The organism is Pseudomonas sp. CFII64, from assembly GCF_000416235.1.
GTDB lineage: Bacteria > Pseudomonadota > Gammaproteobacteria > Pseudomonadales > Pseudomonadaceae > Aquipseudomonas.
Window position 1 is genome coordinate 1 of sequence record NZ_ATLO01000046.1, and the last position, 55,838, is coordinate 55,838.

Annotated in this window: 59 protein-coding genes (1 of these 59 running past the window's edge); 38 read left to right on the forward strand and 21 right to left on the reverse strand. The window is 59.5% G+C overall.

What is annotated here, in order from left to right:
• Window positions 1-127 precede the first annotated feature (127 nt).
• Together CFII64_RS21160 and CFII64_RS21165 are read left to right on the forward strand one after the other, a co-directional pair.
• Window positions 128-1,693: an alkaline phosphatase gene (locus tag CFII64_RS21160; RefSeq protein WP_020292887.1), complete on the forward strand. Its 1,566-nt coding sequence runs from the start codon at window positions 128-130 to the stop codon at window positions 1,691-1,693.
• Window positions 1,694-1,879: 186 nt separating this feature from the next.
• A complete protein-coding gene (locus CFII64_RS21165) occupies window positions 1,880-2,821 on the forward strand; it encodes an AEC family transporter (RefSeq protein ID WP_020292888.1) in 942 nt (313 codons plus the stop codon).
• 3 nt (window positions 2,822-2,824) lie between these two features.
• Here the strand turns inward: CFII64_RS21165 and CFII64_RS21170 are convergent, their stop codons facing one another.
• The 5 genes from CFII64_RS21170 to gatC all read right to left on the reverse strand — a co-directional run bounded on the left by CFII64_RS21170 (window position 2,825) and on the right by gatC (window position 7,615).
• The gene (locus CFII64_RS21170; protein ID WP_044901603.1) at window positions 2,825-3,877 is read right to left on the reverse strand and encodes a calcium/sodium antiporter; all 1,053 of its coding nucleotides are present in this window, start codon (window positions 3,875-3,877) and stop codon (window positions 2,825-2,827) included.
• Window positions 3,878-3,921: 44 nt separating this feature from the next.
• The gene (locus CFII64_RS21175) at window positions 3,922-4,290 is read right to left on the reverse strand and encodes a septal ring lytic transglycosylase RlpA family protein (protein WP_020292890.1); all 369 of its coding nucleotides are present in this window, start codon (window positions 4,288-4,290) and stop codon (window positions 3,922-3,924) included.
• 109 nt (window positions 4,291-4,399) lie between these two features.
• Window positions 4,400-5,848, reverse strand: coding sequence for an Asp-tRNA(Asn)/Glu-tRNA(Gln) amidotransferase subunit GatB (gene gatB / locus CFII64_RS21180; RefSeq protein ID WP_020292891.1), 1,449 nt, complete (start codon window positions 5,846-5,848; stop codon window positions 4,400-4,402).
• Window positions 5,849-5,860: 12 nt separating this feature from the next.
• Window positions 5,861-7,312: an Asp-tRNA(Asn)/Glu-tRNA(Gln) amidotransferase subunit GatA gene (gene gatA, locus CFII64_RS21185; protein WP_020292892.1), complete on the reverse strand. Its 1,452-nt coding sequence runs from the start codon at window positions 7,310-7,312 to the stop codon at window positions 5,861-5,863.
• Window positions 7,313-7,327: 15 nt separating this feature from the next.
• The gene (gene gatC / locus CFII64_RS21190; protein WP_020292893.1) at window positions 7,328-7,615 is read right to left on the reverse strand and encodes an Asp-tRNA(Asn)/Glu-tRNA(Gln) amidotransferase subunit GatC; all 288 of its coding nucleotides are present in this window, start codon (window positions 7,613-7,615) and stop codon (window positions 7,328-7,330) included.
• Window positions 7,616-7,823: 208 nt separating this feature from the next.
• On the opposite strand from gatC, the gene mreB reads away from it, so the two are divergent.
• The 8 genes from mreB to tldD all read left to right on the forward strand — a co-directional run bounded on the left by mreB (window position 7,824) and on the right by tldD (window position 19,137).
• On the forward strand, window positions 7,824-8,861 hold the full coding sequence (mreB, locus tag CFII64_RS21195) for a rod shape-determining protein MreB (RefSeq protein ID WP_020292894.1): 1,038 nt from the start codon (window positions 7,824-7,826) through the stop codon (window positions 8,859-8,861).
• A gap of 216 nt (window positions 8,862-9,077) precedes the next feature.
• A complete protein-coding gene (mreC, locus tag CFII64_RS21200; protein ID WP_044901613.1) occupies window positions 9,078-10,199 on the forward strand; it encodes a rod shape-determining protein MreC in 1,122 nt (373 codons plus the stop codon).
• Window positions 10,192-10,683, forward strand: a complete 492-nt coding sequence (mreD, locus tag CFII64_RS21205; protein ID WP_020292896.1) for a rod shape-determining protein MreD — start codon at window positions 10,192-10,194, stop codon at window positions 10,681-10,683. Before mreC ends, mreD begins: the two co-directional genes overlap by 8 nt.
• Window positions 10,684-10,749: 66 nt before the next feature.
• Window positions 10,750-11,349, forward strand: coding sequence for a nucleoside triphosphate pyrophosphatase (locus tag CFII64_RS21210; protein WP_020292897.1), 600 nt, complete (start codon window positions 10,750-10,752; stop codon window positions 11,347-11,349).
• On the forward strand, window positions 11,346-12,803 hold the full coding sequence (gene rng, locus CFII64_RS21215) for a ribonuclease G (protein ID WP_020292898.1): 1,458 nt from the start codon (window positions 11,346-11,348) through the stop codon (window positions 12,801-12,803). The genes CFII64_RS21210 and rng overlap by 4 nt, the downstream gene beginning before the upstream one ends.
• Before the next feature lie 182 nt (window positions 12,804-12,985).
• Entirely contained in the window at window positions 12,986-16,798 is a 3,813-nt protein-coding gene (locus CFII64_RS21220) for a YhdP family protein (protein WP_020292899.1), read from the forward strand.
• Window positions 16,799-16,843: 45 nt separating this feature from the next.
• A complete protein-coding gene (locus CFII64_RS21225; protein WP_020292900.1) occupies window positions 16,844-17,695 on the forward strand; it encodes a carbon-nitrogen hydrolase family protein in 852 nt (283 codons plus the stop codon).
• 2 nt (window positions 17,696-17,697) lie between these two features.
• Entirely contained in the window at window positions 17,698-19,137 is a 1,440-nt protein-coding gene (gene tldD / locus CFII64_RS21230) for a metalloprotease TldD (protein ID WP_020292901.1), read from the forward strand.
• Window positions 19,138-19,185: 48 nt separating this feature from the next.
• Here tldD and yjgA read toward each other — a convergent pair whose 3' ends face one another.
• Window positions 19,186-19,707, reverse strand: coding sequence for a ribosome biogenesis factor YjgA (gene yjgA / locus CFII64_RS21235; protein ID WP_020292902.1), 522 nt, complete (start codon window positions 19,705-19,707; stop codon window positions 19,186-19,188).
• A 107-nt stretch (window positions 19,708-19,814) separates the two neighbouring features.
• Here yjgA and pmbA point away from each other — a divergent pair, with 107 nt between their 5' ends.
• The 8 genes from pmbA to CFII64_RS29460 all read left to right on the forward strand — a co-directional run bounded on the left by pmbA (window position 19,815) and on the right by CFII64_RS29460 (window position 26,236).
• Window positions 19,815-21,161, forward strand: a complete 1,347-nt coding sequence (pmbA, locus tag CFII64_RS21240) for a metalloprotease PmbA (RefSeq protein ID WP_020292903.1) — start codon at window positions 19,815-19,817, stop codon at window positions 21,159-21,161.
• A 279-nt stretch (window positions 21,162-21,440) separates the two neighbouring features.
• On the forward strand, window positions 21,441-21,839 hold the full coding sequence (locus CFII64_RS21245; protein ID WP_020292904.1) for a hypothetical protein: 399 nt from the start codon (window positions 21,441-21,443) through the stop codon (window positions 21,837-21,839).
• Window positions 21,832-23,208, forward strand: a complete 1,377-nt coding sequence (locus CFII64_RS21250; RefSeq protein WP_020292905.1) for an aspartate ammonia-lyase — start codon at window positions 21,832-21,834, stop codon at window positions 23,206-23,208. Before CFII64_RS21245 ends, CFII64_RS21250 begins: the two co-directional genes overlap by 8 nt.
• Window positions 23,209-23,240: 32 nt before the next feature.
• Window positions 23,241-23,708: a hypothetical protein gene (locus CFII64_RS21255; RefSeq protein WP_020292906.1), complete on the forward strand. Its 468-nt coding sequence runs from the start codon at window positions 23,241-23,243 to the stop codon at window positions 23,706-23,708.
• Between the two features lies 1 nt (window position 23,709).
• The gene (locus CFII64_RS21260) at window positions 23,710-24,321 is read left to right on the forward strand and encodes a superoxide dismutase (protein ID WP_020292907.1); all 612 of its coding nucleotides are present in this window, start codon (window positions 23,710-23,712) and stop codon (window positions 24,319-24,321) included.
• Between the two features lie 27 nt (window positions 24,322-24,348).
• Entirely contained in the window at window positions 24,349-25,233 is an 885-nt protein-coding gene (locus CFII64_RS21265) for a ZIP family metal transporter (protein ID WP_020292908.1), read from the forward strand.
• Between the two features lie 90 nt (window positions 25,234-25,323).
• A complete protein-coding gene (locus tag CFII64_RS21270) occupies window positions 25,324-25,668 on the forward strand; it encodes a zinc ribbon domain-containing protein YjdM (RefSeq protein ID WP_044901604.1) in 345 nt (114 codons plus the stop codon).
• Between the two features lie 217 nt (window positions 25,669-25,885).
• On the forward strand, window positions 25,886-26,236 hold the full coding sequence (locus CFII64_RS29460; RefSeq protein WP_020292910.1) for a type II toxin-antitoxin system RelE/ParE family toxin: 351 nt from the start codon (window positions 25,886-25,888) through the stop codon (window positions 26,234-26,236).
• On the opposite strand, the gene CFII64_RS21280 is transcribed toward CFII64_RS29460, so the two are convergent.
• The gene (locus CFII64_RS21280; RefSeq protein WP_020292911.1) at window positions 26,233-26,550 is read right to left on the reverse strand and encodes a helix-turn-helix domain-containing protein; all 318 of its coding nucleotides are present in this window, start codon (window positions 26,548-26,550) and stop codon (window positions 26,233-26,235) included. The two genes, CFII64_RS29460 and CFII64_RS21280, sit on opposite strands and share 4 nt — an antisense overlap.
• Before the next feature lie 249 nt (window positions 26,551-26,799).
• Here CFII64_RS21280 and CFII64_RS21285 point away from each other — a divergent pair, with 249 nt between their 5' ends.
• Window positions 26,800-27,165, forward strand: coding sequence for a type II toxin-antitoxin system RelE/ParE family toxin (locus CFII64_RS21285; RefSeq protein ID WP_020292912.1), 366 nt, complete (start codon window positions 26,800-26,802; stop codon window positions 27,163-27,165).
• Window positions 27,158-27,463 (forward strand): XRE family transcriptional regulator, encoded by a 306-nt coding sequence (locus tag CFII64_RS21290; protein ID WP_020292913.1) that lies wholly within the window; start codon window positions 27,158-27,160, stop codon window positions 27,461-27,463. The genes CFII64_RS21285 and CFII64_RS21290 overlap by 8 nt, the downstream gene beginning before the upstream one ends.
• A 27-nt stretch (window positions 27,464-27,490) precedes the next feature.
• Here CFII64_RS21290 and CFII64_RS21295 read toward each other — a convergent pair whose 3' ends face one another.
• The 10 genes from CFII64_RS21295 to CFII64_RS21340 form a co-directional block, all read right to left on the reverse strand.
• Complete coding sequence (locus CFII64_RS21295; protein ID WP_020292914.1) at window positions 27,491-27,763, reverse strand: HPr family phosphocarrier protein; 273 nt, start codon at window positions 27,761-27,763, stop codon at window positions 27,491-27,493.
• Between the two features lie 16 nt (window positions 27,764-27,779).
• Window positions 27,780-28,637, reverse strand: coding sequence for an RNase adapter RapZ (rapZ, locus tag CFII64_RS21300; RefSeq protein ID WP_020292915.1), 858 nt, complete (start codon window positions 28,635-28,637; stop codon window positions 27,780-27,782).
• A gap of 2 nt (window positions 28,638-28,639) precedes the next feature.
• Entirely contained in the window at window positions 28,640-29,104 is a 465-nt protein-coding gene (gene ptsN / locus CFII64_RS21305; RefSeq protein WP_020292916.1) for a PTS IIA-like nitrogen regulatory protein PtsN, read from the reverse strand.
• An 11-nt stretch (window positions 29,105-29,115) separates the two neighbouring features.
• Entirely contained in the window at window positions 29,116-29,424 is a 309-nt protein-coding gene (hpf, locus tag CFII64_RS21310; RefSeq protein WP_020292917.1) for a ribosome hibernation-promoting factor, HPF/YfiA family, read from the reverse strand.
• 131 nt (window positions 29,425-29,555) lie between these two features.
• Window positions 29,556-31,049, reverse strand: a complete 1,494-nt coding sequence (locus CFII64_RS21315) for an RNA polymerase factor sigma-54 (RefSeq protein WP_020292918.1) — start codon at window positions 31,047-31,049, stop codon at window positions 29,556-29,558.
• 185 nt (window positions 31,050-31,234) lie between these two features.
• A complete protein-coding gene (lptB, locus tag CFII64_RS21320) occupies window positions 31,235-31,960 on the reverse strand; it encodes an LPS export ABC transporter ATP-binding protein (RefSeq protein ID WP_020292919.1) in 726 nt (241 codons plus the stop codon).
• Window positions 31,961-32,503: a lipopolysaccharide transport periplasmic protein LptA gene (gene lptA, locus CFII64_RS21325; protein ID WP_020292920.1), complete on the reverse strand. Its 543-nt coding sequence runs from the start codon at window positions 32,501-32,503 to the stop codon at window positions 31,961-31,963. It lies immediately after the preceding gene.
• Window positions 32,490-33,062 carry an LPS export ABC transporter periplasmic protein LptC gene (gene lptC, locus CFII64_RS21330; RefSeq protein WP_020292921.1) on the reverse strand — a complete coding sequence of 191 codons (573 nt, stop codon included), beginning with the start codon at window positions 33,060-33,062 and terminating at the stop codon, window positions 32,490-32,492. Before lptC ends, lptA begins: the two co-directional genes overlap by 14 nt.
• Before the next feature lie 9 nt (window positions 33,063-33,071).
• A complete protein-coding gene (locus CFII64_RS21335; protein WP_020292922.1) occupies window positions 33,072-33,596 on the reverse strand; it encodes an HAD family hydrolase in 525 nt (174 codons plus the stop codon).
• A gap of 14 nt (window positions 33,597-33,610) precedes the next feature.
• Complete coding sequence (locus CFII64_RS21340; protein WP_020292923.1) at window positions 33,611-34,585, reverse strand: KpsF/GutQ family sugar-phosphate isomerase; 975 nt, start codon at window positions 34,583-34,585, stop codon at window positions 33,611-33,613.
• Window positions 34,586-34,876: 291 nt separating this feature from the next.
• On the opposite strand from CFII64_RS21340, the gene CFII64_RS21345 reads away from it, so the two are divergent.
• The 10 genes from CFII64_RS21345 (at window position 34,877) to hisC (ending at window position 42,885) form a co-directional block, all read left to right on the forward strand.
• Window positions 34,877-35,686, forward strand: coding sequence for an ATP-binding cassette domain-containing protein (locus CFII64_RS21345; protein WP_020292924.1), 810 nt, complete (start codon window positions 34,877-34,879; stop codon window positions 35,684-35,686).
• Complete coding sequence (gene mlaE, locus CFII64_RS21350; protein ID WP_020292925.1) at window positions 35,686-36,483, forward strand: lipid asymmetry maintenance ABC transporter permease subunit MlaE; 798 nt, start codon at window positions 35,686-35,688, stop codon at window positions 36,481-36,483. The genes CFII64_RS21345 and mlaE overlap by 1 nt, the downstream gene beginning before the upstream one ends.
• Window positions 36,483-36,950 carry an outer membrane lipid asymmetry maintenance protein MlaD gene (mlaD, locus tag CFII64_RS21355; protein ID WP_020292926.1) on the forward strand — a complete coding sequence of 156 codons (468 nt, stop codon included), beginning with the start codon at window positions 36,483-36,485 and terminating at the stop codon, window positions 36,948-36,950. Before mlaE ends, mlaD begins: the two co-directional genes overlap by 1 nt.
• Window positions 36,951-36,961: 11 nt before the next feature.
• On the forward strand, window positions 36,962-37,615 hold the full coding sequence (locus CFII64_RS21360) for a phospholipid-binding protein MlaC (RefSeq protein ID WP_020292927.1): 654 nt from the start codon (window positions 36,962-36,964) through the stop codon (window positions 37,613-37,615).
• Window positions 37,612-37,917: a lipid asymmetry maintenance protein MlaB gene (locus tag CFII64_RS21365; protein WP_020292928.1), complete on the forward strand. Its 306-nt coding sequence runs from the start codon at window positions 37,612-37,614 to the stop codon at window positions 37,915-37,917. The genes CFII64_RS21360 and CFII64_RS21365 overlap by 4 nt, the downstream gene beginning before the upstream one ends.
• A gap of 115 nt (window positions 37,918-38,032) precedes the next feature.
• Window positions 38,033-38,272: a BolA family protein gene (locus tag CFII64_RS21370; protein ID WP_020292929.1), complete on the forward strand. Its 240-nt coding sequence runs from the start codon at window positions 38,033-38,035 to the stop codon at window positions 38,270-38,272.
• A gap of 22 nt (window positions 38,273-38,294) precedes the next feature.
• Window positions 38,295-39,560: a UDP-N-acetylglucosamine 1-carboxyvinyltransferase gene (gene murA, locus CFII64_RS21375; protein WP_020292930.1), complete on the forward strand. Its 1,266-nt coding sequence runs from the start codon at window positions 38,295-38,297 to the stop codon at window positions 39,558-39,560.
• 178 nt (window positions 39,561-39,738) lie between these two features.
• Entirely contained in the window at window positions 39,739-40,374 is a 636-nt protein-coding gene (gene hisG, locus CFII64_RS21380; protein WP_020292931.1) for an ATP phosphoribosyltransferase, read from the forward strand.
• Window positions 40,375-40,499: 125 nt separating this feature from the next.
• A complete protein-coding gene (gene hisD / locus CFII64_RS21385; RefSeq protein ID WP_020292932.1) occupies window positions 40,500-41,831 on the forward strand; it encodes a histidinol dehydrogenase in 1,332 nt (443 codons plus the stop codon).
• 1 nt (window position 41,832) lies between these two features.
• A complete protein-coding gene (gene hisC, locus CFII64_RS21390; RefSeq protein ID WP_020292933.1) occupies window positions 41,833-42,885 on the forward strand; it encodes a histidinol-phosphate transaminase in 1,053 nt (350 codons plus the stop codon).
• 109 nt (window positions 42,886-42,994) lie between these two features.
• Here hisC and algW read toward each other — a convergent pair whose 3' ends face one another.
• Window positions 42,995-44,152, reverse strand: coding sequence for a Do family serine endopeptidase AlgW (gene algW / locus CFII64_RS21395; RefSeq protein ID WP_020292934.1), 1,158 nt, complete (start codon window positions 44,150-44,152; stop codon window positions 42,995-42,997).
• Between the two features lie 170 nt (window positions 44,153-44,322).
• On the opposite strand from algW, the gene CFII64_RS21400 reads away from it, so the two are divergent.
• From CFII64_RS21400 to cysN, 3 genes are all read left to right on the forward strand, one after another.
• Window positions 44,323-45,081 (forward strand): Nif3-like dinuclear metal center hexameric protein, encoded by a 759-nt coding sequence (locus CFII64_RS21400; RefSeq protein ID WP_020292935.1) that lies wholly within the window; start codon window positions 44,323-44,325, stop codon window positions 45,079-45,081.
• A 154-nt stretch (window positions 45,082-45,235) separates the two neighbouring features.
• Complete coding sequence (cysD, locus tag CFII64_RS21405) at window positions 45,236-46,153, forward strand: sulfate adenylyltransferase subunit CysD (RefSeq protein WP_020292936.1); 918 nt, start codon at window positions 45,236-45,238, stop codon at window positions 46,151-46,153.
• A 9-nt stretch (window positions 46,154-46,162) separates the two neighbouring features.
• Entirely contained in the window at window positions 46,163-48,061 is a 1,899-nt protein-coding gene (cysN, locus tag CFII64_RS21410) for a sulfate adenylyltransferase subunit CysN (RefSeq protein ID WP_020292937.1), read from the forward strand.
• A gap of 191 nt (window positions 48,062-48,252) precedes the next feature.
• Here the strand turns inward: cysN and CFII64_RS21415 are convergent, their stop codons facing one another.
• A complete protein-coding gene (locus CFII64_RS21415) occupies window positions 48,253-48,690 on the reverse strand; it encodes a YhcB family protein (protein ID WP_020292938.1) in 438 nt (145 codons plus the stop codon).
• A gap of 145 nt (window positions 48,691-48,835) precedes the next feature.
• Here CFII64_RS21415 and CFII64_RS21420 point away from each other — a divergent pair, with 145 nt between their 5' ends.
• From CFII64_RS21420 to zapE, 3 genes are all read left to right on the forward strand, one after another.
• The gene (locus tag CFII64_RS21420) at window positions 48,836-49,465 is read left to right on the forward strand and encodes an alpha/beta hydrolase (protein ID WP_020292939.1); all 630 of its coding nucleotides are present in this window, start codon (window positions 48,836-48,838) and stop codon (window positions 49,463-49,465) included.
• Window positions 49,466-49,489: 24 nt separating this feature from the next.
• The gene (locus CFII64_RS21425) at window positions 49,490-50,839 is read left to right on the forward strand and encodes a tryptophan--tRNA ligase (protein WP_020292940.1); all 1,350 of its coding nucleotides are present in this window, start codon (window positions 49,490-49,492) and stop codon (window positions 50,837-50,839) included.
• A 61-nt stretch (window positions 50,840-50,900) separates the two neighbouring features.
• Window positions 50,901-51,995 (forward strand): cell division protein ZapE, encoded by a 1,095-nt coding sequence (zapE, locus tag CFII64_RS21430; RefSeq protein ID WP_020292941.1) that lies wholly within the window; start codon window positions 50,901-50,903, stop codon window positions 51,993-51,995.
• Between the two features lie 111 nt (window positions 51,996-52,106).
• On the opposite strand, the gene CFII64_RS21435 is transcribed toward zapE, so the two are convergent.
• Window positions 52,107-53,027: a GlxA family transcriptional regulator gene (locus CFII64_RS21435; RefSeq protein WP_177325438.1), complete on the reverse strand. Its 921-nt coding sequence runs from the start codon at window positions 53,025-53,027 to the stop codon at window positions 52,107-52,109.
• Between the two features lie 216 nt (window positions 53,028-53,243).
• On the opposite strand from CFII64_RS21435, the gene CFII64_RS21440 reads away from it, so the two are divergent.
• The gene (locus CFII64_RS21440) at window positions 53,244-54,380 is read left to right on the forward strand and encodes an acyl-CoA dehydrogenase family protein (RefSeq protein ID WP_020292943.1); all 1,137 of its coding nucleotides are present in this window, start codon (window positions 53,244-53,246) and stop codon (window positions 54,378-54,380) included.
• Between the two features lie 109 nt (window positions 54,381-54,489).
• On the opposite strand, the gene CFII64_RS21445 is transcribed toward CFII64_RS21440, so the two are convergent.
• On the reverse strand, window positions 54,490-55,527 hold the full coding sequence (locus CFII64_RS21445) for an NADP(H)-dependent aldo-keto reductase (RefSeq protein ID WP_020292944.1): 1,038 nt from the start codon (window positions 55,525-55,527) through the stop codon (window positions 54,490-54,492).
• Window positions 55,528-55,773: 246 nt separating this feature from the next.
• On the opposite strand from CFII64_RS21445, the gene rplM reads away from it, so the two are divergent.
• Window positions 55,774-55,838 carry the beginning of a 50S ribosomal protein L13 gene (rplM, locus tag CFII64_RS21450; RefSeq protein ID WP_020292945.1) on the forward strand. Its footprint extends 364 nt past the window's final position, so only the first 65 of its 429 coding nucleotides appear in the window; its start codon is at window positions 55,774-55,776; its stop codon lies beyond the right edge, outside the window.

Here is a 55,838-nt window from a genome sequence, read left to right on the forward strand (position 1 = left end):
GACGCCTTCCCGGACAAGTCCGGTTCTACTGAGCCAGACACAACCCTGTATCGCATCGCTGTCACATTCAACCAACATTGCCCTGCTAGCTTTGCCCTTTTGGCTAAATCACCAAAGGGGGCCCGCCATGAGTCAGTTCGATCTCACCCGTCGTCGCATTATCCAGGTAGCCGGCGCCGGTTTGCTGCTGCCGGGCCTGGCCCCGGCGGTCATCGCTGCGGTTCAGGATCGTCCGAAAATGACCGATGGCGTGCAGTCCGGCGATCTACTGGGCGACCGCGCCGTGGTCTGGAGCCGCAGCGATCGGCCATCGCGAATGGTCGTCGAGTGGGACACGCGCAGCATGTTTACCAATCCGCGTCGGGTGGTCTCGGCCCTGGCGGATCAGCGCACCGACTTCACGGCGCGGGTCGAGCTCAGCGAATTGCCCGGCGATCAGGCGATTTTCTACCGCGTGCAATTCGAAGACGCCCAGTCTGGCGTCAGCAGCGAACCCTGGTTTGGTCATTTGCGCAGCGCGCCGCAACAGCGTCGGGATCTGCGTTTCGTCTGGAGTGGCGACACGGTTGGCCAAGGCTTCGGCATCAATCCGGATATTGGCGGCATGCGCATCTACGAAGCCATGCGCCTGCGTTTGCCGGACTTCTTCATTCACAGTGGCGACACCATCTATGCCGATGGCCCGGTTCCGGCGCAAGTCGTCACGGAAGGCGGGCGTATCTGGCGCAACATCACCACCGAAGCGAAGAGCAAGGTCGCGGAAACCCTCGATGAATATCGCGGCGCTTACCGCTACAACCTGCTGGACGACAACCTGCGGCGCTTCAATGCCGAGGTGCCGCAAATCTGGCAATGGGACGATCACGAAATCACCAATAACTGGTCACCCAGCAAGCAACTGGATGATCGTTACAAGGAAAAGGATATTCGCGTGCTGGCGACGCGCGGGCGTCAGGCGTTTCTGGAATATGCGCCGATGCGCGTGCAGCAGGCCGACAACGGCGGGCGCATCTATCGCAAGCTTGGTTATGGCCCGCTGCTGGATGTGTTCGTGCTGGATATGCGCAGTTATCGCGGTGGCAACGACGCCAACCTGGACGAAAAATCCGGGCCGAACACGGCATTCCTCGGGCGCCAGCAACTGGATTGGCTCAAGGCTGAACTCAAGGCCTCCGGCGCGCAATGGAAGGTGATTGCCGCCGATATGCCGATTGGCCTCGGCGTGCCGGATGGTGAAGTGAGTCCGGGCATCGGGCGTTGGGAGGCGATTGCCAATGGCAACGACGGCCCGGCCGTCGGGCGCGAACTGGAAGTCGCCGAGCTGCTGGGCTTTCTGCGCGCGCAAAAGGTCCGCGATTGCGTGTGGCTGACCGCCGATGTGCATTACTGCGCGGCGCACCACTATCAGCCGGACCGGGCGGTGTTCCAGGATTTCGACCCGTTCTGGGAGTTCGTCGCCGGGCCGTTGAACGCCGGCAGCTTCGGGCCCAATCCGCTGGACAAGACGTTTGGCCCCGAACTGGTCTTCCAGAAAGCCCCACCCGCGCAAAATACCTCGCCCTTCGCCGGGTTTCAGTTCTTTGGCGAAGTGAACATCGACGGCCAAAGCGCTGAAATGACCGTCACGTTGCGTGATCTGGACGGCGTTTCGGTGTTCGAGAAGAAGCTGGTGCCGGCGCGGGAATTGTCCTGACCGTGAGCGAGGATTGCCCGCGCAGGCAATGTTTCAGGTTCGAAAGAGCCGGTGAATGTACCGGCCTCTTCGCGGGCAAGCCTCGCTCCAACGGATCCGGTGTCGCCGTTCCGGACAATTCCCTGTAACGCTCACGTCATCGGTGGCTTATCATTAGCTACCTAACGACGGGACAGGGTTCTGGGCATGCTTTCCATTTTTCTCGAAACCCTGAACATCACCGCGCCGGTGTTCGCCATGTTGTTCCTGGGCGTGATCCTCAAGCGCATCGGCTGGATTGATGACGGCTTCATCATGACGGCGTCGAGCCTGGTGTTTAACGTCACCATGCCGGCCTTGCTGTTCCTGGGGATTATTCATGCGGACCTGCATGCGGCCTTGCAGCCATCGCTGCTGATATTTTTTACCGCCGCCACGCTGTTCGGCTTTGCCTTTTCATGGGGCTGGGCGATCTGGCGCGTGTCTTTGGTGGAGCGCGGCATCTTCGTGCAAGGCGCGTTTCGTGGCAATAACGGCGTCATCGGCCTCGCGCTGGCCGCCAGCATGTACGGCGATTACGGCATTTCGCTGGGGGCGATCCTCGCGGCGCTGGTGATCCTGTTCTACAACACGCTGTCGACCATCGTGCTGGCGGTGTACAGCCCGGTGATCAAATCCGATCCCTGGAGCGTGTTCAAAAGCGTGCTGTGCAATCCGCTGATCATCAGCGTGCTGCTGGCATCGCCGTTTGCTTATTTCAAGATCAGTTTGCCGCACTGGTTTGAAACATCGGGTAATTATCTGGCGCAGATGACCTTGCCGCTGGCGCTGATCTGCATTGGCGGCACGCTTTCGCTGACTTCATTGCGCAAGAGCGGCAGCCTGGCGGTCAGCGCCAGCATGATGAAAATGGTCACGCTGCCAGTGATCTGCACATTTGCGGCCTGGTTGTGCGGCTTTCGTGGTGCGGAGTTGGGGATTCTGTTTCTGTACTTTGGCAGCCCCACCGCAGCGGCAAGTTACGTCATGGCCCGTGCCGCCAATGGCAATCACGAGCTGGCGGCAGCAATCATCGTCATCACCACCCTGGCAGCGGCGGTGACGACCAATATCGGCATCTTTATTTTGCAGTGGGGCGGCTGGATCTAGCGTCTAGTGCTGGCGTCGCCAGGCCTTGATCGTGCCGTACACCACGAAGACCGCCAGCACGGGAAGGACGAAGCGCACCATCAGCCGTTCCAGCGTGTCGGCCAACGGCATGCCGGTGGTAAACGACACGATATGCAGCCCGTACGCCAGATACAGCGCGAGCAGCAGCAGCCCCTCGAAGCGCGTGATGCGATAACCGGAATAGAACAGCGGCAAGCACAGGGCTGCGACGCCGAGCATCACCGGCAGATCGAAATCCAGCGCATTGGGCGACACCGACAGCGGCACAGGCGTGAGCAGCGCGGTTACGCCGAGGACACCCAGTAGATTGAACAGGTAACTGCCGATCACGTTGCCCACGGCAATGTCGCGCTCGCCGCGAAAGGCGGCCATCAATGAAGTGGTCAATGCCGGCAGCGAGGTGCTGACCGCAATCACCGTCAAGCCGATGATGCGCTCGGACAAACCCAGGTCGAGGGCGATGACCACTGACGCAGCCACCAGCAGATGGCTGCCAAACACCAGCAACGCGATACCGCAGACCAGTGCGGTCATGCGCAGCAGAATGGGCCAGGCCTTGGCCGAGCGACCTTGGCTGGCCGACTGTCGGTAAGCGAAGCCCTGGCCGGACTGGCGCAGGACGATCAGCAGATAGGCCAGCAATCCCAACAGCAGCGTCACGCCGTCGATCACACCCAGCTCGCCGTTCAACGACAGGACGAAGACCAGGGCGCTGGCGGCGACCATCAAAGGGATTTCCAGGCGCACCAGTTGCCGGGTAACGCGCAGAGGAATGACCAGCGCGCACAGGCCCAGCGTCACCAGCACGTTGAAGATATTGCCGCCCACCACGCTGCCCACGGCAATGTCCGGGCTGGAGGTGAATGCGGCTTGCAAGCCGACCGCCATCTGCGGCGCGCTGCTGCCCAGCGCCACGAAGGTCAGGCCGATAAACAGCGGCCGAATGCCAAGCGTCGTGGCGAGGCTGACTGCGGCGCGAACCGACAGCTCGGCGCCGATGATCAGCAGCAGAAGGCCGCTGATCCATTGGATCAGGCTCGGGAGCGGCAGGGTCGAAAGTTGAAGAATTCCGGGCGTCCTTATTCGAGGGCTTGCACGCGAACCTTGGCGGTTCCGCTGCGCAGCATACCCAGTTGTGCGGCCGCTGCGCGTGACAAATCGATCAATCGGCCACGGGTGTGCGGGCCGCGATCATTGATACGCACGACCACTGATTTGTCGTTGTCCAGATTGGTTACTTTGACGCGGGTGCCAAAGGGCAGCCGCCGATGTGCTGCGGTCAGTGAGTTCTGATCGAAGCGCTCGCCACTGGCGGTACGATTGCCGTGGTGTTGCGAGCCGTAATACGAAGCGCCGCCGGTTTCATCGTAGCCGTGAGGATCGATGAGGCCCGTCGCGCAACCGGTGAGCAGGGAGAGCAGGGCGCAAGAGGCGAGAAGCCGCAGCATGGTTTGGTCCTTCGATGTGCAGACGCGTGTTGCCCGTAGGACCGGCTTTAGCCGGGAGGGCGTGCTCCCGGCTAAAGCCGGTCCTACGGATCGGTCGTCGCTGTCTGAATCAGCCTTCCAGCTTCTTCTTCAGCAGTTCATTGACCTGCTGCGGGTTGGCCTTGCCCTTGGAGGCTTTCATGGCCTGACCGACGAAGAAACCAAACATCTTGCCGCGCTTGGCTTCGTCCGCAGCTCGATAATCCACGACCTGCTGCGCGTTGGCGGCAAGCATTTCGTCGAGCATCGATTCAATGGCGCCGCTGTCCGTGACCTGTTTCAGGCCGCGGGTTTCGATGACCTGGTCCGCCGTGCCTTCGCCGTTGGCCATGCCTTCGAAAACCATCTTGGCGATCTTGCCCGAGATGGTGTTGTCGGTGATGCGCAACAGCATGCCGCCCAGTTGCTCGGCGCTGACCGGGGATTGCTCGATTTCCAGGCCCTGCTTGTTCAGCAGGCTGCCCAGCTCGACCATGACCCAGTTGGCCGCCAGTTTGGCGTCGCCACCAATGCTGACCACTTGCTCGAAGTAATCGGCTTGCTCGCGGCTCGAAGCCAGCACGCTGGCGTCGTAGGCCGAGAGCCCGAACTGTGCCTGGAAACGCTCGCGTTTTTGCGGCGGCAGTTCCGGCAGCGTGGCGCGGGTTTCTTCGATGAACGAGTCTTCGATGATCACCGGCAGCAGGTCCGGATCGGGGAAGTAACGGTAGTCGTTGGCTTCCTCCTTGCTACGCATGGCGCGGGTTTCGTCCTTGGCCGGATCGTACAGGCGGGTCTGCTGGATGACCCTGCCGCCGTCTTCGATCAGGTCGATCTGACGCTGGATTTCGCTGTTGATCGCCTTCTCGATGAAACGGAACGAGTTGACGTTTTTGATCTCGCAGCGGGTGCCGAATTCAACCTGGCCTTTCGGGCGAATCGACACGTTGCAGTCGCAACGCAGCGAGCCTTCGGCCATGTTGCCGTCGCAGATGCCCAAGTAGCGGACCAGCGCGTGCATGGCTTTGACATACGCCACGGCTTCCTTGGCCGAACGCATGTCCGGGTCGGAAACGATTTCCAGCAGCGGAGTGCCCGCGCGGTTGAGGTCGATGCCGGTCATGCCACTGAAGTCTTCGTGCAGGCTTTTGCCGGCGTCTTCTTCAAGGTGCGCGCGGGTGATGCCGACGCGCTTGACGGTGCCGTCTTCAAGGGTGATGTCCAGGTGGCCCTTGCCGACAATCGGCAACTCCATCTGGCTGATCTGATAACCCTTGGGCAGGTCCGGATAAAAGTAGTTCTTGCGGGCGAACACGTTGTGCTTGCCGATTTCGGCGTCCACCGCCAGGCCGAATTTGACGGCCATGCGCACGGCTTCTTTGTTGAGGACCGGCAACACGCCCGGCATGCCCAGATCGACAAGGCTGGCCTGCGTGTTGGGCTCGGAGCCAAACGTGATTGAGCTACCGGAGAAAATCTTCGATTGGGTCGAAAGCTGGGTGTGAATCTCCAGCCCGATGACAACTTCCCATTGCGACATGTGTGTTTCTCCTTAGAAGCCTGTCGGCGCGCGCAAATGCCAGTCGGTGACTTGCTGGTATTGGTGGGCGACGTTGAGCAGGCGGCCTTCCTGGAAATACGGGGCAAGCAACTGCACGCCAACCGGCAAACCTTCGACAAAACCCGCTGGCATGGACAGGCCCGGCAGGCCCGCGAGGTTGGCGGTGATGGTGTAGAAGTCTTCCAGGTACTCGGAAATCGGGTCGTTGTTCTTGGCGCCGATTTTCCAGGCCGGGTTTGGCGTGGTCGGGCCGAGAATCACGTCGACTTCGGTGAAGGCGTTCATGAAGTCGTTCTTGATCAGGCGACGGATTTTCTGCGCTTGCAGGTAATACGCGTCGTAATAACCAGCGGACAGCGCGTAGGCACCGACCATGATCCGGCGCTGGACTTCCGGGCCGAAACCCTCGGCGCGCGAGCGCTTGTACAGGTCGGTCAAGTCTTTCGGGTCTTCGCAGCGATAGCCGAAACGCACCCCGTCGAAACGCGACAGGTTGGACGAGGCTTCAGCCGGCGCGATCACGTAATAGGCCGGAATGCCGTGTTGCAGGTTCGGCAGGCTGACTTCTTTAACGACGGCGCCGAGTTTTTCCAGCTCCTTGACGCTTTCCAGAACCAGCTCGGCGATACGCGGGTCGAGACCTGCGCCGAAGTATTCCTTCGGAATGCCGATGCGCAGGCCCTTGAGCGACTGAGTGAGGCTGGCGCTGTAATCCGGCACCGGCTCGTCAATGCTGGTGGAGTCCTGCGCGTCGAAACCGGCCATGCCTTGCAGCAGCAGGGCGCAGTCTTCGGCCGTGCGGGCCAGCGGGCCGGCCTGATCGAGACTCGACGCGTAGGCAATCATGCCCCAGCGGGAGACCCGGCCGTAGGTCGGTTTCAGGCCGGTGAGGTTGGTCAGCGCGGCGGGTTGGCGAATCGAGCCGCCGGTGTCGGTGCCGGTTGCGGCGGGCAGCAAGCGTGCTGCAACGGCTGCGGCCGAACCGCCGGACGAACCGCCGGGCACATGTTCAAGGTTCCACGGGTTTTTCACCGCGCCATAGTGGCTCGACTCGTTGGCCGACCCCATGGCGAATTCGTCCATGTTGGTCTTGCCCAGAGTCACGGTGCCCGCTGCGGCCAGTTTGGCAACCACGGTGGCGTCGTAGGGCGCCTTGAAGTTGTCGAGCATCTTCGACGCGCAGCTGGTGCGGATGCCTTTGGTGCAGAACAGATCCTTGTGGGCCAGCGGTGCGCCGAGCAAAGGATTGTTTTCACCGGCGGCGCGACGTGCGTCAGCGGCCTGCGCCTGGGTGATGGCCAGGTCTTCGGTGAGGGTAATGAAGCTGTTGATCTGCGGGTCGAGCTGCGCGATGCGCGACAGCAGGACACGGGTCAATTCTTCAGAAGAAAACTTTTTTTCGGCGAGTCCGCGGGCGATCTCGGCCAGAGTCATTTGATGCATTGCAGGCTCATTCCCTTACTCGATGACTTTCGGAACCAGATAAAGGCCGTGTTCGACCGCTGGTGCGATGGCTTGGTAAGTCTCGCGATGATTTTGCTCGGTAACCACGTCTTCGCGCAGACGTTGCGACGCTTCCAGCGGATGCGCCAGCGGCTCGATGCCGGTTGTATCGACGGCTTGCATCTGATCAACCAGCGCAAGAATATTATTTAATGCTTCGGTAGTACGCGGGATATCGGCGTCATTCAGGCCAAGTCGGGCCAGATGAGCGATCTTTTCCACGTCGGAGCGATCAAGCGCCATGGGGTTCTCCAGTGGAATGCTTACGGAACGGATCTGTGTGTTAGATTGGCGAACACTATCGCATTTCTACGGTCATAAGGCCGCGAACGTCTAGGGTCATGCTCGGAAAAGCCGCTAATTTAACATATTGGCTCCTTGCCCAAAATCCCTGTCGTTGTTAGAGTTTGCCGCACTTTTTTACCCACGCGCTCCCTAGGGTCCCTTTCCCATGTTCAAGAAACTGCGTGGCATGTTTTCCAGCGATCTGTCTATCGACCTGGGCACTGCCAACACCCTTATTTACGTGCGTGAGCGCGGTATCGTTCTGAATGAACCATCAGTTGTGGCCATTCGGACCCACGGAAACCAGAAAAGCGTCGTTGCTGTCGGGATGGAAGCCAAGCGCATGCTCGGCCGGACTCCAGGCAACATCGCAGCCATTCGCCCGATGAAAGACGGCGTGATCGCCGATTTCAGCGTGTGCGAAAAGATGCTGCAGTACTTTATCAACAAGGTTCACGAAAACAGCTTTCTGCAGCCGAGCCCTCGTGTGCTGATCTGCGTTCCGTGCAAATCCACTCAGGTTGAGCGTCGCGCCATTCGCGAATCGGCGCTCGGTGCCGGTGCACGTGAAGTATTTTTGATCGAAGAGCCAATGGCTGCTGCCATCGGCGCCGGTCTGCCGGTTGAAGAAGCACGCGGTTCGATGGTTGTCGATATCGGTGGTGGTACCACTGAAATCGCCCTGATCTCCCTGAACGGTGTGGTTTACGCCGAATCCGTACGGGTTGGCGGCGACCGTTTCGACGAAGCGATCATCACTTACGTGCGTCGTAACTACGGCAGCCTGATCGGTGAATCGACCGCTGAGCGCATCAAGCAGGAAATCGGTACCGCCTATCCGGGCGGCGAAGTGCGTGAAGTCGACGTACGCGGCCGTAATCTGGCCGAAGGCGTTCCACGTGCCTTCACCCTGAATTCCAACGAAGTGCTCGAAGCGTTGCAGGAATCCCTGGCGACCATCGTTCAGGCCGTGAAAAGCGCCCTGGAACAATCGCCGCCGGAACTGGCTTCGGACATCGCCGAGCGCGGTCTGGTATTGACCGGTGGTGGCGCCTTGCTGCGCGACCTGGACAAATTGCTGGCCCAGGAAACCGGTTTGCCGGTGATCGTTGCCGAAGACCCGTTGACCTGTGTAGCGCGTGGCGGTGGCCGAGCGCTGGAAATGATGGATAAGCACACCATGGATCTGCTTTCCAGCGAGTGATTGCTGGCAGCACTTCAGGCAGCCTAATGTTTACAGGTAGCGCTTTGGCTACCTGTATGCGTTAGGCTGGCGCCGAAATCCGGTGTTCACTTACCTATCTGTCCAGGCCGCTTCAATGCCGCATGAATAAGCACAGCCAATTGAAATCTTGCCCCGGAGGAGCGGCCTATTAAACCGCTTTTCACTAAAGGCCCGTCGCTGGGCGTGCGCCTGTTGGTGCTGGTCGTGTTATCGGTAGCGCTGATGGTGGTCGATGCCCGGTTTACCGTGCTCAAACCGCTGCGTAGCCAGATGTCGCTGGTCCTGATGCAGTCCTATTGGGTTGTCGATCTGCCGCAACGCCTGTATCAAGGCGTCGCCAGCCAGTTTGGCAGCCGGACCGAACTGCTCGCCGAAAATGAAAAACTCAAGACCGAGGCTTTGCTTCTGCAAGGGCGCCTGCAAAAACTGGCCGCCCTGACCGAGCAGAACGTGCGTCTGCGCGAGTTGCTCAATTCCTCGGCGCTGGTCAACGAGAAAGTCGAAGTTGCCGAGCTGATCGGCATGGACCCCAACCCGTTCACCCATCGAATCATCATCAACAAGGGTGAGCGCGATGGCGTGGTCCTCGGCCAGCCGGTGCTCGATGCCCGTGGCCTGATGGGGCAAGTCGTCGAACTGATGCCGTACACCTCCCGCGTGCTGTTGCTGACCGACACGACCCACAGCATTCCGGTGCAGGTCAACCGTAACGGCCTGCGCGCCATTGCCAGCGGCACTGGTAATCCGGAGCGCCTGGAGCTGCGGCACGTGGCGGACACGGCGGATATCAAGGAAGGCGATCTGCTGGTGAGCTCCGGCCTTGGCCAGCGTTTCCCGGCCGGTTATCCGGTGGCGACGGTCAAGGAAGTGATTCACGATTCCGGTCAGCCGTTTGCCATCGTTCGTGCGGTGCCGACCGCAGCCTTGAATCGCAGTCGTTACCTGCTGCTGGTGTTCTCCGACGGACGCTCGCCGGAAGAACGCGCCGCCGAAGCCGCCCAGGCTCAGGAGTCCGCCGAAAAAGCCGCCGAGCCTGCTGGCACTCAAGGCGCCGGGACCACCACTCCGGCTGCCGCTGTTCCGGTCAAGCCGGGCGCTGCGCCCGCCGCGACTACGCCAGTCAAGCCAGGCACTGCCGCGCCAGCCGCTGCGCCGACCCATTCGCCGGCAACGCCTGCGACTACCGCACCAAAGCCGGCAACCAAGCCCGCGAGCAAGCCACCGGCCAAGCCTGCCGCAACGCCAGCCACGCCGCCGGCCGTTACCAAGCCGCCGGCTGCCGCGCCCGCCACCACTCGGGAGAGAATCGATGGTTAGTCACGCCCCGGCCCGCAACGGGTGGGTTGTCTGGCTCACTTTTGCGATTGGCATGTTGCTCAGTGTGTCGCCGCTGCCGCAGTTCATGGAAATTTTCCGGCCGTTGTGGCTGGCGTTGCTGCTGACCTTCTGGATCCTGGCGCTGCCGCACAAAGTCGGCATGACCACCGCGTGGATGCTGGGCATGATGGAAGACGTGTTGTACGGCACGCTGCTGGGTCAAAATGCATTGATCCTGAGCTTGATCGCCTTTCTGGTGATGACGTTGCATCAACGCCTGCGGATGTTCCCCATCTGGCAGCAATGCCTTGTGCTGCTGGTCGTGTTCGGTCTCGCGCAACTGGCGCAACTGTGGCTCAGCGCGCTGACCGGCAACCGCCAGCCGACCCTTGCGTTGGTGCTGCCAGCCTTGGTCAGCGCGCTGTTGTGGCCTTGGGTCAGTTATGGCCTGCGCGGGTTGCGCAAGCGTTTGCGAATCAACTAAACAGCCTTCGGGTGGACGCGGTTGTATCAGGATGGCGTTCACCATCATCGACACGGAGATGTCCTCATGCCCCAGCTTCATCTGGCTTCTGGCTCACCGCGCCGTCGTGAATTACTCACTCAGATTGGCGTGCCCTTCACCGTGCTCAGCGCGCAGATAGACGAAACCCCATTACCCAACGAGCCTGCCGTGGCCTATGTCGAGCGTCTGGCGCGCGGCAAGGCCGAGGCCGGGCTTGCGCAGCTGAGCGACGATGGCGCTTGCGTCATGGGCGCCGACACTGCCGTGGTGCTCGATGGCCGGATTCTCGGCAAGCCGGTGGACGAAGCCGATGCGCTGGCCATGCTGGCGGCGCTGTCCGGACGCGAGCATGAAGTGCTCACGGCCATTGCGGTGATCGACCGGCAACGCTGCGAAACCAGAACTGTCAGCAGCCTCGTGCGTTTTCGCAGCATTGCGACACATGAAGCAAAAGCTTACTGGGCCAGCGGCGAACCTCGGGACAAGGCTGGCAGCTATGCTATTCAGGGTCTGGCGGCGATCTTCGTCGAGGGCTTGCAAGGCAGTTATTCCGCTGTGGTCGGGCTGCCGCTGTGCGAAACCGCAGAACTGCTTGGCCGTTTCGGCATACCCTGTTGGCAATGCCTGGAAGGTGACAAGTCATGAGTGAAGAGATCCTGATCAACATCACGCCGATGGAGTCGCGCGTGGCGGTGGTGGAAAACGGTGTTCTGCAGGAAGTCCACGTCGAGCGGACCCAGCGGCGCGGCATCGTCGGCAATATCTACAAAGGCAAGGTCGTGCGGGTATTGCCCGGCATGCAGGCGGCATTCATCGATATCGGCCTGGACCGGGCGGCGTTCATTCACGCCTCGGAAATATCCATGCGCGAAGGCCCGTCCGTGGAGAGCATCAGTTCGCTGGTCCACGAAGGCCAGAGTCTTGTGGTGCAGGTCACCAAGGATCCGATTGGCAGCAAAGGCGCGCGCCTGACCACGCAGCTGTCGATCCCTTCGCGGTATCTGGTGTACATGCCCAGAACCGCTCATGTCGGAATTTCCCTGAAGATCGAGGATGAAGCCGAACGCGAGCGACTCAAGAAAGTCGTGACCGATTGCGTGGCCCTCGAAGGTATCAAGGAAGCGGGCGGGTTCATTCTGCGGACCGCTGCCGAAGGCGCCGGTGCTGACGAAATCCTCATGGACATTCGCTACCTGCGCAGGCTTTGGGATCAGATCGGCGAGCAGATCAAGACCGCCTCGACACCCAGCGTGATCTACGAAGACCTTGGCCTGGCGCTGCGCACCCTGCGCGACCTGGTCAGCCCGCGCATCGAGAAAATTCGCATCGATTCGCGGGAAACCTTCCAGAAGACCACGCAATTCGTTGCCGAACTGATGCCGGAAATCGCTGATCGCCTGGAGCACTATCCGGGTGAGCGGCCGATTTTCGACCTGTATGGCGTCGAGGATGAAATCCAGAAGGCCCTGGAGCGTAAAGTCCCGCTCAAGTCCGGCGGCTATCTGGTGATCGATCCGGCGGAGGCCATGAGCACCATCGACGTCAATACCGGTGCGTTTGTCGGCCATCGCAACCTCGAAGAAACCATCTTCAAGACCAACCTGGAAGCGGCAACCGCAATTGCCCGCCAGCTGCGCCTGCGCAATCTGGGCGGCATCATCATCATCGATTTCATCGACATGGAAGACGCCGAGCACCAACGTCAGGTTCTGCGCACGCTGGAAAAACAGCTTGAGCGTGACCACGCCAAGACCAACATCATCGGCATCACCGAGTTGGGCCTGGTGCAGATGACCCGCAAGCGCACCCGCGAAAGCCTTGAACAGGTGTTGTGTGAGCCGTGCAGCAGTTGCCAGGGCCGTGGCAAGCTGAAGACCCCGGAAACCGTATGTTACGAAATCTTCCGCGAGATTCTGCGCGAAGCACGGGCTTATCAGGCGGTGGGTTATCGGGTGCTGGCCAACCAGCGTGTTGTGGATCGACTGCTCGATGAAGAGTCGGGGAACGTCGCGGAACTGGAAGGCTTCATTGGCCGTACCATCCGTTTTCAAGTAGAAACCATGTATTCCCAGGAACAATACGACGTGGTGTTGCTCTGACCTTGCACGTAGTGAACATGTATCGAGAACAGTGCCGTAGGGCCAGTGGCAAGGACGCCCTTATAACGAGAATTATGCGTGGCAAATGAGCAAAACCCGGATGTATTCGCACCTGCACGATTGAGCCGGGCCCATTTCACGCAAGCTGAACTTTGCGGACCCCGGCGCGGAGGCTCTTGGACATGGAGCGTCTGACACGTTTTTTTGCCACCCTGACGCGTTGGGGGCTGATGCTGTGCGCGCTGGTTCTGGTGCTGGCGGCGCTGTACGTCAGTGTCGGTCGTCAACTCACGCCGCTGATTTCCGAATACCGCGCCGAAGTCGAGAGCAAGGCGCGCGCCGCGTTGGGCATGCCCTTGGCAATCGGCAGCCTGGAAGGCAGCTGGAGTGGTTTTGCACCCATCTTCGTCGCTCACGATGTAATGGTGGGCGAGGGGACGGCTACGGTTCGCCTTGATCAGATCCGCGCGGTGCCTGACGTGTGGGCAAGCCTGCTGGCCCGTGAAGTGCGTATCGCGCATCTTGAGGTCAACGGCCTGCAAGTGAGCTTGAAGCAGGATCAGGATGGGCGCTGGGCGCTGCAGGGTTTGCCGGTCAGCGATGACAAACCTTTCGATCCGCAACAGGTTCTGACCCAGATGCAAATGGTGTCGCGTCTGTCGCTGCTCAACAGTCAGATTACCCTGCAGCCGTTTGGCCAGGCGCCACTCACGCTGACTTACGTGAACCTCAGCCTCGCCACCGGCAGTTATCACCAGCGCCTCGATGCGCGGCTGACCTTGCCGGACGGGCAACCCGTCGCCTTGAATCTGCGTTCGCGAACCCAGGCCAGCAAATGGCAGGAAGGCGAGGCCGACGTTTATCTGAGCCTGCCGCAGAGCGAATGGGCGCAATGGTTGCCGAAAACCCTGACCCGCGAGTGGAAAGTCTCCACGCTCAAAGCGGGCGGCGAATTCTGGTTGAGTTGGGGCAAGGGCACGGTTCAGAGCGCCGTGGCGCGGCTCAATGCTCCGCAGGTCAAGGCGGGCTATGCCGAGCGCAAGGCTTCGACGATCAACAACCTGGCGCTCAATGCCTGGTTCAAACGCAACGAAACAGGTTTCGACGTTACCCTGGGTTCCCTGGCCATGGACCTGGGCGCCAAGCGCTGGGAAAGCCGGCTTCAACTCAACCAGCAGGCCGCCACGGCCGACAAGGAAGAGCTTTGGCATGTTCAGGCCGATCGCCTGGACCTGACGCCGGTCACGGCGTTGATTGATTCACTGGCACCTCTGCCGGACAAGCTGATGGTCGTCATCGACAGCCTCAAGGTGACTGGCGGGCTGCGCAACGTGCTGCTTGATTTCCGCCCGCAAGCCGTTGGCGACAAGCGCCTGGGCTTCGCCGCCAATCTGGATAAGGTCGGTTTCAACGCGTACCACGGCGCACCGGCTGCCGGGAATGTCAGCGGCGCGATCAGCGGCGACCTCGGTCAGGGTGAGCTGCGCCTGGACAGCGAAGATTTCATGCTGCATCTGGACCCGATTTTCGCCAAGCCCTGGACTTATCCGAAAGCCAACGCACGTTTGACCTGGCGGCTGGACGAGCAGGCGTTCACGTTGATTGCGCCGTACATCAAAGTCCTCGGCGACGAAGGCAAGATTGCGGCGGATTTCCTGATTCGCATCCATCTGGATCACAGTCAGGAAGATTACATGGACCTGCGGGTCGGCATGGTCGATGGCGACGGCAGCTATACCAGTAAGTACCTGCCGGCGGTTCTCAGTCCTGCGCTGGACGAATGGCTGCGCACGGCGATTCTGGCAGGCAAGGTCGACCAGGGTTTCTTCCAGTATCAAGGCTCCTTGAACAAGGGCGCGCCAGATACGGCGCGGGTGATCAGCCTGTTCTTCAAAGTGCGTGACGCGACCCTGGCGTTCCAGCCGGGCTGGCCACAGCTGACTGGCGTCAACGGCAAGGTCTACGTTGAAAACAGCGGCGTGCGGATCAAAGCCAGCAAAGGCCAGCTGCTCAATACCCAGGTCAGCAACGTGTTGGTGAATATTCCGCATGTGCCGGCAGGGCAGGACAGCCATTTGCTGGTGAACGGCGATTTTGCCGGTGGTCTGGCCGATGGCGTGAAGATTCTCCAGGAGGCGCCCATCGGTACTGCCAGCACCTTTGCCGGCTGGCAAGGTGAAGGCCCGCTGCAAGGCAAGCTGAAACTGGATATTCCGCTGGTCAAAGGTCAGGAGCCGAAAATCGCGGTGGATTTCAGTACCGACGGCGCGCGGCTCAAACTCAGCGATCCCGTCCTGGAACTGACTCAGCTCAAGGGTGAGTTCCGCTTCGACAATGCCAAAGGCCTGAGCGGCAAGGGCGTGCGAGCGCAAGCCTTTGATCGACCGGTGACGGCGGAAATCGCCGCCGAGGGCAAACCGGGGGCGAATATCACGCGCGTGGTCGCCAATGGCCAGATCACGGTGCCGAAACTTACCGAATGGCTGGGCGTGACCCAGGCGTTGCCGGTGTCGGGCGAGCTGCCGTATCAGCTGCAACTGACCCTGGGCAATGACAGCCAGTTGAAGATCAATTCCAGCCTCAAAGGCGTGGTCATCGATTTGCCGGCACCGTTCGGCAAAGTCGCCGATGAGACCCGCGACAGCGAATTCCGCATGACCTTGCAAGGCGCCGAGCGCCGCTATGGCTTCGCTTACGCGAACCTCGCCAATCTGGCGTTTGCCTCTCCCGTGGGCAAACTGGCGGACGGGCGTGGCGAACTGTTCCTCGGCAACGGCGGCGCAATCGTTCCCGACGCCAAGGGCCTGCGCGTACGTGGTTCGTTGTCGGAACTGGATGTGGCGCCATGGCAAGCGGTTGTCGAACGTTACGCTGGCAATGATCCGGGCGGCAGCGCCAAACAGCTGGTCAACAATGTGGACCTGCAAATCGGCAAGCTCACCGCCATGGGCACTACCCTCGATCAAGCCAGTGTCCAGCTCAAACGCAGCGATACGGCCTGGGGATTGTCGCTGGACAGCCAGCTGATCAAGGGCAGCGCGAGCATTCCCGACGCCAAAACCGCGCCTATCGGTATCGACCTGCTTTATGTGCGCCTGCCAGCGGCTGACCCGAACGCCGCCGTCATCGAAAACGCGCCGGACCCGTTGGCCGATGTCGACCCGACCAAAATTCCGGCCATGAATATCAAGATCACCCAGGTGTTTCAGGGTGAGCAGCTGGTCGGCGCGTGGTCGCTGAAGACCCGGCCGACCGCGACCGGCATCCGCTTTCTGGATATGGACATGGGCCTCAAAGGCCTGCTGTTGCAAGGCGAGGGCGTCTGGGAAGGCGCGCCGGGCTCCAGCAGCAGTTGGTACAAGGGCCGTCTGGATGGCAAGAATCTCGCCGACGTCCTCAAAGGCTGGGGCTTTGCGCCAACGGTGACCAGTGAAGATTTCGAGTTGAATGTCGATGGCCGCTGGCCCGGCTCTCCAGCCTGGATCGCCCTCAAGCGCTTCTCCGGCAGCCTGGACGCCACCTTGCGCAGCGGCCAGTTCGTCGAAGTCGAAGGTGGAGCCGCAGCGCTGCGGGTATTCGGTCTGCTTAACTTCAACTCCATTGGTCGCCGTTTGCGCCTGGACTTCTCGGATCTGCTTGGCAAAGGCCTGAGCTATGACCGGGTCAAAGGCTTGCTGGTCTCCAGTGATGGCGTCTACGTGACGCGCAAGCCGATTACCCTGACCGGGCCTTCGAGCAATCTGGAGCTGGACGGCACCTTGGACATGGTCAAGGACCGGGTTGACGCCAAGCTGCTCGTGACTTTGCCGGTGACCAATAATCTGCCGATTGCCGCGCTGATCGTCGGCGCACCGGCGATTGGCGGCGCGCTGTTTCTGGTCGACAAGCTGCTCGGTGATCGGGTCGCGCGGTTTGCCAGCGTGCAGTACAAGGTCGAAGGGCCGTGGAAAGAACCGAAGATCACCTTCGACAAGCCTTTTGAGAAACCTCAATAACACGCCATGGAGTACAGTGGTGGCCTGTCATCAGCGGAGTGCGCCATGTCTTTTGCCGTGATTCAAATGGTCAGTCAGAGCGATGTCCTGGGTAATCTGGATCAGGCGCGCCGCTTGCTCGAACAGGCTGCAGCCTCGGGCGCACGCCTGGCGGTATTGCCGGAAAACTTCGCTGCCATGGGGCGTCGCGACGTCGCCGATATCGGTCGCGCCGAGGCTCAGGGGCACGGTCCGATCCTGCCATGGTTGAAACTGGCCGCTCGCGACCTCAAGTTATGGATAGTTGCCGGCACGTTGCCGCTGCCGCCCGGTGATCAGCCGAACGGCAAAGTCACCGCCTGTTCGCTGTTGATCGATGAGCACGGCGAACAGGTGGCGCGTTACGACAAGCTGCACCTGTTCGATGTGGACGTCGCGGACAACCGGGGTCGTTATCGGGAGTCGGATGACTACGCTCATGGCAATAACGTGGTGGTTGTCGACACCCCCGTAGGTCGGCTGGGCTTGAGCGTCTGTTACGACTTGCGCTTCCCCGAGCTGTACAGCGCCTTGCGTGAAGCGGGCGCCGAATTGATTACCGCACCGTCGGCCTTCACCGCCGTTACCGGTGCGGCGCATTGGGACATTCTTATCCGGGCGCGGGCCATTGAAACCCAGTGTTATCTGCTGGCAGCTGCGCAAGGCGGGGTCCATCCGGGGCCTCGGGAAACTTATGGGCACGCCGCGATCGTCGACCCCTGGGGTCGAGTGCTGGCCGAGCAGGCGCAGGGTGAAGCCGTGCTGCTGGGCGAACGCGACATTGATGAACAGGCGTCCATACGGGCGCGGATGCCGGTGTCCAGTCACCGGCGCTTTTTTTCGCAGGACGCATTGCGGCCTGTGCAGACCTCGGAGTGAATATGAGCGACTTGTCCTCAGTCAGCGAACACCTTCTGGCCCCCGGCGGCGTGACCCTCGACAGCCTGCAATCGGTGCTGGGCGAGCTGGCCGGCCCGGGTATCGACGCGGCTGACCTGTATTTCCAGGGCCAGATTTCCGAGTCCTGGTCGCTGGAAGACGGCATCGTCAAGGAAGGCAGTTTCAATCTCGATCAGGGCGTTGGTGTGCGGGCGCAATCGGGTGAGAAAACCGGTTTCGCCTACAGCAACGCGATTACCCATGAAGCCTTGAGCGCGGCGGCGCGCGCGGCGCGTTCGATTTCCCGCGCCGGCCAGAACGGCACCGTTCAGGCCTTCACGACCCAGGACGTTGCCCAGTTGTACGCGCCGGACAACCCGCTGGAAGTCATGACGCGTGCCGAGAAGGTCGAACTGCTCAAGCGTGTGGATATCGCAACCCGGGCGCTGGATACGCGTATCCAGCAGGTGACCGTCAGCATGGCCGGGGTTTGGGAGCGGATTCTCGTCGCCTCCACTGATGGCAGTCTGGCCGCCGATGTGCGGCCGCTGGTGCGCTTCAACGTCAGCGTGATCGTCGAGCAGAATGGCCGCCGCGAGCGCGGCGGGCATGGCGGCGGCGGGCGTACCGATTACCGGTATTTCCTCAGCGACGACCGCGCCATGGGTTACGCCCGTGAAGCGTTGCGTCAGGCGCTGGTCAACCTGGAAGCCATTCCGGCACCGGCCGGCACTTTGCCAGTCGTGCTCGGTTCCGGTTGGTCGGGCGTGTTGCTTCACGAAGCCGTGGGTCATGGTCTGGAAGGCGATTTCAACCGCAAGGGCAGTTCCGCGTACAGCGGACGCATGGGTGAAATGGTCGCCTCCAAGCTGTGCACCATCGTCGATGACGGCACGCTGGCGGGCCGTCGCGGTTCGCTGAGCGTCGATGACGAAGGTACGCCGACCGAATGCACCACCCTGATCGAAAACGGCGTCCTCAAGGGTTACATGCAAGACAAGCTCAACGCGCGACTGATGGGCGTGGCGCGCACCGGTAACGGTCGCCGGGAATCCTATGCGCACCTGCCGATGCCGCGCATGACCAACACCTACATGCTGGCCGGACAGAGCGATCCGCAGGAAATCATCGCTTCGGTGAAGCGCGGGATTTATTGCGCCAACCTCGGCGGCGGTCAGGTCGACATCACCAGCGGCAAGTTCGTGTTCTCCACCAGCGAAGCGTATTTGATCGAAGACGGCAAGATCACTGCCCCGGTCAAAGGCGCGACGTTGATTGGCAACGGGCCGGAGGCGATGAGCAAGGTGTCGATGGTGGGCAATGACTTGTCGCTGGACAGTGGCGTCGGCACCTGCGGCAAGGACGGCCAGTCGGTTCCGGTAGGCGTGGGTCAGCCGACCCTGAAGATCGATGCGATCACGGTAGGCGGCACGGGCGGTTAAGGGTGAAGCCGGGGCGGACCGTCAAACAGTCCGCCCCGCGACTTGAAGCTAGCGCAAGCCGCGCAGCGTCTCATCCAGTTCACGAATGTATTTGAAGATTTTACGGCTGGAGGCCGGCGGCTTGTTTTGCGCAAGCTCGTGTTGAGCCTGGCGAATCAAGGAACGCAGTTGTTGGCGATCCGCATCCGGATATTCGCTGACAAACTTCTCCAGAACGGCGTCGTCGCCGGCGATCAAGCGATCACGCCAGCGTTCCAGACCATGAAAACGTTCGTTGTATTGGCGAGTGGAGGCATCGAGTTGATCAAGCAACACCAGAATGGCGTCCTGATCCTGATCGCGCATCAGCTTGCCGATGAACATGATGTGGCGTTTTCGCGCAATGTTGGCCGTGTGCTTGGGCGCATCGGCCAGGGCTTTACGCAAGGCGTCGGTCAAGGGCAACTTGGCCAGCAAGTCAGGCTTGAGTGTCGTCAGGCGCTCGCCAAGATCAACCAGAGCATGCAGCTCGCGTTTGACCTGGGTTTTGCTTTTCTCCCCGTCGAGGGAGTCGTCGTAAGAATCAACCATGGGGGCAGTCCGCAAATAAACGCCGCCATGATAACCAGTCGGGGGCCGCTTGTCCGGCCCGCTCGGTATTCGGCCTGTGCCGAAAGCAGAATTTGATGGAGAAAGTCATGAGTGCATCACAAAGCGTTGGCCCACAGGCCTTGCCCGCACTGCAGGAACAAGTGGAACACATCATCGCTGAAGCCAGGCGTCAGGGCGCCAGCGCCTGCGAAGTCGCGGTATCGCTGGAGCAGGGCCTGTCGACCTCGGTTCGCCAGCGAGAAGTGGAAACGGTCGAGTTCAATCGCGACCAAGGCTTTGGCATTACCTTGTACGTCGGCCAGCGTAAAGGCTCGGCCAGCACCTCGGCCAGCGGCGCGGACGCCATTCGCGAAACCGTCGCGGCGGCGCTGGCGATTGCCAGGCACACCTCCGAAGATGAAAGCTCGGGTCTGGCCGATGCCGCGCTGATGGCCAGGGAGCAGATGGATTTCGATCTGTATCACGCCTGGGACATCACCCCGGAGCAGGCCATCGAAAAGGCCCTGCTGTGTGAAGCCGCCGCGTTCGATGCCGACAGCCGGATCAAGAATGCCGACGGCACCACGCTCAGCACGCATCAAGGCTGTCGCGTCTACGGCAACAGCCATGGTTTCATCGGTGGTTATGCGTCGACCCGGCACAGCCTGAGCTGCGTCATGATTGCTGAAGGCGAAGGCCAGATGCAGCGTGACTACTGGTACGACGTGAGCCGCCAGGGCGAATTGCTCGCCGACGCGCAAAGCATCGGTCGCAAGGCCGCAGAGCGGGCAGCGAGCCGTCTGGGCGCGCGGCCAGTACCGACCTGTGAAGTGCCGGTGCTGTTTTCCGCAGAGTTGGCCGGTGGTCTGTTCGGCAGTTTCCTCGCGGCGATTTCCGGCGGCAACCTGTACCGCAAGTCTTCTTTCCTCGAAGGCGCCATGGGCCAGCGGCTGTTTCCGGAATGGATGACCATCGACGAGCGTCCGCACTTGATGCGCGCCATGGGCAGTTCGGCCTTTGACGGTGACGGTCTGGCGACTTACGCCAAACCTTTCGTCGAAGGCGGCGAGCTGGTTTCCTACATCCTCAGCACTTATTCGGGCCGTAAGCTCAACCTGCCAAGCACCGCCAACGCCGGCGGCGTGCACAACCTGTTCGTCACCCACGGCAGCGAAGATCAGGCCGCGCTGGTGCGTCGCATGGGGCGTGGCCTGCTGGTCACCGAGCTGATGGGCAGCGGTTTGAACATGGTCACGGGTGACTATTCCCGTGGCGCGGCGGGTTTCTGGGTCGAAAACGGCGAAATCCAGTTCCCGGTCCAGGAAGTCACCATTGCGGGCAACATGCGCGACATGTTCAAACAGATCGTCGCGGTCGGTAACGACCTGGAACTGCGCAGCAACATCCGCACCGGTTCGGTATTGATCGAAAAAATGACGGTCGCGGGTAGTTGATCCACCTCTCCCGAATGGCGGTGGCTCAGGCAGCGTTAACCTTCCGGATTTCGTTGTCAGGACCATCGCATTCGGGGACGAGTCCCCTCCTGTCGGTCGTTATATATTCGTCTCGCCAACAAGTTGGCTCACATCAAACAGGCTGGCCCGACCTGCGGCGTATCGTTCTTCGCGGGCAAGCCTCGCTCCAACAGATCTCTATCTAACTCCTCCTCAGGGTTGTTTTGATTCTCAATATCATTTAATAATGAATATCATTACGTAAATGAGGCGAGTTTCATGCGTCCTGCCTTGCACGCGTTGCCGCCGCACCTGGAAAACTGGCGCGGCTTGAGCCTGAGAGTTCGTTGCGCCCTCGATCCCGACGAGCCGCGCTTGATCGACCACTACCTGGCCGAAGGGCGCTATCTGGCGCGTTTCACGGCCACCCCTCGCTTAATGATCGCTGAAACCTCCTTGCGTACCTTGCTGGATACGGCCCGCGACACGGTGCTGCCCTGGCATTGGCGCTGCTTGTGCGTCGATCAGGCCTGGCGCCCGTTGCGCGATCTTCAGGCGCTCGCCAAGTCTTGTGCCGAGCAGCAACGCTTCCATGCGCTGGCCCAGCAACTGGCGACCTGCGTGCTGCAACCCTCGATTTCTCTTACTGAACTGGTGCAAGGATATTCCGATGAGTAATACCCGTATCGAACGCGACAGCATGGGCCAATTGCAGGTGCCGGCCGAGGCTCTGTATGGCGCGCAGACTCAGCGTGCGGTGAATAACTTCCCCATCAGCAATCTGCGCATGCCGGCGCAATTCGTCCGGGCCTTGCTGCTCGCCAAAGCGGCTGCGGCCCAGGCCAATCTGGAACTGGAACAGATTTCCGAAGCGCAGAGCTCGGCCATCGTCACCGCCTGCCAGGACCTGTTGGCCGCGGATTACATGGCGCACTTCCCGGTGGATGTGTTCCAGACCGGCTCCGGCACCAGCACCAACATGAATGCCAACGAAGTCATCGCGACCCTGGCCAGCCGGGTGCTGGGCGAAGCGGTCAATCCGAACGATCACGTGAATTGCGGGCAAAGCAGCAACGACATCATCCCCACCACGATTCATGTCAGCGCGGCGCTGGCGTTGCACGAGCAACTGCTGCCGGCGCTAAGCCATCTGGTCGAAGTGATCGAACGCAAGGCAATCGAGGTTCATCCGTTCATCAAGACCGGCCGCACGCACCTGATGGACGCCATGCCGGTGCGCATGAGCCAGGTGTTGAACGGCTGGGCGCAGCAGATTCGCGCCAACATCGAACACCTGCAAGGTTTGCTGCCGAGTCTGCAAGCCCTGGCGCAGGGCGGTACGGCGGTGGGCACCGGGATCAACGCACATCCTGAATTCGCCAGGCGTTTCAGCACGCATCTGAGTCGTCTGAGCCATGTTGAATTCGTGCCGGGCAAGGATTTGTTCGCGCTGATCGGCTCGCAAGACACCGCCGTCGCGGTATCTGGCCAGCTCAAGGGCACTGCGGTGTCGCTGATGAAAATCGCCAACGATCTGCGCTGGATGAATTCCGGGCCATTGGCGGGCTTGGGCGAAATCGAGCTTGAAGCCTTGCAGCCGGGTTCATCGATCATGCCCGGCAAGGTGAATCCGGTGATCCCGGAAGCCACCGCCATGGTCGCTGCGCAAGTCATCGGCAACGACGCAGCCATCACCGTCGCGGGTCAGTCAGGCAATTTCGAACTGAACGTGATGTTGCCGATCATCGCCCAGAACCTGCTGAGCAGCATCGAGTTGCTGGCCAACTCCAGTCGTCTGCTGGCCGACAAGGCCATCGCCACCTTCAAGGTCAACGAAGCCAAGCTCAAGGAAGCGCTGTCGCGCAATCCGATCCTGGTGACCGCCTTGAATCCGATCATCGGCTACCAGAAGGCCGCCGAGATCGCCAAGACCGCCTACCAGCAAGGGCGGCCGATCATTGATGTCGCCCTTGAACACACCGACTTGCAGCGTAGCCGGCTGGAAACGCTGCTCGATCCGGAAAAACTGACCGCTGGCGGGATCTGACGCTTGCCAGCCACTGCTTGAGGAGTCGCGCCATGGAGCACTGGAAACGCACTATCGAACATGCCAATCGCTGTTTCAATCTCGGTGAGCTGGTTGACGCCCGCGAGTTGTATCTACAGGCGCTGGCGCTGGCTCAAGTGTTGTTCGACCGCTGGCCGAACCCTGACGAAGCCGTGGCGGCTTGCGTCATTTCCCATCACAACCTGGCCGACCTGCACCTGCACCTGAGCCTGAAGCAGCCGGAGGAGAGCGCGGAATACCTTTGTGCAATCCACCAGCGTTTGCTGCATGTCATGCAGGACGCGCATTTCACGCCTGCGCTGCGCAAAGCGGCGCTGCGCCACAGCAGCAAAACTTACGCCGAATTGCTGACCTTCATCAGCGAGCACGGCGAATACCCTCGGACCCATCGGCTGCTGAGCAGCGGCGGCGAGCACGCGCGGGTGTCATTGCAGCGCAACGCCGCCACCACTTTCGGCCATTCCCACGGAGTACATTGATATGCCGTTTACCTTGCCTGCCTTGCCTTACGCCTACGACGCCCTGGAACCGCACATCGATGCGCAAACCATGGAAATCCACTACACCAAGCACCACCAGACCTACATCAACAACCTCAACGCTGCCGTCGAAGGCACCGAATATGCTGAATGGCCCATCGAGAAACTGGTGGCAGCGGTGCAGCAGTTGCCGGAAAAACTGCGCCCGGCAGTGATCAATCAGGGCGGTGGACACGCCAACCATTCGCTGTTCTGGGCGGTCATGACGCCAAAAGGCGGCGGCCTTCCTGAAGGTGAAGTCGCCAAGGCCATTGATGAGCAATTGGGCGGTTTCGAACAGTTCAAGGATGCGTTCACCAAAGCCGCATTGACCCGCTTCGGCAGTGGTTGGGCCTGGCTGAGCGTGACCCCGGAAAACAAGCTGGTGGTCGAAAGCAGCGGCAACCAGGACAGCCCGCTGATGAACGGCAATACACCAATCCTGGGCCTGGATGTGTGGGAACACGCTTACTACCTGCGCTATCAGAACCGCCGCCCGGAATACATCAACGCGTTTTACAACGTCATCAACTGGGCCGAAGTCACCCGGCGTTACCAGGCCGCTCTGGCCTGATTATCCACCCTCGATCCAAGGCAGTTTATGCGCACGGAAATAGTCACGATCAGCAGCGGGCGGTTGTTTCGCCTGGCATTGGGTTCGATTCTGCTGCTGGCCGGCACGGCGCTGTTGGTCTCGCACGGCTTGAGCTGGCTGAGCCTGGAGCCGCGCCTGATGCGCGCCCTTGAAGGCGGCGCAATTTGCGCCTTGGGCACCGCGCTGGGCGCCGTGCCGGTGCTGGTGATTCGCAATATGCCGGTGGCGGTTTCCGATGGCCTGTTGGGTTTCGGTGCCGGAGTGATGCTGGCCGCGACGGCGTTTTCGCTGATCGTGCCGGGCCTGAGCGCCGCTGAAAGCCTTGGGTATTCTCCTTGGGGCGCGGGTGGGATGGTCAGCCTGGGAATCTTTCTTGGCGCGATTGGCCTGTTCGTGGTCGATCACAGCGTCTCGAAAGGCTCGCCGCTCAGTAGCTCGGAGCTGCCGGTCATTGCGCCGCGCATCTGGCTGTTCGTCATCGCGATCATTGCCCACAACATTCCGGAGGGCATGGCCATTGGCGTCTCTGCGGGCGGTGGTCTGCCCGATGCCGACAGCCTGGCCATGGGCATCGCCATTCAGGACGTGCCGGAAGGGCTGGTGATCGCCCTGGTGCTGGCCGGTGCCGGGATGTCGCGCTTCAAGGCGTTCCTCATCGGCGCCGCCTCCGGTCTGGTGGAGCCGGTGTTCGCCTTGCTGTGCGCCTGGCTGGTAGGCATCGCCGAGTTGTTGCTGCCATTGGGCCTGGCCTTTGCGGCGGGTGCCATGTTGCTGGTGGTGACCCAGGAAATCATCCCGGAATCCCGCCGTAACGGGCACGAAAAGATTGCCAGCCTCGGGCTGATTTCCGGCTTTTGCCTGATGATGGTGATGGATACTGCTTTGGCCTGAACACCTGGTCGATCAATGCTTGCGGGGATTCGTCCCCCGGCGTTTGGAAAAACCCCTTATAATCCATGGTTTTTATCCTTCGACGCGAGAATGACCGTGAGCTTACCTGCCTGCCCAAAATGCAATTCCGAATACACCTACGAAGACGGTGCGATGCTGATCTGCCCGGAATGCGCGCACGAATGGTCCGCCGAAGGAACAGCCGAAGCTGCCGACGACGTCAAAGTCATCAAGGATTCAGTCGGTAATACCCTGCAAGACGGCGATACCGTCACCGTGATCAAAGACCTGAAAGTCAAAGGCTCCTCGCTGGTGGTCAAGGTCGGCACCAAGGTCAAGAACATCCGTTTGGTCGACGGCGATCACGACATCGACTGCAAAATCGACGGCATCGGCGCGATGAAGCTGAAGTCGGAGTTTGTGAAGAAGGGCTAAGCTTGCCCGGCGGTTGACGCTTTGCTGAGCTTCAACGCCGTCGCCGATGTGTAATCCGAAGTTCGCGAGGACTTCGGATTTTTCATATCCGGCGTACGGAGTTTGCAGATTTTTCCTTCAAGTGGCGTAAGTACAATACCTATTCGCGCTTTAGCGAGCCCACTTGAGTCGCGCGACGCTGCCTCAAGCAAATCCTGGACAGCCAATAGGGTCATTTTTGAAAAGGTTTGCGTTTGTAAGCGCCGCCGCCGAGCGGGAATACAACGATCTGCCGGAAAATGTGCAGGATGAATTCGGCAAAGATCTGAGAGGGATTCAGTTTGACCAGGAACCACGACTGGCTATCAAGCAGCTTGTTGATTCCGTTGGCGCTGGCGTGATCGAGCTGATCATTAACGGCAGCCCGGCGTACCGCTGCCTTTATATCGCCAAATATGCCGACATGGTCGTCGTCCTGCACTCGTTCGTAAAAACGACGAATAACACCGATAGGCATGCGATGACGGTTGCTACGCTCCGGCTTAAGGAACTCAAAAGCGAGTTGCGAGGTATGGGATACCGGCTTTAAGCCTGCCTGGAAATCACAATTTGAGGTGAGGCATCGATATCCGACGCTGACATTGTGAAATTGGCGCGGAAGCCCAACCTGTCAAGCATGTCTATCATGGCGTCGATAGTGAATTTTTCGATTTTGCCGTTAGCCAGTTCCGAAACTCGCGACTGAGTCAAACCCAGCCTGACCGCCGCTTCGCTTTGCTTGAGACCCAACTTCTTGATGCAGTTGGTAATGAAGATTGAAAGATCCATCTTGAGTGCCATCTTGCTGGCAGCTTCTTCATCATGGGTCACGTGAAAAGGGCTGTCGTGAAATTGGAGCGCCATAACATGCCTCTACAGAATATCTTAAATTTAAGATAAAAGAGTAGCTTTGGATCCTCTTGTCGGTCAAGAGAATCTTCCGAATGGTCGGGCGACTTAGGGAAAGGGGGCGTAGGCATGCAGGCCAAGCTGTTGAAGGCCTAACGTTTCGATTCACTAAGCGCAAAAAGAGACAGCAAACCCAGATTCTTCCTTCAGGATTAACCGATATATTCCGTTGAGGTTATAATTCGGCTTCGCCATAGTTCATGGATGAACTGGGAAATAGAATACACAGACGAATTTGGCAGCTGGTGGGAGTGTCTGAGGACGAACGAGCAGTCGAGTGTCGAGGCGAGCGTAAGGTTGCTGGGGCAGTTCGGTCCCGCGCTTCGTTTCCCTCATTGCAGTGCTATCAAGGGCGCACGCCATGGCAACCTTCGAGAGTTACGCATACAGCACGGAGGTCGTCCGTTTCGAATCCTGTATGCCTTCGATCCAAGGCGCTGCGTTCTGCTGCTGATCGGAGGGGACAGGACCGGGCATAACCGGTGGTATATCGAATATGTGCCAATGGCCGAGCGACTGTATGACGAACATCTCGCCACGCTGCTTAACGAGGAACTGAACGATGGCTAAGAAATTTGCCGAGCTGCGGGCGCGCATGTCGCCGCAAGCGCTGGAGCTTGCCGACAAGCTCTACGAGCATCACTTGCAACAGATGCCGTTGCATGAGCTACGCCAAGCGAAGGCATTGAGCCAGGCAACCCTGGCGAAGACACTGCATATCAATCAAGCGGCGGTGTCCAAGATGGAGCGCCGTACAGACATGTATATCAGCACCCTGCGCAATTATATTCGGGCTATGGGTGGGGAGCTGGAGATCGTCGCTACCTTCCCGGACGGGCAGATAAAAATCGAAAATTTTACGAGCTGAGCTGAGCTGAGTGCGCCAAGGCGCTAATCACTCACCCTCATCAAACTTGTTGTCGATCAGCTCGACCAGGCCAGCCAGCGCAGCGTCTTCCTGTTCGCCTTCGGTCGACAAGTGGATTTCCGTACCTTTGCCTGCGGCGAGCATCATGACCGCCATGATGCTTTTGCCATCGACCATGCTCTCGGGCGAACGGCCGACTCTGATCTGGCAAGGGAATCTTCCGGCCACGCCGACGAATTTGGCAGCTGCGCGAGCGTGCAGGCCGAGCTTGTTGATGATTGTTATTTGACGAGCGGGCATCGCAGTGGAAGTCCTTTCAGCTAAGGTCGCGGTGACGGACCTGAACATTCTTGAGGGATTGATGCAGGACCTGGCCGAGGCGCTCGGTCAGGTAAACAGAGCGGTGGTGCCCGCCGGTGCAGCCAATGGCAATGGTGACATAGGAGCGATTGCTGGCAGCGAAACGGGGTAGCCATTTGTTGAGATAAGTGAAAATGTCCTGAAACATCTCTTCGACGTCGGGCTGCGCAGCGAGGTAGTCGATTACCGGTTGGTCAAGGCCCGATTGTTCGCGCAGTTCCGGCTTCCAGTAGGGATTGGGCAGGCAGCGAACATCGAAAACCAGATCGGCATCCACCGGCATGCCGCGCTTGAAACCAAATGACTCGATCAGGAACGCAGTGCCCGGTTCCGGCTTGTTGAGCAGACGCAGCTTCAAGGTGTCGCGCAGCTGATACAGGTTCAGGTGCGTGGTGTTGATCTTCAGGTCGGCCAGATCGATGATCGGGCCCAATAACGTGGTTTCGTCCCGAATCGCCTCGGCGAGCGAGCGATTTGCGGTGCTCAGCGGATGGCGGCGACGGGTTTCCGAGAAGCGCTTGAACAGGGTCGCTTCGTCAGCATCCAGATAAAGCACATCGCACTGAATATTGCGCGAGCGTACTTCTTCAAGCATCTGCGGGAAACGGGTCAGGTGACTTGGCAGGTTGCGCGCGTCGATGGAGACGGCGAGCAGCGGCTCGGCCAGCTCGGTATTGATCAGCGCGCGTTCGGCAAGCTCAGGCAGCAGGCCCGCCGGGAGGTTGTCAACGCAGTAGAAGCCGCTGTCCTCCAATACATCCAGGGCCGTACTCTTACCGGAGCCGGAACGGCCACTGACAATAATCATGCGCATGGTTAATGCCCGTTCTGCTCGTCCAGTACCACCTGATAAAGCGCTTCATTGCTATCAGCGCTGCGCAGACGGTCACGCACTTCTTTGCGATCAAGCATGCTGGCAATTTGGCGCAATAGCTCCAGGTGTGCATCGGTGGCAGCTTCCGGAACCAGCAGGACAAACAGCAGGTCCACAGGCGCACCATCAATGGCATCGAAATCAACAGGCGCTTTCAGGTGCAGCAACGCGCTGATGGGCGAGTGACACCCCTTCAGGCGACAATGAGGGATGGCGATTCCGTTGCCAAAGCCAGTAGAGCCAAGCTTTTCGCGGGCGATGAGGCTGTCGAACACAACCTGCCAATCCAGATCAGGCACTTCTCTGCCGATCAGCCTGGCAATCTGTTCGAGTGCACCTTTCTTACTGCCGCCCGGCACGTTCACGAGTGAACGGCCGGGGGTCAGGATGTTTTCGAGTCGGATCATGTGTGGGGGTATCAGCGAGCCGTCGCACCCTGAAGGTGGCCGATCTGCTTTTCCTTATGCTTGAGCAATTGTCTGTCTAGCTTGTCGGTCAGAAGGTCTATCGCCGCGTACATGTCGTCATGTTCCGCATTGGCGACTACCTTCGCGCCGGGGATATGCAGGGTGGCTTCGATTTTCTGTTTCAGCTTCTCGACCTCCATGATGACCTGCACATTGGTTATCTTGTCGAAGTGGCGCTCCAGCTTCCCGAGTTTTTCGGTGATGTAGGTGCGCATGGCGTCGGTCACATCCAGTTGATGTCCACTGATGTTGACTTGCATACCGCTTTCTCCTTATTGCCAGTGCATAAAGAGGCAGGCTGTTGCCTGCCACTGGAACGCTTTGGCCGGCAGCTGGGGCTTGGGTAAAAACGACTGCGGAGTGTGCGCGCCACGTCTTTACCCTTGCCGGGTCACATCAGTCGCTTGCGTTCGCTAGATGGCGCAATGCCCAGTGATTCGCGGTATTTAGCAACTGTGCGACGAGCTACCTGAATGCCTTGTGCCTCCAGTAAACCAGCGATCTTGCTGTCACTCAACGGCTTTTTCTGATTTTCGGCGGCAACCAGTTTTTTGATGATCGCGCGAATCGCCGTGGACGAACACTCACCGCCCTCGGACGTGCTTACGTGGCTCGAAAAGAAATATTTCAGTTCGTAGATACCGCGCGGCGTATGCATGAATTTTTGCGTGGTCACGCGGGAAATCGTCGATTCGTGCATGCCGACCGCTTCAGCGATGTCATGCAGGACCAGCGGCTTCATCGCTTCATCGCCGTATTCCAGGAAGCCGCGCTGATGCTCGACGATCTGCGTGGCAACCTTCATGAGCGTTTCGTTGCGGCTCTGCAGGCTCTTGATGAACCAGCGGGCTTCCTGCAACTGATTGCGCATGAAAGTGTTGTCGGCGCTGGTGTCGGCGCGGCGGACGAATCCGGCGTATTGCGGATTGACGCGCAGGCGCGGGACCGACTCTTGATTGAGCTCCACCAGCCAGCGTTCGTTGTCCTTGCGCACAATGACGTCCGGGACGACGTATTCGGCTTCGGCGGATTCGATTTGCGAACCCGGCCGTGGGTTGAGGCTCTGCACCAGTTCGATCACCTGGCGCAGCTCGTCTTCCTTGAGCTTCATGCGGCGCATCAGCTGGCCGTAATCGCGGCTGCCCAACAGGTCGATGAAGTCACTGACCAGGCGTTGCGCCTCGGCAAGCCAGCGGGTCTTGGCAGGCAGTTGACGCAATTGCAGCATCAGGCATTCGCTGAGGTTGCGCGCGCCGATACCGGCAGGTTCAAACTGCTGGATGCGGTGCAGAACGGCTTCGATCTCGTCGAGCTCGATGTCGAGTTCGGGATCGAAGGCGTCGAGAATTTCTTCGAGTGTTTCGTCCAGATAACCCTGATTGTTGATGCAGTCGATCAGCGTAACGGCAATCAGGCGATCAGTGTCGGACATCGGCGCCAGATTCAGCTGCCAGAGCAAATGGCTCTGCAGGCTTTCCCCGACGGATGTGCGAGTGGTGAAGTCCCATTCGTCGTCGTCATTGCTGGGCAGGCTGCTGGCGCTGGTCTGATAGACGTCTTCCCAGGCAGTGTCCACCGGCAGTTCGTTGGGAATGCGCTCGTTCCAGTCGCCTTCTTCCAGGTTGTCGACCGTCGGGGCGGATTCCTGATAGGTCGGCTCCTGAACATCAGGGTTGGGCTTTTGCTCGATGTTGTCAGCCAGCGGATCGGCGTTGTCGAAATCCTCGCCTTCTTCCTGGCGTTCCAGCATAGGGTTGGATTCCAGCGCCTCCTGAATCTCCTGTTGGAGATCCAGAGTCGAAAGCTGGAGTAAGCGGATGGCCTGTTGCAGCTGCGGCGTCATCGTCAGCTGCTGGCCCATTCTCAGGACTAGCGATGGTTTCATGGCTGGGGCTAACACCTTATTCGCCGGCGCACATGCGCCATCCACTATCAGGGCGCCGGGGCGCCTACATAAGCAAATTATATGCCTGAAACCGAAGTGTTTGCCTAGAGTGTGATGGCAATTAAAGCTTCATCATCGAAAACACTCTGGCATTGCTCGCTTCGGGAAGCGAGACACCGCAGCAATTACAGGCGGAACTCGTGACCGAGGTAAACCTCTTTCACCAGCTGATTGGCCAGAATGGTTTCCGAATCGCCTTCGGCGATCAGTTGCCCATCGTTGACGATGTAAGCGGTTTCGCAGATATCCAGGGTTTCGCGAACGTTGTGATCGGTGATCAGAACGCCGATACCCTTGGCTTTCAGGTGATGAATGATCTGCTTGATATCACCTACCGAAATCGGGTCCACGCCGGCGAACGGTTCGTCGAGCAGGATGAATTTCGGCGAAGTCGCCAGCGCGCGGGCGATTTCCACACGACGACGTTCACCGCCGGACAGGCTCATGCCCAGGTTGTCGCGGATATGGCTGATGTGAAATTCCTGCAACAGGCTTTCCAGTTCCTTGCGACGCGCGGCGCCGTCCAGCTCCTTGCGGGTCTCAAGGATCGCCATGATGTTGTCGGCGACCGAAAGCTTGCGAAAGATCGACGCTTCCTGGGGCAGATAACCAATACCTGCGCGCGCGCGGCCGTGCATGGGCTGATGGCTGACATCCAGGTCATCGATCAGGACACGGCCCTGATCGGCCTGAACCAGGCCGACGATCATGTAGAAGCAGGTTGTCTTGCCGGCACCGTTAGGCCCGAGCAGGCCAACGATTTGGCCACTGTCGATCGACAGGCTCACATCGCGTACGACCTGACGGCCCTTGTAGCTTTTAGCCAAATGCTGGGCTTTCAGCGTCGCCATTTACTGGGCCTTCTGCTGGTCGGTTTTCTTTTTCGGCTGGATAACCATGTCGATGCGCGGACGAGGTGTGGTGACCTTGTTGCCATTGGCACGGCCGGCGCTGACGATCTGCTTCACGGTGTCGTAGACGATTTTCTCGCCTTCGGACGTGTTGCCATCATTGATGACCTTGGCCTTGTCGATCAATACGATGCGATCCTGCGCCGCGTAGTATTGAATGGTAATGGCGTAGGCCTGAACGATTGGCTTGTCCACCGACGGCTTCTGCTCGTAATAAGCCAGGTTGCCAACGGAGGTGAACACGTCGACTTCGCCCTGAGCGTTACGGGTAATGGTCACGGTGTTGCCGGTGATCTTCATCGAGCCTTGCGTGATGATGACGTTGCCCTTGTAGGTGGCCACGCCTTTTTTGTCATCAAGCTGCGCGTCGTCAGACTGAATGTGGATCGGTTGATCGCGGTCAGTCGGCAGGGACCAGGCGCTCGCGCTTCCCAGTGCTGCGCCCAGGCCGAGCAATAAAGGAAGGGTTTTAACGAGCCTCATACTGTCCTCTTACGTTGGACAGCAGGTCCATCCTGCCGTCGTTCAAATACGCTTTCATTCCCTTGGCCGTGGTCACACCGCCCGCGCCGTCGATTCTAACGGCTTGCTCGGTCTGCGCATATTGCTTCTGTGGGAATACGGTCATTCGACTACTGGTGATAATGGTCGTACGGTTTTTATCATCGGTTCGTGCGACACGAACCGAATCGATCAATTCGACCTGAGTGCCGCCGGGGGAAACTTCACCCTGCTTGCTCTGGATGTGCCATGGATAAAGTGTGCCGCGAAACATTTGCAGGTCCGGCGTGGTCAGCAGCGTGACGTCGGTGGCCTTGAGGTGCTCGACCTTGTCCGCCGTCATCTCGTACTGCAGCTTGCCATCCGGCAGGTACTGAACGCTGTGGGCGTTGATCGCGTAGAAATCGATGGCGCTTTCGTCCACCGACGTCACGGGCTGATCCATGAAGCTTTCAGGGCTGATGTTCCAATAGCCGGCAGCGGCGAGCAGCACCGCCAATACGCCGAAGATCAGAAACGAGCGAATTTTTTTACTGAACATAAATGGCTTCTATAAGTAGGCGGCGTGGGCTGCTTCAAGGTTGCCCTGGGCGCTGAGAATCAGTTCGCAGAACTCGCGAGCCGCGCCTTCGCCGCCACGTGCCTGGGTAACGCCATGAGCGTGCTGCCGGACAAAACCGGCAGCATTGGCAACGGCCATGCCCAGTCCGACACGACGGATGACTGGCAAGTCTGGCAGATCATCCCCCAGATAAGCGACCTGTTCGTAACTCAAATTGAGCTGGCCGAGCAATTCATCCAGCACGACCAGTTTGTCTTCGCGACCCTGATACAGGTGCGCGATGCCCAGATTGCTGGCCCGCCGCTCGACAACCGGGGTCTTGCGGCCGCTGATGATAGCAGTGGTAACACCGGAGGCGATGAGCATCTTGATGCCCTGGCCGTCCAGCGTGTTGAAAGTCTTGAACTCGCTGCCGTCTTCCAGGAAGTAAAGGCGGCCGTCAGTCAGCACGCCATCGACGTCGAAAATCGCCAGCTTGATGTTCTTGCCACGTTGCAGCAGATCAGTGGTCATGGTCTCGTCTCCCATTACATGACGCCCGCGCGCAGAAGATCCTGCAAATTGAATGCGCCGACGGGGTGGTCGTTTTCGTCGACGACGATCAACGCGCCAATCTTGTGGTCTTCCATGATTTTCAAGGCTTCGGCCGCCAGCATCTCGGGGCGTGCAGTCTTGCCATGGAGCGTCATGACTTCATCAATAGTGGTCAGGCGGATGTCGATAGGGCGATCCAGCGTGCGGCGCAAATCGCCGTCGGTGAATATCCCCGCCAGTCGCCCATCGGCTTCAAGAATGGCGGTCATGCCCAGGCCCTTGCGGGTCATTTCCATCAATGAGTCGCGCAGCAGTGCGCCACGCGGCACCTTGGGCAGTTCGTCGCCGGTGTGCATGACATGCTCGACCTTGAGCAGCAATCGCCGGCCCAGTGCGCCGCCCGGATGGGAAAAGGCAAAGTCTTCGGCAGTGAAACCGCGTGCTTCCAGCAAGGCGACGGCCAGCGCATCACCCATTACCAGCGCCGCGGTCGTCGACGACGTCGGGGCCAGGTTCAGCGGGCAGGCTTCGTGCTCAACGTGGGCGTTCAAGTTGATGTCGGCGGCCTTGGCCAGCGTCGATGCCGGATTGCCCGTCAGGCTGATCATCTTGATGCCAAGGCGCTTGATAAGCGGCAGCAGCGTGACGATTTCAGCGGTGGTGCCGGAATTGGACAGCGCCAGAATGATGTCATCGGCGGTGATCATGCCCATGTCGCCATGACTGGCTTCAGCAGGATGCACGAAAAACGAGGTGGTGCCGGTGCTGGCCAGCGTGGCTGCGATTTTCTTGCCGATGTGCCCGGACTTGCCCATGCCGACCACGACAACGCGCCCTTTACTGGCAAGAATCATCTCGCAAGCGCGGACGAAATCCGCATCGATATGACTGAGCAAACCTTCTACGGCTTCTATTTCGAGGCGAATGGTGCGTTGTGCTGACTGGATCAGGTCGCTGGACTGGCTCATGGGGGAAATCGTTCAGCCTTCTAAAAGGCGGCGATTATAACGGTAATGCGCGATTCCCTCACGCTTGATCGTCACACTTTGTTGTCAAACCCGTGAACGCATCCGCAACTGCCTACAGCTTTGTAGGAAACGGCGCAAATTATTTGTCGTGATATTGATTCCTCCGGTTCTCGCTTGGGCGGCGTGATATTGCAGTGGTATAGTTCGCGGCCTGTTCGGCCCACCTAGACAGCATGCCGCCCGCCAAGGGATCAGGCAGCTGAGAGTGAGTCTGTAGCGCAAGGAGCTTTGATGAGTGCCGATAACGCCTACGCGATCGAGCTGAAGGGCGTTTCCTTCAAGCGCGGTACGCGCAGCATCTTCGAAAATGTCGATATTCGTATTCCCCGTGGCAAAGTCACCGGCATCATGGGGCCTTCGGGCAGTGGCAAGACAACCCTGCTGCGCCTGATGGGCGCACAACTGCGTCCGACTGCCGGCGAAATATGGGTCAACGGCCAGAACCTGCCCGAGCTGTCGCGCAGCGACCTGTTTGATGCACGCAAGCACATGGGCGTGCTGTTTCAGAGCGGCGCCTTGTTCACCGACCTCGACGTGTTCGAAAACGTGGCATTTCCCTTGCGTGTTCATACCGAACTGCCGGAAGAAATGATTCGTGACATTGTTTTGCTCAAATTGCAGGCAGTGGGGCTACGCGGCGCAATCGAATTGATGCCTGATGAGCTTTCCGGCGGCATGAAGCGACGTGTCGCGCTCGCGCGGGCCATCGCGCTGGATCCACAGATCCTCATGTACGACGAGCCTTTCGTGGGCCAGGACCCGATTGCAATGGGTGTCCTGGTGCGGTTGATCAAGCTGCTCAACGATGCACTGGGAATCACCAGCGTGGTGGTTTCCCATGATCTGGCCGAGACCGCCAGCATTGCCGATTACCTTTATGTGGTGGGCGATGGCCAGGTGCTGGGGCAGGGGACTCCGCAAGAGCTGATGGGCTCGGACAACCCTCGTATCCGTCAATTCATGACCGGCGACCCAGACGGCCCCGTGCCGTTTCATTATCCGGCGCCGGATTATCGCGAAGATCTTTTGGGGAAGCGCTGATGCGCAGCAAGTCATTATTAGAGCGGATACGCCTGCTGGGGCGTGCCGCTATCGATATCCTCACCGTATTGGGACGATCAGGGATTTTTCTGGTCCATGCCTTGTTCGGCCGTGGCGGGATGGGTGGCAGCTTTCAACTGCTGGTCAAACAGCTGCATTCGGTCGGTGTCATGTCGCTCGCGATCATCGTCGTCTCCGGCATGTTCATCGGCATGGTCCTGGCGTTGCAGGGTTTCAGCATTCTTTCCAGCTACGGCTCGGAGCAAGCCGTTGGCCAGATGGTGGCATTGACCTTGCTGCGTGAGTTGGGGCCGGTGGTGGCCGCTTTGCTGTTCGCCGGTCGTGCGGGTTCCGCGCTGACTGCCGAGATCGGCAACATGAAGTCCACCGAGCAGCTGTCCAGCCTGGAAATGATTGGTGTCGATCCACTCAAGTACATCATTGCACCGCGCTTGTGGGCCGGGTTCATCTCCTTGCCGATCCTGGCCATGATTTTCAGCGTGGTCGGCATCTGGGGCGGCTCCTGGGTCGCCATCGACTGGCTCGGCGTTTATGAAGGTTCGTTCTGGTCGAACATGCAGAACAGCGTTTCTTTCACCGGCGACGTGGTCAACGGTGTGATTAAAAGCATGATTTTTGCGTTTGTGGTGACCTGGATCGCCGTGTTCCAGGGTTACGATTGCGAGCCCACGTCAGAAGGGATCAGTCGCGCCACTACCAAAACAGTCGTATATGCCTCGTTGGCCATACTGGGCCTGGACTTTATCTTGACCGCCTTGATGTTTGGAGATTTCTGATGCAAAACCGCACCATCGAAACCGGTGTCGGCCTGTTCCTGCTGGCCGGGATACTGGCTTTGCTATTGCTGGCCCTGCGCGTCAGCGGTCTGAGCGGCAGCGCCACCAGCGAAACGTATAAACTTTATGCAAATTTCGACAATATTGCCGGTTTGACTGTCAGAGCCAAGGTAAGCATGGCCGGTGTCACGATTGGCAAGGTGACGGCGATCGATCTTGATCGCGATACCTTCACCGGTCGGGTGACCATGGAGCTGCAGAAGAAGGTTGATAACCTTCCGGTGGATTCCACCGCATCGATCCTGACCGCCGGCTTGCTGGGTGAAAAATACGTGGGTATCAGCGTGGGCGGCGATGAAAGCCTGCTCAAGGATGGCGGGACTATCCATGACACGCAGTCGTCGCTGGTGCTGGAAGACCTGATCGGCAAATTCCTGCTCAATACCGTGAGTAAAGACGCCAAATGAGGAGCTTTTACATGATCTCAACCTTGCGCCGTGGCCTGCTGGTATTACTGGCGGTGCTACCGATGCTGGCTAATGCGGCCGCTACACCGTCCGCGCATGACCTGGTGGATCGCACCACCAAGGAATTGCTCGCTGACCTGGCGGCCAACAAAGAACAGTACAAAACCAATCCCAGCGCCTTCTACGATGCACTCAACCGCATTGTCGGGCCGGTGGTGGATGCCGACGGCATTTCCAAAAGCATCATGACCGTCAAGTATTCACGCAACGCTTCGCCGGCCCAGATGCAGCGCTTCCAGGAAAACTTCAAGCGCAGCCTGATGCAGTTCTATGGCAATGCCTTGCTGGAATATAACAACCAGGGCATCACTGTTTCCCCGGAAAAGCCTGAAGGTGACGACCGCACCAGCGTCGACATGCTGGTCAAGGGCAACAACGGGGCGAACTATCCGGTGTCCTACACGCTCGTCAAGCTGGGCGGCGAGTGGAAAGTGCGCAACGTGATCATCAACGGCATCAACATCGGCAAACTGTTCCGCGATCAGTTCTCCGACGCGATGCAGCGCAACGGCAACAACCTGGATGCAACCATCAACGGTTGGGCTGGCGAAGTGGCCAAAGCCAAGGAAAAGGCGCCTGATGCTGCTGGTCAGGCTGCGCAATGACTGAGTCCGCCATTCGACTTGGCGCACCGGGTGAGTTGCAATTGGTTGGTGTGCTCGACTACCGCTCCGGCCCGGCCCTGCGCAAGCAGGGTTCGGCGCTGATCAAGTCGAGCGAGCTGCCAACCGTGGTGCTCGATTGCGCCGGTGTCGAGAAGTCCAGCAGTGTCGGCCTCGCCTTGTTGCTCGCATTCATGCGCGACGCCAGGGACGCAGGCAAGTCGGTCACCGTTCGCGCGATGCCTGAAGACATGCGCAAGATCGCCCAGGTATCAGAGTTGACCGAGCTGCTCGGCAACCATTGAAAGATGTCCATTGAATGAGCCCCTCGTCCGGGTCCCGCGTTGCGGGGTTCGCATTGAGTGGGCTTTTTTGTATGATGGCCGACCCGCGCGCGTAGGTCGCCAATCGAGGTTAAGCATGCACGCCGTAGAAGTTAAGAGCTTCCTTGAAGGGAAGTTACCTGGGATCCAGGTCGAAGTTGAAGGCGAAGGCTGCAACTTCCAGCTCAACGTGATCAGTGACGAGATAGCTACTCTAAGCCCCGTCAAGCGTCAGCAGCAGATCTATGCTCATTTGAACCCCTGGATCGCCGATGGCAGCATCCATGCGGTCACTATGAAATTTTTCAGCCGCGCTGCATGGGCCGAGCGCACCTGAGCCAATTGGCGTCGAGATTCTTATGGATAAACTGATTATTACTGGCGGCGTTCGTCTGAATGGCGAAATCCGCATCTCCGGGGCTAAGAACTCTGCCCTGCCGATTCTTGCCGCTACGTTGCTGGCCGACGGACCGGTCACCGTGCAGAACCTGCCGCACCTGCACGACATCACTACCATGATCGAGCTGTTTGGTCGCATGGGCATCGAGCCTGTGATCGACGAAAAGCTCAGCGTTGAAATTGACGCCCGTACCATCAAGACCCTGATCGCGCCGTACGAACTGGTGAAAACCATGCGTGCCTCGATTCTGGTGCTGGGCCCTATGGTTGCCCGTTTCGGTGAAGCCGAAGTGGCATTGCCTGGCGGTTGCGCCATCGGCTCGCGTCCGGTGGACCTGCACATCCGTGGTCTTGAAGCCATGGGCGCGATCATTGACGTGGAAGGCGGCTACATCAAGGCCAAGGCGCCTGAAGGCGGCCTGCGTGGCGCTCACTTCTTCTTCGATACCGTCAGTGTGACCGGGACCGAGAACATCATGATGGCCGCCAGCCTGGCCAACGGCCGCAGCGTTCTGCAGAACGCCGCCCGCGAACCTGAAGTGGTCGACCTCGCCAACTTCCTGATCGCCATGGGTGCCAAGATTCACGGCGCCGGCACTGACACCATCACCATCGATGGCGTGAAGCGCCTGGGTTCGGCGACTTACAAGGTCATGCCCGATCGCATCGAAACCGGTACTTACCTGGTTGCCGCTGCTGCCACTGGCGGTCGCGTCAAGCTCAAGGACACTGACCCGACGATCCTCGAAGCGGTGTTGCTCAAGCTTCAGGAAGCGGGCGCCGAAGTCACCACCGGCGTCGACTGGATCGAACTGGACATGCACGGCAAGCGCCCGAAAGCCGTCAACATCCGGACCGCACCGTATCCTGCGTTCCCGACTGACATGCAGGCGCAGTTCATTTCGCTCAATGCCATCGCTGAAGGCACTGGCGCCGTGATCGAAACCATCTTCGAAAACCGCTTCATGCACGTGTACGAAATGCACCGCATGGGTGCGCAGATCCAGGTTGAGGGTAATACTGCAATCGTGACCGGCACCGAGATTCTCAAAGGCGCGCCAGTCATGGCGACCGACCTGCGTGCATCCGCCAGTCTGGTGATCTCCGCACTGGTTGCCCAGGGCGACACCCTGATCGATCGCATCTACCACATAGATCGTGGTTACGAGTGCATCGAAGAGAAGCTGCAAATGCTGGGCGCCAAGATCCGTCGCGTTCCGGGCTAGTCGCTTCAAACATCCCGTCAGCCTGACCGAATCAGTTTGGTCAGGCTGACGGGAATGTGCTTCGACACTTGTGTGATTTTTGATTCGTTCCACCTCATGCCGGGTGTTCTTCGCATGAGGGTTGTGCGGCGCCGTTTGCGTCCGGACAAAAGTTTCCTGATAAGGACTGACGTTTCCCATGTTGACCATCGCACTGTCCAAGGGCCGTATCCTTGACGACACACTGCCGCTTCTCGCTGAAGCGGGCATCGTGCCGACCGAGAATCCGGACAAGAGCCGCAAGCTGATCATCCCGACGACCCAGGCCGATGTGCGCCTGCTGATCGTGCGCGCCACCGATGTGCCGACCTACGTCGAGCATGGCGCTGCCGATCTGGGTGTTGCCGGTAAAGATGTGTTGATGGAATACACCGGCCAGGGTCTTTATGAACCGCTGGACCTGCAGATTGCCAAGTGCCGGCTGATGACCGCCGGTGCCATTGGTGCCGTAGAGCCCAAAGGCCGTCTGCGCGTGGCCACCAAGTTCGTCAACGTAGCCAAGCGTTATTACGCCGAGCAGGGTCGTCAGGTCGACATCATCAAGCTGTACGGCTCCATGGAGCTGGCGCCACTGATTGGCCTGGCTGACAAGATCATCGACGTGGTCGACACCGGCAACACGCTGCGCGCCAATGGCCTGGAGCCGCAGGAATTGATTGCCATGATCAGTTCGCGCCTGGTGGTCAACAAGGCTTCCATGAAAATGCAGCACGCCCGCATTCAGGCGCTCATCGACACCCTGCGCAATGCAGTGGAGTCACGACACCGCGGCTGACATACCCGCGCGGCCTTGAGTCGCGCCCGTCTATCCGCCTCATAGCCAGAATTCTCAGGTGCCCAAGCGGATCGACTGCTAGTTTAGGGCGCCTGAGTTTTTGCCATTCCTATGAGGCTCTCGCTATGACCGCACCGACTGCAATTCGCCGACTCAATGCTGCTGACCCTGATTTCGCACATCATCTGGATCATCTGCTGAGCTGGGAAAGTGTGTCTGATGATTCGGTCAACGAGCGCGTGCTGGAAATCATCAAGGCTGTGCGCGAACGTGGCGATGCCGCGCTGGTTGAGTACACGCAGCGCTTTGACGGTTTGCAGGTCGCTTCGATGGCGGATCTGATCCTGCCTCGGGAGCGTCTGGAACTGGCATTGACGCGCATCACGGCGTCCCAGCGCCAAGCACTGGAGAAAGCTGCGGATCGGGTGCGCATGTACCACGAAAAGCAGAAACAGGATTCCTGGACCTACACCGAGGCTGATGGCACGGTGTTGGGCCAAAAAGTCACGCCGCTGGATCGCGCCGGGCTGTATGTGCCGGGCGGCAAGGCGTCTTACCCTTCATCGGTGCTCATGAACGCGATTCCCGCGAAAGTGGCGGGCGTCACTGAAGTGGTCATGGTTGTGCCGACGCCGCGTGGCGAAATCAACGAACTGGTGCTGGCTGCCGCCTGTATTGCCGGCGTCGACCGGGTCTTCACCATCGGCGGCGCACAAGCGGTTGCCGCATTGGCCTATGGCACCGAAAGCGTGCCCAAGGTCGATAAGGTCGTCGGCCCCGGCAACATCTATGTGGCGACAGCCAAGCGCCACGTGTTCGGTCAGGTCGGCATCGACATGATCGCCGGTCCTTCGGAAATCCTCGTGGTCTGCGACGGCCAGACCGATCCGGACTGGATCGCCATGGATCTGTTTTCCCAGGCCGAGCACGATGAAGACGCCCAGGCGATTCTGGTCAGCCCGGACGCTGAGTTCCTCGATAAAGTCGCGGCGAGCATCGCTAAATTGCTGCCGACCATGGAGCGTGCCGAAATCATCGACAAGTCGATCAATGGCCGTGGTGCTTTGATCAAAGTGGTGGATATGCAGCAGGCAATTGAAGTCGCCAACCGGATTGCGCCGGAACACCTGGAGTTGTCGGTGGCCGATCCGGAAACCTGGTTGCCGCTGATCCGCCACGCGGGCGCGATCTTCATGGGTCGTCACACTTCTGAAGCGCTGGGCGACTATTGCGCGGGGCCGAACCACGTCCTGCCAACCTCGGGCACCGCGCGCTTTTCATCGCCGCTGGGTGTATACGATTTCCAGAAGCGCTCCTCGATCATCTATTGCTCGGAGCAGGGCGCGTCTGAATTGGGCAAGACTGCTTCAGTGCTGGCCCGGGGCGAGTCGCTGACCGCTCACGCGCGCAGCGCCGAATACCGAATCATCGACAGCACTGAAGGGCAGGGGAACTGAAATGAGTAAATTCTGGAGTGCGTTCGTCAATGATCTGGTGCCTTATGTGCCGGGCGAACAGCCGAAGCTTACCAAGCTGGTCAAACTCAACACCAATGAAAATCCGTACGGCCCATCGCCAAAGGCCTTGTCGGCGATGCGCGCCGAGCTGACCGATGACCTGCGCCTGTATCCGGATCCGAACAGCGATCTGCTCAAGCAGGCAGTGGCCAGTTATTACAGCGTGCCGGCCAGCCACGTCTTTCTCGGTAACGGCTCCGACGAAGTGCTGGCGCACATCTTCAACGCGTTTTTCCGCCACGACAAACCGCTGCTGTTTCCGGACATCAGCTACAGCTTCTATCCGGTGTATTGCGGTTTGTATGGCATCGATTTCGATGCCGTGCCGCTGGACGAAGATTTCCAGATTCGCGTCGAGGATTACGCCAAGCCTAACGGCGGCATCATTTTCCCCAACCCGAATGCGCCAACCGGTTGCCTGCTGGCACTGGAAGCTGTGGAAAAACTGGTCAAATCCAGCCCGGATTCAGTGGTCGTAGTCGACGAGGCGTATATCGACTTTGGTGGCGAAACCGCAATCGGCCTGGTGCAGCGTTATCCCAACCTGCTGGTCACCCAGACGTTGTCCAAGTCGCGTTCGCTGGCGGGCTTGCGGGTCGGCCTGGCGGTTGGCCATCCGGATCTCATCGAAGCGCTGGAGCGGGTCAAGAACAGCTTCAACTCCTATCCGCTGGATCGCCTGGCGATTGTTGGCGCGACGGCAGCGTTCGAGGATCGCGAGCACTTCGACGCGACCCGCAATGCAGTGATCGCCAGTCGTGAAGCATTGATCGCGGCGTTGCAGGAGAAGGGGTTCGAGGTATTGCCTTCGGCGGCGAACTTCATCTTCGCCCGTCACTCCGACCACGATGCGGCAGGGCTGGCGGCGCAACTGCGTGAGCAAGGCGTGATCGTGCGGCACTTCACGCAGAAACGCATCGCGCAATTCCTGCGCATCAGCATTGGCACGCCGGAGCAGAATCAGGCGCTGCTGGATGGGTTGGCGGGGTTGTAGGTTACAAGCGCAATATCTGTAGGACTGGCTTTAGTCGGGAGTGCGTCCTCCCGGCTAAAGCCGGTCCTACCAACGAAGCGCTAATTCGAGAGCGAGACGCCAGACAGGCCTATTCCTGCTCAACCGGCGTCACTGCCGGTGGCGGGCGCATGCCGACTTCGGCGCTGAGCTTCATTTCCTTGCCGTTACGCATGACCTGGATGTCGATCTTGTCGCTGGGTTTGGTGCGGGCCACCTGATTCATCGAGCGTCGTCCGTCGCCGGCGGGCTCGCCATTGATGCTCAGGATCACATCGCCGAGCTGCAAGCCGGCTTTCTGCGCCGGGCCGTCGCGGAAAATACCCGCGACAACGATGCCAGGACGATCCTTCAAGCCGAACGACTCGGCCAGTTCCTGGGTCAAGGGTTGCACTTCAATGCCCAGCCAGCCGCGAATCACCTGACCGTGCTCGATGATCGACTTCATGACGTCCATCGCCAGCTTGGTCGGAATCGCAAAACCAATGCCCTGTGAGCCACCGGACTTGGAAAAGATCGCGGTATTGATACCGGTCAGGTTGCCATTGGCATCGACCAGCGCACCGCCGGAGTTGCCCGGGTTGATGGCTGCGTCGGTCTGAATGAAATCTTCGTAAGTGTTGAGACCGAGCTGATTGCGACCCGTGGCGCTGATAATGCCCATGGTTACGGTCTGGCCGACGCCGAACGGGTTGCCGATAGCCAGCGCGACATCGCCGATGCGGATGCTGTCAGAGCGGCCAATGGTGATTGCCGGCACGTTCTTCAGGTCAATCTTGAGCACTGCCAGATCGGTCTCGGGGTCGCTGCCGATCACCCGGGCGATGGTTTCCCGACCGTCCTTGAGGGCCACGACAATCTGGTCCGCGCCAGTGGTCACGTGGTTGTTGGTCAGAATGTAGCCTTCCGGACTCATCATGACGCCCGAGCCAAGACTGGATTCCATGCGTTTCTGCTTGGGCAGGTTATCGCCGAAGAAGCGGCGGAATTGCGGGTCTTCGAACAGTGGATGGCTGGTCTTGTTAACCATCTTGGTCGTGTAGAGATTGACGACCGCAGGCGCCGCAATGCTCACTGCGTCGGCATAGGACACCGGCCCTTGCTGAACCTTGGTGGTCTGTGGCGCCTGTTGCAGATTCACATCCAGAGTGGGCAAACCAACCCATTGCGGGTAACGCTGAATAATCAGTAGAGCGATGAGCACACCGGCCAGCAACGGCCAGCCGAAAAACCGCAGTGCTTTGAACATTGAGCAGTCCTGAAAGTGGTTCGACGCTGCGGCTGGTCGCCCATCTGCGCCATAATGGGCGGCATTATACGAGCAGTTGCTGTCCTGTCTCGGAAATAAGCAGTACGAAAGTGTACGTTTTCCCGAGTCAGGACACTATCCGCGCTGAACCGATTATTCAGGAGTCTTTCATGGCCGTTGCGCTGAGCACCCTAGTAGAAGAAGCCGATCGCTATCTGAGCAGCGCCCGCATCCAGGACTACTGCCCCAACGGCCTGCAAGTCGAGGGCCGCCCGCAAGTCATGCGCATCGTCAGTGGCGTCACCGCCAGTCAGGCGTTGCTCGATGCCGCGGTAGAGGCCCAGGCCGATCTGATCCTCGTCCACCACGGTTATTTCTGGAAGGGCGAAAACCCCTGCGTGACCGGCATGAAGCAGCGTCGCCTGAAAACCCTGCTCAAGCACGACATCAGCCTGCTGGCGTACCACTTGCCGCTGGATCTGCATCCGGACGTCGGCAATAACGTGCAGTTGGCGCGGCAATTGGATATCACCGTCGAGGGGCCGCTCGATCCGGAAAACCCAAAGGTCATTGGTCTGGTCGGCTCACTGGCCGAGCCGATGATGCCTCGGGATTTTGCCCGGCGCGTGCAAGAAGCGCTGGGACGCGAACCCTTGTTGATCGAAGGCAGCGAGATGATTCGCCGGGTTGGCTGGTGTACCGGCGGCGGGCAGGGTTACATCGATCAGGCGGTGCTGGCCGGCGTCGATCTGTTCCTCAGCGGCGAAGCCTCGGAGCAAACGTTTCACAGTGCCCAGGAGAACAACATCAGCTTCATCGCCGCCGGTCACCACGCCACCGAGCGTTACGGGGTTCAGGCGTTGGGGGATTATCTGGCCCGGCGCTTTGCGCTGGAGCATCTGTTCATCGACTGTCCCAATCCGATCTGATCACCCAAACGAGGCGGTATATCCATAGATCGTTTCGATCTATCCCGCCTCCTGAATAGAAGCAGTCGCTGTGCTAGAGTGCCGCCTCGAACACGGCCCGCTGGCCGTCCCGGGCGTTTGCCCGGTCAATAACGAATGCAATCCGTGAGTAGCCATGGTCGACAAACTGACGCATCTGAAACAGCTGGAGGCGGAAAGCATCCACATCATCCGCGAGGTCGCCGCCGAGTTTGATAATCCGGTGATGCTGTACTCCGTCGGTAAAGACTCTGCCGTCATGCTTCACCTGGCGCGCAAGGCGTTTTTCCCGGGCAAGTTGCCGTTTCCGGTAATGCACGTGGATACCCGGTGGAAATTCCAGGAAATGTATCGTTTCCGCGACCGCATGGTCGAGGAACTGGGCCTGGACCTGATCGTTCACGTCAATCCCGATGGCGTTGCGCAGGGTATCAACCCGCTGACCCACGGCAGCTCCAAGCACACCGACATCATGAAGACCGAAGGTCTCAAGCAGGCCCTGGACAAATACGGCTTTGATGCCGCGTTTGGTGGCGCGCGTCGTGATGAAGAAAAGTCTCGTGCCAAAGAGCGCGTGTACTCGTTCCGCGACACCAAGCATCGCTGGGACCCGAAAAACCAGCGTCCCGAGTTGTGGAATGTGTACAACGGCAACGTCAACAAAGGCGAGTCGATCCGCGTATTCCCGCTGTCCAACTGGACCGAGCTGGATATCTGGCAGTACATCTACCTTGAAGGTATCCCGATTGTGCCGCTGTATTTCGCCGCCGAGCGCGACGTTATCGAGATGAACGGCACCTGGATCATGATCGACGACGAGCGCCTGCTCAATCACCTCAGCGATGAGGACAAGGCACGCATCGTCAAGAAAAAAGTCCGTTTCCGCACACTTGGCGACTACCCGTTGACGGGCGCAGTCGAGTCCGAGGCCACCAGCCTCACCGACATCATTCAGGAAATGCTCCTGACGCGAACTTCCGAACGCCAGGGCCGGGTCATCGATCACGATGGCGCAGGTTCGATGGAAGAAAAGAAACGTCAGGGTTATTTCTAAGGGGTTGTCATGTCGCACGTATCTGATTTGATCAGCGAGGACATCCTCGCCTATCTGGGCCAGCACGAACGCAAGGAAATGCTGCGTTTTCTGACCTGTGGCAACGTCGATGACGGCAAGAGCACGCTGATCGGGCGTCTGCTGCACGACTCCAAGATGATCTACGAAGATCACCTGGAAGCCATCACCCGCGATTCGAAGAAATCCGGCACCACCGGCGATGACGTGGATCTGGCGCTGCTGGTCGACGGCCTGCAGGCCGAGCGCGAGCAGGGCATCACCATCGATGTGGCTTACCGCTATTTCTCCACCGCCAAGCGCAAGTTCATCATTGCCGATACGCCAGGCCACGAGCAGTACACCCGCAACATGGCCACCGGCGCATCGACCTGCGACCTGGCGATCATTCTCGTGGACGCCCGTTACGGCGTGCAGACCCAGACGCGGCGACACAGCTTCATTGCCTCGCTGCTGGGCATCAAGCACATCGTCGTGGCGATCAACAAGATGGACCTCAACGGCTTCGACGAAAGCGTTTTCGAGTCGATCAAGGCTGATTACCTGAAGTTCGCCGAAGGTATCGCCTTCAAACCGACGACCATGGCCTTTGTGCCGATGTCGGCGCTCAAGGGCGACAACGTGGTGAACAAGAGCGAGCGCTCGCCCTGGTACACCGGTCAGCCGCTGATGGAAATCCTCGAAACCGTCGAGATCGCCAACGACCGCAACTACACCGACCTGCGTTTCCCGGTGCAGTACGTCAACCGTCCGAACCTGAACTTCCGTGGTTTCGCCGGCACGCTGGCCAGCGGCATCGTGCACAAGGGCGACGAAGTCGTGGTGCTGCCGTCGGGCAAGAGCAGCCGCGTGAAATCCATTGTCACCTTCGAGGGCGAGCTGGAGCACGCCGGTCCCGGTCAGGCGGTAACCCTGACCATGGAAGACGAGATCGATATTTCCCGTGGCGACCTGTTGGTGCATGCCGACAACGTGCCGCAGGTTACCGACGCGTTCGACGCCATGTTGGTGTGGATGGCCGAAGAACCCATGCTGCCGGGCAAGAAATACGACATCAAGCGCGCGACCAGTTACGTGCCGGGTTCGATCACCAGCATCGTGCACCGCGTGGATGTGAACACGCTTGAAGAAGGTGCCGCCAGTTCGTTGCAGCTCAACGAGATTGGTCGGGTCAAGGTCAGCCTTGATTCGCCTATCGCTCTGGACGGTTACGACAGCAATCGCACCACCGGCTCGTTCATCGTCATTGATCGCCTGACCAATGGCACCGTCGCGGCGGGCATGATCATCGCCAAAGCGGTGGGCAGCAGCAGCGCCAGTCATCATGGCAAGCTTGCCCATGTAGCGACCGAAGAGCGTGCCCAGCGCTTCGGCCAGCAACCGGCCACCGTGCTGTTCAGCGGCCTGTCCGGCGCTGGCAAGAGCACCCTGGCCTATGCGGTCGAGCGCAAGCTGTTCGACATGGGCCGGGCGGTGTTCGTGCTCGACGGCCAGAACCTGCGTCACGACCTGAACAAGGGTCTGCCGCAGGATCGTGCCGGGCGTACCGAAAACTGGCGTCGTGCCGCGCACGTGGCGCGTCAGTTCAACGAAGCGGGCCTGCTGACGCTGGCGGCGTTCGTGGCGCCGGATGCCGAAGGTCGCGAGCAAGCCAAATCGCTGATCGGTGCTGATCGTCTGCTGACCGTTTACGTCCAGGCGTCGCCTGCCGTTTGCCGCGAGCGTGACCCACAAGGCCTGTATGCCGCTGATGGCGACAACATTCCCGGTGAGTCCTTCCCGTACGACGTGCCGCTCAACGCCGACCTGGTCCTCGACACGCAGTCGCTGAACCTTGAAGAAAGCGTCAAACAAGTGCTGGAACTGCTGCGCAGCCGTGGCGCGATCTGATCCTTGATCTGACGCTGTAACAAAAAACCCGCCAGATGATGGCGGGTTTTTTGTTGATACACCCCGTAGGACCGGCTTTAGCCGGGAGGGCGTCGGTCCATCCCAGATAGCAGGCGAAAACAAACCTGTGCCCACAAAAAACCCCGCCATTCATTCCAATGGCGGGGTTTTTGTGTGCAGCGTGTCGCGAATTACTTTTTCAAACCGTAATGTTCATCCAGCATGCCTGGGGCATTCGGCATTTTCGGCGCGTAGTCCTTGGGCGGCTCTGCCTGGGTGCGTGGCGGCGTCAGACGATCACGCTGGATCGTATTGGCTTCCGGGTGCAGCGCAGCGAGCAGGCGCTGACGGGTCTGTTCATCGAGGGCCAGACGATTGGCGCCCTCGGCGAGGTGTTCCTGAACTTCCTGATAGCTCTGGGACAGCTTCTGCACCAGATTAGCCGTACTGTTGAAGTGAGTGACCACCTCGTTCTGATAATTGTCGAAACGCTCCTGAACGTCATCCAGCTGGCGCTGGGTTCCATTGGGGGCGGTGTTGGGCAGCAGACGTGCGACCAGGAAACCGATAACCAGACCGGCGACCAGCGCAAGGGTCGGCAACAACCAAACTAAGAGCGAGTGTTCCACGAGTCCTTCCTCTATAAACGGCTTTGCTTTACGTTAACGGCTCGAACCTGCTCTGTATACCGCGACACGCTCACGGATACGTAACCGGCAGACAATCAGCTAGACGAGTCGACCCAATCCGAGGTCACGGAGTTCATTTTTGCTCATGCGCGAAACCCCTGTTTTGATTGATGGCCCGGTGGGCCAGCTCGAAGCGCTGTACCTGGATCTGGCGGATGCCAAAGGCCTGGCGCTGATTTGCCATCCTAACCCGGTACAGGGCGGCACCATGCTCAATAAAGTCGTCTCGACCCTGCAACGCACGGCTCGCGACGCTGGCCTGAGTACCCTGCGCTTCAATTATCGCGGCGTTGGCGCCAGTGCCGGCACCTCCGAAGCCAGTATGGGCGAAGTCGAAGATGCTGTGGCCGTGGCCCGCTGGTTGCGCGAGCAGCAGCCCGAACTGCCGATCACCTTGTTCGGTTTTTCCTTTGGCGGCTACGTCGCGGCGACCCTGGCTGGGCGGCTTGAGGCCAGTGGCGAACAGCTGAAACATCTGTTCATGATCGCGCCGGCGGTCATGCGCCTGGGCGAACAGGATCAGCTGCCGCAGAACTGTCCGCTGACCCTGATCCAGCCGGAAACCGACGAAGTCATCGATCCGCAAGTGGTATATGACTGGTCCGCCGCGCTGCCGCGTCCACACGAGCTGCTGAAAGTGGCAGAATGCGGACACTTTTTTCACGGCAAGCTGACCGATCTCAAGGATCTGGTCATGCCGCGCCTTTCGAATTGATGACAGCCCGATAAGCGACCCGCCATGACCACTCGTATCCTGACCGGTATCACCACCACCGGCACACCTCACCTGGGCAACTACGCGGGCGCGATTCGCCCGGCCATCGTTGCCAGCCGCGAGAGCGGCGCCGATTCGTTCTACTTTCTGGCTGACTACCACGCCCTGATCAAATGCGATGACCCGCTGCGCATCCAGCGCTCGCGTCTGGAAATCGCCGCGACCTGGCTGGCTGCGGGCCTGGATGTGGATCGCGTGACCTTTTATCGCCAGTCCGACATTCCGGAAATCCCGGAACTGACCTGGCTGCTGACCTGCGTGGCGGCCAAGGGCCTGCTCAATCGCGCGCACGCTTACAAGGCGTCGGTGGACAAGAACGTCGAGACTGGCGAAGACCCGGACGCCGGCATCACCATGGGCTTGTACAGCTACCCGGTGCTGATGGCGGCGGACATCCTCATGTTCAACGCCCACAAGGTGCCGGTCGGTCGCGACCAGATCCAGCACGTGGAAATGGCCCGGGATATCGGCCAGCGCTTCAATCACCTGTTCGGCCAGGGCAAAGAGTTCTTCGTCATGCCTGAAGCCCTGATCGAGGAGAGCGTTGCCACGCTGCCAGGTCTGGACGGGCGCAAGATGTCGAAAAGCTACGACAACACGATCCCGTTGTTCAGCAATGCCAAAGAGATGAAAGACGCGATTTCGCGGATCGTCACCGACTCCCGTGCGCCGGGCGAAGCCAAAGACCCGGACAACTCGCACCTGTTCACCCTCTATCAGGCCTTCGCAACGCCTGAGCAGAACGCTGAGTTCCGTTCCGAGTTGTTGCAGGGTTTGGGCTGGGGGGAGGCGAAGAATCGCTTGTTCACCCTGCTGGACAGTCAGCTGGGCGAAGCGCGGGAAAACTACCATCGTCTGATCGAACGTCCCGCCGATCTGGAAGACATTTTGCTCGCGGGTGCCGCGAAAGCCCGCAGCGTCGCCACGCCGTTCCTCGGTGAGCTGCGCGAAGCCGTCGGCCTGCGCTCGTTCCGCAGCAACGTTCAGGTAGCGACCGCCGGGAAGAAAAAAGCCGCCAAGGGCGCACGCTTCGTCAGCTTCCGTGAAGACGACGGCAGTTTCCGCTTCCGTCTGCTCGCCGCCGATGGCGAACAGCTGGTGTTGTCGCGCAATTTTGCCGACGGCAAGGCTGCAGGCGCTGCCAGCAAACAGTTGCAGCAGGGCGGCGCACTCGACATTCGTGCTGAAGGCGATAGCTTCACCCTGTGGCTTGATGGCCAATGTGTGGCCGACAGCCCGGCATTTGCCGACGCCACGGCTCGGGATGCAGCCATCGAAAGCCTGAAAACGGCTTTGACGCCGCAACAGGACTGATTGCCATTCTGTCGGGCCGTCGCTACAGTGACGGCCCGTTTTTGTTGCCTTGCTAACGAATATGACCCCCCTAGAACGATATCAAGCAGATCTGAAGCGCCCCGACTTTTTCCATGACGCCGCGCAGGAAACTGCCGTGCGCCATTTGCAGCGTTTGTACGACGACCTGGTCGCCGCGCACACCAGCAAGCCGGGCATGTTCGGCAAGTTGTTCGGCAAAAAAGAACAGGCTCCGGTCAAGGGTTTGTACTTCTGGGGCGGCGTAGGGCGAGGCAAGACTTATCTGGTCGACACCTTCTTCGAAGCCTTGCCGTTCGAAGACAAGGTCCGCACTCACTTCCACCGCTTCATGAAGCGCGTCCACGAAGAAATGCGCACCCTCAAGGGCGAACGGAACCCGCTGACGATCATCGCCAAGCGTTTTTCCGACGAGGCGCGAGTCATCTGTTTCGATGAGTTTTTCGTCTCGGATATCACCGATGCCATGATCCTCGGCACCCTGATGGAAGAGCTGTTCAAGAATGGCGTGACCCTGGTCGCCACCTCGAACATCGTGCCGGACGGTCTCTATAAAGACGGCCTGCAACGTGCGCGTTTCCTGCCGGCGATTGCCCTGATCAAGCAGAACACCGAAATCGTCAACGTCGACAGCGGCGTGGATTATCGGTTGCGCCATCTTGAGCAAGCCGAGTTGTTCCACTTTCCTCTCGATGACGCTGCTCAGGAAAGCCTGCGCAAAAGCTTCCGCGCCCTGACGCCGGAATGCACCAAAGCCATCGAAAACGATGTGTTGATGATCGAGAATCGCGAAATCCGCGCCGTTCGTACCTGTGACGACGTGGCCTGGTTTGATTTCCGTGAGCTTTGCGACGGGCCGCGCAGCCAGAACGATTACATCGAACTGGGCAAGATTTTCCATGCCGTGCTGATCAGCGGGGTCGAGCAAATGAACGTCACCACTGACGACATCGCCCGCCGCTTCATCAACATGGTCGACGAATTCTACGACCGCAACGTCAAGCTGATCATCTCGGCTGAAGTGGAACTCAAGGACCTGTACACCGGCGGACGCCTGAACTTCGAATTCCAGCGCACGCTCAGTCGCCTGCTGGAAATGCAGTCCCACGAATTCCTGTCGCGGGCGCATAAGCCCTAGCCGGAGTCGCATGGCCTGCTCGTTGGACCGGCCCGTAGGACCGGCTTTAGCCGGGAGAAAATTTTACATCAGGCTCCCGGCTGAAGCCGTCCTACAGTTTCAGCAGGCCGCTCATGCGGCCTGCTGAAACTGCTGCCGATACTGATTCGGTGATAATTCTGTGTGTTGACGAAACAGGCGCGCAAAAAAGCTCGCATCGTCGTAGCCCACTTCATAACTGATGGTCTTGATGCTCTTGCGGGTGCCGGAGAGCAGGCCCTTGGCCGTTTCGATGCGCAGGCGTTGCAGGTAATGCAGCGGCTTGTCGCCCGTCGCGCTCTGGAAGCGGCGCATGAAGTTGCGAATGCTCATGCCGTGCTCCCGGGCGACATCCTCAAAGCGAAACTTGTCGGCGAAGTGCTCTTCCAGCCAGTGCTGGATCTGCAGGATCATCACGTCCTGATGCAGCTTCTGGCCGCCAAACCCCATGCGTCCCGGCGAATAGTTGCGCTGCACTTCATACAGAATGTCCCGCGCCACGGCCTGGGCGACGTTGGCGCCGCAGAACCGCTCGATCAGGTAAATATAGAGATCACACGCCGATGTCGTGCCGCCAGCGCAATACAGGTTGTCGGCGTCTGTCAGGTGTTTCTCCTGATTGAGCAAGACATTGGGAAAGCGCTGACTGAATTGGTCGAAAAAGCGCCAGTAAGTAGTCGCTTCCTTGCCATCCAGCAAGCCCGCCTCGGCCAGCCAGAACACGCCGCTGGCTTCGCCACACAAGACCGCGCCATTGGCATGTTGCTCACGCAGCCAGGGCAGGATTTGCGGATAGCGCTGAAGCAACGCATCAAAGTCATCCCAGAACGCCGGGATCACGATCACATCGCTTTGAGCAAGATCGCCGTCTACCGGCAGGATCACTTCGCTGAAGCTGCGCACGGACTTGCCGTCCGGGCTGACCAGGCGGGTTTCGAACGCCGGCGTTCGGCCCAGGCCCAGCTGTTTGCTGTAGCGCAGGCTGGCGACGTGGAAAAAATCCTTGGCTTGCATCAGGGTCGAGGCGAACACCCCGTCAATGGCCAGGATGCTGACGCGCCGCAGCGGGGCGGAAGGTTGGGTCGACATATTCTGTTGTTCTTATATGGGAAAGTGGTCAAGCAGCGGCTGGATCGTCTTATTTTTTGTCGGATGTGTCCAGTGTCCTCGCGCGCGTCATCGGCATAGGCTCTGCAAGCCAATCCCGTTTTCTCATTCTTCAGGTGCCGCATGATTCCCAGAACCCTGTTCAGCTCAGAGCACGAACTTTTTCGCGACAGCGTGCGCAAGTTTCTTGAGCAGGAGGCCGTGCCTTTCCATGCTCAATGGGAAAAGCAGGGCTATATCGACCGCCAGCTCTGGAGCAAGGCGGGCGAGCAGGGGATGCTCTGCTCGCATCTGCCGGAAGAGTACGGCGGCATGGCGGCGGACTTTCTCTACAGCACTGTGGTGATCGAAGAGATCGGGCGCCTGGGTTTGACCGGCATTGGATTTTCCCTGCATTCGGACATCGTCGCGCCATACATCCTGCATTACGGCAGCGAAGCGCTGAAGCTGAAATATCTGCCGAAGCTGGTATCGGGCGAGATGGTCACGGCCATCGCCATGACCGAGCCCGGCGCTGGCTCCGACTTGCAGGGCGTGAAAACCACCGCTGTGCTGGACGGCGATGAATACGTGATCAACGGCTCGAAAACCTTTATTACCAACGGCTATCTGGCGGATCTGGTCATCGTCGTCGCCAAGACCGACCCCAAGGCGGGCGCGAAGGGCACCAGTCTGTTTTTGGTCGAGGCCGACACGCCGGGTTTTGCCAAGGGCAAGCGCCTTGAGAAAGTCGGCATGAAGGCCCAGGACACGTCGGAATTGTTCTTTCAGGATGTTCGCGTGCCCAAGGAGAACCTGCTCGGCCAAGCCGGGATGGGCTTTGCTTACCTGATGCAGGAGTTGCCCCAGGAGCGTTTGACCGTGGCGGTCGGTGCGTTGGCGTCCGCCGAAGCCGCGCTGCAATGGACCCTGGAATACACCCGGGAGCGCAAGGCCTTCGGCAAGGCGATCGCCGATTTCCAGAACACCCGCTTCAAGCTGGCGGAAATCGCCACCGAGGTGCAGATCGGCCGGGTATTCGTCGATCGCTGCCTGGAGTTGCATCTGGAGGGGAAACTGGACGTGCCCACTGCGGCGATGGCGAAATACTGGACCACCGACCTGCAATGCAAGGTGCTCGACGAATGCGTGCAGCTGCACGGCGGCTACGGCTTCATGTGGGAATACCCGATCGCCAGGGCGTGGGCCGATGCGAGGGTGCAGCGGATTTATGCGGGCACCAACGAGATCATGAAAGAGATTGTGGCACGCAGTTTATAGGACTAGATAACCGTTGGAGGCTTGCCCGCGAAGGCGTCAGGCCAGGCAATAGTTCGTCGCCTGATAGATCCGTTCGCGGGCAAGCCTCGCTCCAACTATTCAAACTGACTTAAGGCGCAGGATTCGGATGATCCTTATGGATCGCCTCGATCCCGGCCAGCACTTCCTCGGACAGCTCAAGCTCGAAACTGGCAATGTTGCTGTCCAGTTGCTCAAGCGTGGTGGCGCCGATGATGTTGCTGGTCACGAAAGGCTGGCGGGTAACGAATGCCAGCGCCATCTGTGTCGGCTCCAGGCCGTGCTCACGGGCCAAAGCCACGTAACGACTGCACGCTGCCTCGGACTGCGGGTTGAAATAGCGTGTGAAGCGGCTGTAGAGACTCAGACGACCTTTGGCCGGGCGCGCGCCCCCTTCGTACTTGCCTGACAGCATGCCGAACGCCAGTGGCGAATAAGCCAGCAAGCCGCACTGTTCGCGAATCGCGACTTCCGCCAGGCCGACTTCAAAGCTGCGGTTGAGCAGGTTGTACGGGTTCTGGATCGACACCGCACGAGGCCAGCCGCGGCTTTCGGCCAGTTGCAGAAACTTCATGGTGCCCCACGGCGTTTCGTTGGACAGGCCGATGTGGCGAATCTTGCCGGCCTTGACCTGTTCGTCCAGCGCTTCGAGGGTTTCTTCCAGAGGCGTGAAGTCTTCATCGGAATGGGTGTAGCCCAGCTTGCCGAAGAAGTTGGTGCTGCGTTCCGGCCAGTGCAGCTGATACAGATCCAGGTAATCGGTCTGCAGACGCGCCAGGCTGGCGTCGAGGGCGGCAACGATGTGTTCGCGGTTGTGCTTGAGATTGCCGCCGCGAATATGCTCGATGGCATTGCCCGGGCCGGCGATCTTGCTGGCCAGGATCCAGTCGGCGCGGTCGCCCTGTTTCTTGAACCAGTTGCCGATGATGCGCTCGGTGCTGGCGTAGGTTTCCGGCTTGGGTGGCACGGGGTACATCTCGGCGGTATCAAGGAAATTGATCCCCGCCGTTTTGGCACGTTCGATCTGGGCAAAGGCTTCGGCTTCGCTGTTTTGCTCGCCCCAGGTCATGGTGCCGAGGCAGATAGCGCTGACGTTGAGATCGGTTCTGCCGAGTTGGCGATAATCCATTTGCGTCTCCTTTGGTAGGGGAAACATAAAAGCAGGTTGAAATTTTTTTCGCAATCGGCATAATTCCGCGGCTCTTTGCAGTGGAAGTGATGCGCCATTTGCCTGAGAAATCTTGCCGTAAACCGAACGTGTCGACCCGAGCCCTCGATAACGGCTGTTTTCGGCTGCCTTTGACCTTGTCAAAGTACGCACTATTCAGTAAGATCCGCCGTCTCAATTTATCAGGGCGGCCCCTGAGGCTAATTAATGAAAACTTATACTGCTAAACCGGAAACAGTTAAGCGCGACTGGTTCGTCGTCGACGCTGCTGG

Coding starts and splice junctions, on each gene's coding strand:
- CFII64_RS21160 (WP_020292887.1), top strand. CDS start 128: ATGAGTCAGTTCGATCTCACCCGTCGTCGCATTATCCAGGTAGCCGGC.
- CFII64_RS21165 (WP_020292888.1), top strand. CDS start 1,880: ATGCTTTCCATTTTTCTCGAAACCCTGAACATCACCGCGCCGGTGTTC.
- CFII64_RS21175 (WP_020292890.1), bottom strand. CDS start 4,290: ATGCTGCGGCTTCTCGCCTCTTGCGCCCTGCTCTCCCTGCTCACCGGT.
- gatB (WP_020292891.1), bottom strand. CDS start 5,848: ATGTCGCAATGGGAAGTTGTCATCGGGCTGGAGATTCACACCCAGCTT.
- gatA (WP_020292892.1), bottom strand. CDS start 7,312: ATGCATCAAATGACTCTGGCCGAGATCGCCCGCGGACTCGCCGAAAAA.
- gatC (WP_020292893.1), bottom strand. CDS start 7,615: ATGGCGCTTGATCGCTCCGACGTGGAAAAGATCGCTCATCTGGCCCGA.
- mreB (WP_020292894.1), top strand. CDS start 7,824: ATGTTCAAGAAACTGCGTGGCATGTTTTCCAGCGATCTGTCTATCGAC.
- mreD (WP_020292896.1), top strand. CDS start 10,192: ATGGTTAGTCACGCCCCGGCCCGCAACGGGTGGGTTGTCTGGCTCACT.
- CFII64_RS21210 (WP_020292897.1), top strand. CDS start 10,750: ATGCCCCAGCTTCATCTGGCTTCTGGCTCACCGCGCCGTCGTGAATTA.
- rng (WP_020292898.1), top strand. CDS start 11,346: ATGAGTGAAGAGATCCTGATCAACATCACGCCGATGGAGTCGCGCGTG.
- CFII64_RS21220 (WP_020292899.1), top strand. CDS start 12,986: ATGGAGCGTCTGACACGTTTTTTTGCCACCCTGACGCGTTGGGGGCTG.
- CFII64_RS21225 (WP_020292900.1), top strand. CDS start 16,844: ATGTCTTTTGCCGTGATTCAAATGGTCAGTCAGAGCGATGTCCTGGGT.
- tldD (WP_020292901.1), top strand. CDS start 17,698: ATGAGCGACTTGTCCTCAGTCAGCGAACACCTTCTGGCCCCCGGCGGC.
- yjgA (WP_020292902.1), bottom strand. CDS start 19,707: ATGGTTGATTCTTACGACGACTCCCTCGACGGGGAGAAAAGCAAAACC.
- pmbA (WP_020292903.1), top strand. CDS start 19,815: ATGAGTGCATCACAAAGCGTTGGCCCACAGGCCTTGCCCGCACTGCAG.
- CFII64_RS21245 (WP_020292904.1), top strand. CDS start 21,441: ATGCGTCCTGCCTTGCACGCGTTGCCGCCGCACCTGGAAAACTGGCGC.
- CFII64_RS21250 (WP_020292905.1), top strand. CDS start 21,832: ATGAGTAATACCCGTATCGAACGCGACAGCATGGGCCAATTGCAGGTG.
- CFII64_RS21255 (WP_020292906.1), top strand. CDS start 23,241: ATGGAGCACTGGAAACGCACTATCGAACATGCCAATCGCTGTTTCAAT.
- CFII64_RS21260 (WP_020292907.1), top strand. CDS start 23,710: ATGCCGTTTACCTTGCCTGCCTTGCCTTACGCCTACGACGCCCTGGAA.
- CFII64_RS21265 (WP_020292908.1), top strand. CDS start 24,349: ATGCGCACGGAAATAGTCACGATCAGCAGCGGGCGGTTGTTTCGCCTG.
- CFII64_RS21270 (WP_044901604.1), top strand. CDS start 25,324: ATGACCGTGAGCTTACCTGCCTGCCCAAAATGCAATTCCGAATACACC.
- CFII64_RS21280 (WP_020292911.1), bottom strand. CDS start 26,550: ATGGCGCTCCAATTTCACGACAGCCCTTTTCACGTGACCCATGATGAA.
- CFII64_RS21285 (WP_020292912.1), top strand. CDS start 26,800: ATGAACTGGGAAATAGAATACACAGACGAATTTGGCAGCTGGTGGGAG.
- CFII64_RS21290 (WP_020292913.1), top strand. CDS start 27,158: ATGGCTAAGAAATTTGCCGAGCTGCGGGCGCGCATGTCGCCGCAAGCG.
- CFII64_RS21295 (WP_020292914.1), bottom strand. CDS start 27,763: ATGCCCGCTCGTCAAATAACAATCATCAACAAGCTCGGCCTGCACGCT.
- rapZ (WP_020292915.1), bottom strand. CDS start 28,637: ATGCGCATGATTATTGTCAGTGGCCGTTCCGGCTCCGGTAAGAGTACG.
- ptsN (WP_020292916.1), bottom strand. CDS start 29,104: ATGATCCGACTCGAAAACATCCTGACCCCCGGCCGTTCACTCGTGAAC.
- hpf (WP_020292917.1), bottom strand. CDS start 29,424: ATGCAAGTCAACATCAGTGGACATCAACTGGATGTGACCGACGCCATG.
- CFII64_RS21315 (WP_020292918.1), bottom strand. CDS start 31,049: ATGAAACCATCGCTAGTCCTGAGAATGGGCCAGCAGCTGACGATGACG.
- lptB (WP_020292919.1), bottom strand. CDS start 31,960: ATGGCGACGCTGAAAGCCCAGCATTTGGCTAAAAGCTACAAGGGCCGT.
- lptA (WP_020292920.1), bottom strand. CDS start 32,503: ATGAGGCTCGTTAAAACCCTTCCTTTATTGCTCGGCCTGGGCGCAGCA.
- lptC (WP_020292921.1), bottom strand. CDS start 33,062: ATGTTCAGTAAAAAAATTCGCTCGTTTCTGATCTTCGGCGTATTGGCG.
- CFII64_RS21335 (WP_020292922.1), bottom strand. CDS start 33,596: ATGACCACTGATCTGCTGCAACGTGGCAAGAACATCAAGCTGGCGATT.
- CFII64_RS21340 (WP_020292923.1), bottom strand. CDS start 34,585: ATGAGCCAGTCCAGCGACCTGATCCAGTCAGCACAACGCACCATTCGC.
- CFII64_RS21345 (WP_020292924.1), top strand. CDS start 34,877: ATGAGTGCCGATAACGCCTACGCGATCGAGCTGAAGGGCGTTTCCTTC.
- mlaE (WP_020292925.1), top strand. CDS start 35,686: ATGCGCAGCAAGTCATTATTAGAGCGGATACGCCTGCTGGGGCGTGCC.
- mlaD (WP_020292926.1), top strand. CDS start 36,483: ATGCAAAACCGCACCATCGAAACCGGTGTCGGCCTGTTCCTGCTGGCC.
- CFII64_RS21360 (WP_020292927.1), top strand. CDS start 36,962: ATGATCTCAACCTTGCGCCGTGGCCTGCTGGTATTACTGGCGGTGCTA.
- CFII64_RS21365 (WP_020292928.1), top strand. CDS start 37,612: ATGACTGAGTCCGCCATTCGACTTGGCGCACCGGGTGAGTTGCAATTG.
- CFII64_RS21370 (WP_020292929.1), top strand. CDS start 38,033: ATGCACGCCGTAGAAGTTAAGAGCTTCCTTGAAGGGAAGTTACCTGGG.
- murA (WP_020292930.1), top strand. CDS start 38,295: ATGGATAAACTGATTATTACTGGCGGCGTTCGTCTGAATGGCGAAATC.
- hisG (WP_020292931.1), top strand. CDS start 39,739: ATGTTGACCATCGCACTGTCCAAGGGCCGTATCCTTGACGACACACTG.
- hisD (WP_020292932.1), top strand. CDS start 40,500: ATGACCGCACCGACTGCAATTCGCCGACTCAATGCTGCTGACCCTGAT.
- hisC (WP_020292933.1), top strand. CDS start 41,833: ATGAGTAAATTCTGGAGTGCGTTCGTCAATGATCTGGTGCCTTATGTG.
- algW (WP_020292934.1), bottom strand. CDS start 44,152: ATGTTCAAAGCACTGCGGTTTTTCGGCTGGCCGTTGCTGGCCGGTGTG.
- CFII64_RS21400 (WP_020292935.1), top strand. CDS start 44,323: ATGGCCGTTGCGCTGAGCACCCTAGTAGAAGAAGCCGATCGCTATCTG.
- cysD (WP_020292936.1), top strand. CDS start 45,236: ATGGTCGACAAACTGACGCATCTGAAACAGCTGGAGGCGGAAAGCATC.
- cysN (WP_020292937.1), top strand. CDS start 46,163: ATGTCGCACGTATCTGATTTGATCAGCGAGGACATCCTCGCCTATCTG.
- CFII64_RS21420 (WP_020292939.1), top strand. CDS start 48,836: ATGCGCGAAACCCCTGTTTTGATTGATGGCCCGGTGGGCCAGCTCGAA.
- CFII64_RS21425 (WP_020292940.1), top strand. CDS start 49,490: ATGACCACTCGTATCCTGACCGGTATCACCACCACCGGCACACCTCAC.
- zapE (WP_020292941.1), top strand. CDS start 50,901: ATGACCCCCCTAGAACGATATCAAGCAGATCTGAAGCGCCCCGACTTT.
- CFII64_RS21435 (WP_177325438.1), bottom strand. CDS start 53,027: ATGCAAGCCAAGGATTTTTTCCACGTCGCCAGCCTGCGCTACAGCAAA.
- CFII64_RS21440 (WP_020292943.1), top strand. CDS start 53,244: ATGATTCCCAGAACCCTGTTCAGCTCAGAGCACGAACTTTTTCGCGAC.
- CFII64_RS21445 (WP_020292944.1), bottom strand. CDS start 55,527: ATGGATTATCGCCAACTCGGCAGAACCGATCTCAACGTCAGCGCTATC.